General features: G+C 66.8%; 50 protein-coding genes (1 of these 50 running past the window's edge). 9 read left to right on the forward strand and 41 right to left on the reverse strand.

Annotation, left to right across the window (positions count from 1 at the left end; all coding sequences use genetic code 11):
- From AAF184_03495 to AAF184_03505, 3 genes are all read left to right on the forward strand, one after another.
- Nucleotides 1-1,107 (forward strand): aldo/keto reductase (locus tag AAF184_03495; protein ID MEO0421373.1); only part of this gene is annotated, 1,107 nt, incomplete at its 5' end.
- Nucleotides 1,108-1,322: 215 nt separating this feature from the next.
- Entirely contained in the window at nt 1,323-1,799 is a 477-nt protein-coding gene (locus AAF184_03500; GenBank protein ID MEO0421374.1) for a hypothetical protein, read from the forward strand.
- Between the two features lie 259 nt (nt 1,800-2,058).
- The gene (locus AAF184_03505; protein ID MEO0421375.1) at nt 2,059-5,862 is read left to right on the forward strand and encodes a putative Ig domain-containing protein; all 3,804 of its coding nucleotides are present in this window, start codon (nt 2,059-2,061) and stop codon (nt 5,860-5,862) included.
- A 9-nt stretch (nt 5,863-5,871) separates the two neighbouring features.
- Here AAF184_03505 and AAF184_03510 read toward each other — a convergent pair whose 3' ends face one another.
- Complete coding sequence (locus AAF184_03510; protein ID MEO0421376.1) at nt 5,872-6,870, reverse strand: hypothetical protein; 999 nt, start codon at nt 6,868-6,870, stop codon at nt 5,872-5,874.
- Between the two features lie 63 nt (nt 6,871-6,933).
- Nucleotides 6,934-7,290: a hypothetical protein gene (locus AAF184_03515; GenBank protein ID MEO0421377.1), complete on the reverse strand. Its 357-nt coding sequence runs from the start codon at nt 7,288-7,290 to the stop codon at nt 6,934-6,936.
- A 114-nt stretch (nt 7,291-7,404) separates the two neighbouring features.
- On the opposite strand from AAF184_03515, the gene AAF184_03520 reads away from it, so the two are divergent.
- Nucleotides 7,405-9,231: an NAD(P)-binding protein gene (locus AAF184_03520; protein ID MEO0421378.1), complete on the forward strand. Its 1,827-nt coding sequence runs from the start codon at nt 7,405-7,407 to the stop codon at nt 9,229-9,231.
- Nucleotides 9,232-9,239: 8 nt separating this feature from the next.
- Here AAF184_03520 and hemN read toward each other — a convergent pair whose 3' ends face one another.
- Nucleotides 9,240-10,628, reverse strand: a complete 1,389-nt coding sequence (gene hemN / locus AAF184_03525; GenBank protein MEO0421379.1) for an oxygen-independent coproporphyrinogen III oxidase — start codon at nt 10,626-10,628, stop codon at nt 9,240-9,242.
- 261 nt (nt 10,629-10,889) lie between these two features.
- Between hemN and AAF184_03530 the strand changes: the two genes are divergently transcribed.
- The 3 genes from AAF184_03530 (at nt 10,890) to AAF184_03540 (ending at nt 13,842) form a co-directional block, all read left to right on the forward strand.
- Complete coding sequence (locus AAF184_03530) at nt 10,890-11,867, forward strand: TauD/TfdA family dioxygenase (protein MEO0421380.1); 978 nt, start codon at nt 10,890-10,892, stop codon at nt 11,865-11,867.
- 50 nt (nt 11,868-11,917) lie between these two features.
- On the forward strand, nt 11,918-13,375 hold the full coding sequence (locus AAF184_03535) for a phytanoyl-CoA dioxygenase family protein (GenBank protein MEO0421381.1): 1,458 nt from the start codon (nt 11,918-11,920) through the stop codon (nt 13,373-13,375).
- Between the two features lie 128 nt (nt 13,376-13,503).
- Nucleotides 13,504-13,842 carry a hypothetical protein gene (locus AAF184_03540; GenBank protein ID MEO0421382.1) on the forward strand — a complete coding sequence of 113 codons (339 nt, stop codon included), beginning with the start codon at nt 13,504-13,506 and terminating at the stop codon, nt 13,840-13,842.
- Between the two features lie 34 nt (nt 13,843-13,876).
- Here AAF184_03540 and AAF184_03545 read toward each other — a convergent pair whose 3' ends face one another.
- Nucleotides 13,877-16,111, reverse strand: a complete 2,235-nt coding sequence (locus AAF184_03545) for a molybdopterin cofactor-binding domain-containing protein (GenBank protein ID MEO0421383.1) — start codon at nt 16,109-16,111, stop codon at nt 13,877-13,879.
- Entirely contained in the window at nt 16,108-16,572 is a 465-nt protein-coding gene (locus tag AAF184_03550; protein MEO0421384.1) for a (2Fe-2S)-binding protein, read from the reverse strand. Before AAF184_03550 ends, AAF184_03545 begins: the two co-directional genes overlap by 4 nt.
- Before the next feature lie 169 nt (nt 16,573-16,741).
- Between AAF184_03550 and AAF184_03555 the strand changes: the two genes are divergently transcribed.
- A complete protein-coding gene (locus tag AAF184_03555) occupies nt 16,742-17,308 on the forward strand; it encodes a helix-turn-helix domain-containing protein (protein MEO0421385.1) in 567 nt (188 codons plus the stop codon).
- Between the two features lie 2 nt (nt 17,309-17,310).
- Here the strand turns inward: AAF184_03555 and AAF184_03560 are convergent, their stop codons facing one another.
- From AAF184_03560 to AAF184_03650, 19 genes are all read right to left on the reverse strand, one after another.
- Nucleotides 17,311-18,615 carry a class I SAM-dependent methyltransferase gene (locus tag AAF184_03560; GenBank protein ID MEO0421386.1) on the reverse strand — a complete coding sequence of 435 codons (1,305 nt, stop codon included), beginning with the start codon at nt 18,613-18,615 and terminating at the stop codon, nt 17,311-17,313.
- A 107-nt stretch (nt 18,616-18,722) separates the two neighbouring features.
- Entirely contained in the window at nt 18,723-19,295 is a 573-nt protein-coding gene (locus AAF184_03565; protein MEO0421387.1) for a TlpA disulfide reductase family protein, read from the reverse strand.
- Nucleotides 19,296-19,401: 106 nt separating this feature from the next.
- Nucleotides 19,402-19,869 (reverse strand): DUF2802 domain-containing protein, encoded by a 468-nt coding sequence (locus tag AAF184_03570; GenBank protein MEO0421388.1) that lies wholly within the window; start codon nt 19,867-19,869, stop codon nt 19,402-19,404.
- 12 nt (nt 19,870-19,881) lie between these two features.
- On the reverse strand, nt 19,882-20,082 hold the full coding sequence (locus tag AAF184_03575; GenBank protein MEO0421389.1) for a hypothetical protein: 201 nt from the start codon (nt 20,080-20,082) through the stop codon (nt 19,882-19,884).
- A 45-nt stretch (nt 20,083-20,127) separates the two neighbouring features.
- Complete coding sequence (locus tag AAF184_03580; protein MEO0421390.1) at nt 20,128-20,901, reverse strand: RNA polymerase sigma factor FliA; 774 nt, start codon at nt 20,899-20,901, stop codon at nt 20,128-20,130.
- 36 nt (nt 20,902-20,937) lie between these two features.
- Nucleotides 20,938-21,882, reverse strand: a complete 945-nt coding sequence (locus tag AAF184_03585) for a MinD/ParA family protein (protein ID MEO0421391.1) — start codon at nt 21,880-21,882, stop codon at nt 20,938-20,940.
- On the reverse strand, nt 21,875-23,974 hold the full coding sequence (locus AAF184_03590; GenBank protein MEO0421392.1) for an AAA family ATPase: 2,100 nt from the start codon (nt 23,972-23,974) through the stop codon (nt 21,875-21,877). The genes AAF184_03585 and AAF184_03590 overlap by 8 nt, the downstream gene beginning before the upstream one ends.
- Nucleotides 23,975-23,983: 9 nt before the next feature.
- Nucleotides 23,984-26,050 carry a flagellar biosynthesis protein FlhA gene (gene flhA / locus AAF184_03595; GenBank protein MEO0421393.1) on the reverse strand — a complete coding sequence of 689 codons (2,067 nt, stop codon included), beginning with the start codon at nt 26,048-26,050 and terminating at the stop codon, nt 23,984-23,986.
- Nucleotides 26,050-27,201, reverse strand: a complete 1,152-nt coding sequence (gene flhB, locus AAF184_03600; GenBank protein MEO0421394.1) for a flagellar biosynthesis protein FlhB — start codon at nt 27,199-27,201, stop codon at nt 26,050-26,052. Before flhB ends, flhA begins: the two co-directional genes overlap by 1 nt.
- 186 nt (nt 27,202-27,387) lie before the next feature.
- Nucleotides 27,388-28,170, reverse strand: a complete 783-nt coding sequence (fliR, locus tag AAF184_03605) for a flagellar biosynthetic protein FliR (GenBank protein ID MEO0421395.1) — start codon at nt 28,168-28,170, stop codon at nt 27,388-27,390.
- 12 nt (nt 28,171-28,182) lie between these two features.
- Nucleotides 28,183-28,458: a flagellar biosynthesis protein FliQ gene (fliQ, locus tag AAF184_03610; protein ID MEO0421396.1), complete on the reverse strand. Its 276-nt coding sequence runs from the start codon at nt 28,456-28,458 to the stop codon at nt 28,183-28,185.
- A gap of 3 nt (nt 28,459-28,461) precedes the next feature.
- Nucleotides 28,462-29,226, reverse strand: coding sequence for a flagellar type III secretion system pore protein FliP (gene fliP / locus AAF184_03615; GenBank protein MEO0421397.1), 765 nt, complete (start codon nt 29,224-29,226; stop codon nt 28,462-28,464).
- Between the two features lie 9 nt (nt 29,227-29,235).
- Nucleotides 29,236-29,727 (reverse strand): flagellar biosynthetic protein FliO, encoded by a 492-nt coding sequence (gene fliO / locus AAF184_03620; protein MEO0421398.1) that lies wholly within the window; start codon nt 29,725-29,727, stop codon nt 29,236-29,238.
- Nucleotides 29,728-29,729: 2 nt separating this feature from the next.
- Nucleotides 29,730-30,194: a flagellar motor switch protein FliN gene (gene fliN, locus AAF184_03625; protein MEO0421399.1), complete on the reverse strand. Its 465-nt coding sequence runs from the start codon at nt 30,192-30,194 to the stop codon at nt 29,730-29,732.
- Entirely contained in the window at nt 30,191-31,192 is a 1,002-nt protein-coding gene (locus AAF184_03630) for a FliM/FliN family flagellar motor switch protein (GenBank protein MEO0421400.1), read from the reverse strand. The genes fliN and AAF184_03630 overlap by 4 nt, the downstream gene beginning before the upstream one ends.
- Nucleotides 31,193-31,204: 12 nt before the next feature.
- Entirely contained in the window at nt 31,205-31,702 is a 498-nt protein-coding gene (locus tag AAF184_03635; GenBank protein ID MEO0421401.1) for a flagellar basal body-associated FliL family protein, read from the reverse strand.
- Nucleotides 31,703-31,896: 194 nt separating this feature from the next.
- The gene (locus AAF184_03640; protein ID MEO0421402.1) at nt 31,897-32,283 is read right to left on the reverse strand and encodes a DUF2256 and DUF3253 domain-containing protein; all 387 of its coding nucleotides are present in this window, start codon (nt 32,281-32,283) and stop codon (nt 31,897-31,899) included.
- 18 nt (nt 32,284-32,301) lie between these two features.
- Nucleotides 32,302-33,054 (reverse strand): bifunctional 2-polyprenyl-6-hydroxyphenol methylase/3-demethylubiquinol 3-O-methyltransferase UbiG, encoded by a 753-nt coding sequence (ubiG, locus tag AAF184_03645; GenBank protein ID MEO0421403.1) that lies wholly within the window; start codon nt 33,052-33,054, stop codon nt 32,302-32,304.
- Between the two features lie 280 nt (nt 33,055-33,334).
- A complete protein-coding gene (locus AAF184_03650; GenBank protein MEO0421404.1) occupies nt 33,335-34,279 on the reverse strand; it encodes a DUF3429 family protein in 945 nt (314 codons plus the stop codon).
- A 108-nt stretch (nt 34,280-34,387) separates the two neighbouring features.
- On the opposite strand from AAF184_03650, the gene AAF184_03655 reads away from it, so the two are divergent.
- Nucleotides 34,388-35,455, forward strand: coding sequence for a MerR family transcriptional regulator (locus AAF184_03655; protein ID MEO0421405.1), 1,068 nt, complete (start codon nt 34,388-34,390; stop codon nt 35,453-35,455).
- 236 nt (nt 35,456-35,691) lie between these two features.
- On the opposite strand, the gene AAF184_03660 is transcribed toward AAF184_03655, so the two are convergent.
- From AAF184_03660 to pdhA, 17 genes are all read right to left on the reverse strand, one after another.
- A complete protein-coding gene (locus tag AAF184_03660) occupies nt 35,692-37,014 on the reverse strand; it encodes a flagellar hook-length control protein FliK (GenBank protein MEO0421406.1) in 1,323 nt (440 codons plus the stop codon).
- A 55-nt stretch (nt 37,015-37,069) separates the two neighbouring features.
- Nucleotides 37,070-37,519: a flagellar export protein FliJ gene (gene fliJ, locus AAF184_03665; GenBank protein MEO0421407.1), complete on the reverse strand. Its 450-nt coding sequence runs from the start codon at nt 37,517-37,519 to the stop codon at nt 37,070-37,072.
- A 22-nt stretch (nt 37,520-37,541) separates the two neighbouring features.
- On the reverse strand, nt 37,542-38,975 hold the full coding sequence (gene fliI, locus AAF184_03670) for a flagellar protein export ATPase FliI (protein ID MEO0421408.1): 1,434 nt from the start codon (nt 38,973-38,975) through the stop codon (nt 37,542-37,544).
- A 53-nt stretch (nt 38,976-39,028) separates the two neighbouring features.
- A complete protein-coding gene (locus tag AAF184_03675) occupies nt 39,029-39,736 on the reverse strand; it encodes a flagellar assembly protein FliH (GenBank protein ID MEO0421409.1) in 708 nt (235 codons plus the stop codon).
- Nucleotides 39,723-40,715: a flagellar motor switch protein FliG gene (fliG, locus tag AAF184_03680; protein ID MEO0421410.1), complete on the reverse strand. Its 993-nt coding sequence runs from the start codon at nt 40,713-40,715 to the stop codon at nt 39,723-39,725. Before fliG ends, AAF184_03675 begins: the two co-directional genes overlap by 14 nt.
- Before the next feature lie 9 nt (nt 40,716-40,724).
- A complete protein-coding gene (gene fliF, locus AAF184_03685) occupies nt 40,725-42,401 on the reverse strand; it encodes a flagellar basal-body MS-ring/collar protein FliF (GenBank protein ID MEO0421411.1) in 1,677 nt (558 codons plus the stop codon).
- Between the two features lie 90 nt (nt 42,402-42,491).
- Nucleotides 42,492-42,833 (reverse strand): flagellar hook-basal body complex protein FliE, encoded by a 342-nt coding sequence (gene fliE, locus AAF184_03690; protein MEO0421412.1) that lies wholly within the window; start codon nt 42,831-42,833, stop codon nt 42,492-42,494.
- A 72-nt stretch (nt 42,834-42,905) separates the two neighbouring features.
- Nucleotides 42,906-44,321, reverse strand: a complete 1,416-nt coding sequence (locus AAF184_03695) for a sigma-54 dependent transcriptional regulator (protein ID MEO0421413.1) — start codon at nt 44,319-44,321, stop codon at nt 42,906-42,908.
- On the reverse strand, nt 44,311-45,552 hold the full coding sequence (locus AAF184_03700; protein ID MEO0421414.1) for an ATP-binding protein: 1,242 nt from the start codon (nt 45,550-45,552) through the stop codon (nt 44,311-44,313). The genes AAF184_03695 and AAF184_03700 overlap by 11 nt, the downstream gene beginning before the upstream one ends.
- A gap of 5 nt (nt 45,553-45,557) precedes the next feature.
- Nucleotides 45,558-46,700: a sigma-54 dependent transcriptional regulator gene (locus tag AAF184_03705; GenBank protein ID MEO0421415.1), complete on the reverse strand. Its 1,143-nt coding sequence runs from the start codon at nt 46,698-46,700 to the stop codon at nt 45,558-45,560.
- A gap of 349 nt (nt 46,701-47,049) precedes the next feature.
- Entirely contained in the window at nt 47,050-47,979 is a 930-nt protein-coding gene (locus AAF184_03710; GenBank protein MEO0421416.1) for an HDOD domain-containing protein, read from the reverse strand.
- Nucleotides 47,980-48,134: 155 nt separating this feature from the next.
- The gene (locus tag AAF184_03715; GenBank protein MEO0421417.1) at nt 48,135-48,740 is read right to left on the reverse strand and encodes a cysteine dioxygenase family protein; all 606 of its coding nucleotides are present in this window, start codon (nt 48,738-48,740) and stop codon (nt 48,135-48,137) included.
- Nucleotides 48,741-48,755: 15 nt separating this feature from the next.
- On the reverse strand, nt 48,756-50,384 hold the full coding sequence (locus AAF184_03720) for an O-antigen ligase family protein (GenBank protein ID MEO0421418.1): 1,629 nt from the start codon (nt 50,382-50,384) through the stop codon (nt 48,756-48,758).
- A 115-nt stretch (nt 50,385-50,499) separates the two neighbouring features.
- Nucleotides 50,500-55,362, reverse strand: coding sequence for an NAD-glutamate dehydrogenase (locus AAF184_03725; protein ID MEO0421419.1), 4,863 nt, complete (start codon nt 55,360-55,362; stop codon nt 50,500-50,502).
- 64 nt (nt 55,363-55,426) lie between these two features.
- Entirely contained in the window at nt 55,427-56,656 is a 1,230-nt protein-coding gene (locus tag AAF184_03730; protein ID MEO0421420.1) for a dihydrolipoamide acetyltransferase family protein, read from the reverse strand.
- Between the two features lie 5 nt (nt 56,657-56,661).
- Nucleotides 56,662-57,639 (reverse strand): alpha-ketoacid dehydrogenase subunit beta, encoded by a 978-nt coding sequence (locus AAF184_03735; GenBank protein MEO0421421.1) that lies wholly within the window; start codon nt 57,637-57,639, stop codon nt 56,662-56,664.
- Nucleotides 57,640-57,641: 2 nt separating this feature from the next.
- Nucleotides 57,642-57,671: the final stretch of a pyruvate dehydrogenase (acetyl-transferring) E1 component subunit alpha gene (pdhA, locus tag AAF184_03740; protein ID MEO0421422.1), read on the reverse strand. The gene runs 1,056 nt beyond the window's last position; the window shows 30 of its 1,086 coding nt (coding positions 1,057-1,086); its start codon lies off the right edge, out of view; it ends in the stop codon at nt 57,642-57,644.

Consider the following 57,671-nt stretch of genomic DNA (forward strand, 5'->3'; position numbering starts at 1 on the left):
GACCTGCTGCAGTTCCACGCCTGGCATTACCCCGATCCGTCGTGGCTGGACGCGCTCTTCTACCTCGACGAGCTGCGCCAACAAGGGTTGATCGGGCAACTCGGCGTGACCAACTTCGACACGGCACACCTGCGCATCGCGCTGGCGAGCGGCATCCCCATCGTGAGCAACCAGCTCAGCTACTCCCTCGTGGATCGTCGTGCTGCGGGCGCGATGACCGCCCTGTGCGAGGAGTTCGGGGTCAAGCTGCTGGCCTACGGCACGTTAGCGGGCGGCCTGCTGAGCGAGCGATGGGTGGATGCGCCGGAGCCGTCGACCCCGCTTACCTGGTCGCAGATGAAGTACAAGCGCTTCATCGACGTGGCCGGCGGCTGGGCGCGCTTCCAGGCCGTCTTGCAGGCGGTCGCCAAGGTGGCGCAGCGGCACGGCGTGAGCATGCCGGTGGTGGCCAGCCGCTACATGCTGGATCAGCGCGCCGTTGGCGGGGTGATCATGGGCGCGCGCCTGGGCGCCGCTGACCACGTGCAGGAGAACCTGGCGATCTTCCGCTGCACCTTGGATGCGCAAGATCACACCGCGATCGGTGCGGCGCTCGCGAGGCTCGACCCGATTCCGGGTGACTGTGGCGATGAATACCGTAAGCCCCCTTTCCTGACCGCCGCCGGCGATCTGAGTGACCACCTGAATGCGATTCCCCCGTCCATGACCCCGCAGCGCGGTGCCGACGGGCGCGTACGTGTCTTCAGCGGTACCCCGTGGGAGCCGCTGGCGGGCTATTGCCGGGCCGTGCGGCATGGCGCGCAGATCACCGTGTCTGGCACCACTGCTACCCACGGTGATCGGCTCATCGGCGGCGCCGATGCGGCGGCGCAGACCCACTTCGTGATCGACAAGATCGAAGCGGCGATCACCGCCCTAGGAGGGCGTCTGGAGGATGTGGTCAGGACCCGTGTACTTGTCAACGATATCGCCGATTGGGAACCCGTCGCGCGAGCCCACGGTGTTCGCTTCGCTAGCATCTGTCCGGCCAACACCTTGGTGGAAGCGCGCCTGGTGGGGCAGGGCTACAAGGTGGAGATCGAGGCGGATGCCGCCGTGAGCCGATAGCCCGCGCGCCCGTGCGCCAGGCGAAACTTGAACTGCGTCAAACTTCCGCGCATCCGTCGTTGAAGCCCGAAGCATTCGGGACGATATGACCGTATAGGCGTCAAGCGGCCATGCCCTCTTCCTGCGGGCATCACCGATCGGCATTGCGAACGCCTGGTAGTGCAGGAAGTGAAACCGGGATCCACGGCACGAAGCGCGCGAGGCTCAAGCTTGTCATGGCAACGGCCAATCAAGTCTCCGACAAACGCCAGCTCAGTGGTCAGCGAGTGATCGCCCCGTGCGAGGTCATCGCGGACACGGCGAACCCCTACGCCTGGAATCCCGTGCGCTGTGGCTACATGGTGCTGAACGTTCGCGGCGGTTGCCTCTACCTCGGCGAGGTGTTCGATGACAAGGACATCGATACCATGTTCCCCCGGGATGGGCGCGGGCTCTTCACCAGCCTCACCCTGTGCGCCGAGAACGCCCCCGAGGTGGTGCTCGAGAATGTGCATGTCGCCTTCAAACGCATCAACAAGCACGCCGATCGCGACGGCATCGTCTTCACATTTCTCGATCTATCGGAAGAACAGTTGGACACCCTGTTACGCGCCATCGACACGCTGCCCAGGATCGGGCGCAAGGAGGAGGCCAGCGTACCCCTCGAGAAGGTCATCAGCTTGAACAAGTCCGATCGGCTGACGCTGCTCTAGGCGGATCTCGAGAACCCGCCTCGCCGCCAATCCCGTCTTTTGAGTGTCGTTGATCGGTGACATGAATTGCACTACGCTGTCTTCGTGTGGCGACATCGGGGGTTCACCTTAGCAATCCCTGCGCCACCGCCTCAGGGAGACCACTAGCAACACGCTCATGGGAGACGATATGCGCAGGGACGCGTCACGGGGAAGGTACGCCCAACTTCTGACTATCATATTCGTTAGCTTGGGCGTGGGGTCGCTGCAGGCGGCGGACGTGGACGGAGTGAAGTTTCTCGGGGATGAAACCGACCGCAACGTCGGCATCTTCGTCGGCGGCGACGGCGACTTCAATGCCGACGGCGTCGACGATCTGGTCATCGCCGCCTGGAAGACGTCGAGCGACTCAGACGGTCGCGTCTACGTGATCTACGGAGGCCAACCGGTCGATCCCGACTTCCGCCTCGGCGATCTGCTGGACGGCGACGGTACCCGGGGCATCGCGATCCATCCCGACGATGCCCGAACGCGCGACCGCTTCGGTCGCTCCGCAGACTTCATCGGCGACATCAACGGGGATGGGGTGGATGACCTCATCGTCGGCTCCATCTACTCCGGCCGCACGGACATCGGCGACCTGCCCTACGACGCGGGCGAGGCCTACGTGATCTACGGTCGCGCCGGCGGCTTGCCGAACAACTTCAACGTCGGCGACCTGCTGGCGGAAAACGGCGGCGACGGCAGCGAGGGGTTCGTCATCCGCGGCTTTCGTCGCCAGGACGAGCTCGGCCGGTCCGTCAGCCGGGCTGGCGACCTCAACGGTGACGGGCTGCCGGATCTGGTGGTGGGCGCCCTGGTCGACACCTACATCTACGATGATCCCACCCCCGGCGACGGACCGGGTGAGGCCTACGTGATCTTCGGTCGGCCGGACAACGGCTTCCCCGCCGAGATCGAGGTCGAAACCCTGGTCAACGAGGGCGACGGCAGCGAGGGCTTCGTCGTTCGTGGGGTGAAGAACCTGGACCGCATGGGCGTGGTGGCGGAAGCCGGCGACGTCGACGGCGACGGTATCGGCGACCTCGTGCTGGGCGCCCTGTCCGGCGGGCGAGGGGTGTCCGGCGAGGTGTACGTCGTCTACGGCCGCAGCGATCCCTTCCCCGGCGTGTTGGAACTGGCCTCGCTCCTGCCCAGCAACGGCGGTAACGGCAGCGAAGGCTTCGTGGTGGTCGGTGCGACGCCCGGCGATCGCCTCGGCCTCGTCCACGGGGCTGGAGATATCAACGGCGATGGTTTCGACGACGTGCTCATGGGCGGCTACCGAGCAGAACCCTTCGGCTTGATCGAGTCGGGGGCCGTCTACGTGATCTTCGGCACGCCCCGCGCGGTGCGTGGCCCGGCCTTCGATCTACGCTCCCTGTTCCCCGCCAACGGCGGTGACGGCAGCCGCGGTTTCATCGTGCCGGGCAGCGATGCGGGCGATCGCCTGGCGTCCGTGAGCACGGCGGGTAACGTCAACGGCGATGACTTCGAGGACTTTATCGTCGGTTCCTTCCGTGGGGAGGAGGGCGGTGGCAACAACACCGCGGATGTCGGCGAGGCCTACCTGATCCTCGGTCGCGCCATCTTTCCGCCCGTGTTCGTGCTCGACACCTTGCGACCGGAGTTTGCCGCCGACGGCAGCTCGGGCGCGGTGATCACGGGCGAAGACGCAGGCGGGCGCCAGGGGCGAGCCCTCAGCACCGCAGGCGACATCGACGGTGACGGCTACGACGATGTCATCACCGGCGCCTGGCAAGCGGACGGCGAAGGCAACGGTCGCAGTTCGGACGATGCGGGCGAGGCCTACCTCACCTACGGACGACCGGGCCTGCAGCCCTCCACCCTCAAGGTGGCGGTGTACGACAACCCCTTCCCCAACCCGGTGGTCGGCGCCTGCGCGGGCCTTGCCGTGGAGCTGTTCGACGATGTGAACTTCGCCGACTCCCTCGGCACGCTGCCTGTGGCCGTCTACGAATCCCTGCCCGATGAGCAGGACAACCGCATCACGGCCATCAGCGTGCCCGCCGGGTTGCGCGTGTTGCTGTTCCGTAGTGACGACGTCTCCCTCAGTGCCGACCTCATCGTCACGGAAGACACGGTGCTCACCGGCGGCGACGACAACGCCGTCAGCGCCCTGGTGGTCGAATGCGCCGATCCGCTCGGGGTCCCTCAGCTCATCAATCCCGGGGATCAACGCAACGTGGTGGGCGATCGCATCAGCCTGACCATCGGCGTCGCCAACGCGGAACAGGGGCCCTTCACCTTCACCGCCTCCGGCCTGCCACCGATCACGGGCATCAACCCGGTGACCGGTGCGATCGGCGGCCGCGTCTCGACCCCCGGTGTGTACCCGGTGACCGTGATGGCCACCAACCGCTACGGCGGGGTCGGCGAGGTCTCCTTCCTCTGGGCCGTGGCCGATGCTTCGGACAACGTTCCGCCCACCTTGGTCGACCCGGGCCCACAGACGGACTTCCTGGACGCGCCGGTGACCCTCCAGCTGCAGGGGGATGACGTGGACGGCGACGTGTTGACCTACACGGCCGCTCCCTTGCCCGAGGGGTTGCTCCTCGACCCGGCGACGGGGCTGATCACCGGGACGCCCACCCTCGAGCAATCGCTCACGGTCACCGCCACGGTCAGCGATCCGGGCGGCGCCAGCGCCTCGGTGACCTTCGCCTGGGATGTGGAGCTCGAACCCAACCTGCCGCCGACGCTCGAACAGCCGGCGGACCAGCGCACGGTGGTCGACGAGCCTGCCTCGCTGCAACTCGTGGCGAGCGACGGCAACGGCGATACGCTCACCTTCGCGGCCGAGGGGTTGCCCGAGGGGCTGAGCATCGATCCTGCGACGGGCTTGATCAGCGGCACGCCCACGAGCATCGGTGAGTTCATCGTGTCTGCCTCTGTCGCCGATACGCGCGATGGCAGTGATCAGGCGAGCTTCACGTGGCGCGTACTGGACGATGAGGTGCTCATCGACACGGGCTTCGACGACGACGCCGATGGCTTTACCTACATCGACGATGCCTTCCGCGGCACCGACGAGCCGACCTACGCCGACGGCACCTACGGCGCCGACAGTGGCTTCGACGGCGGTGGGCTCGAGGTGGTGACCGGTGGCATCGACGGCGATGACATCACGGGCATGTCGGGCGGTTGGACCCGAGGTTTCACCCTGGTGGAGCCGTCGGTGGTCTCGCTCACCTTACGCTACGAGTTGAACCACGCGGCTTCCCATGAGCCCGACGAGCTGGTCCAGGCCCTGGCCTCCATCGACGGCACCTTGCTCGGCGCTGACGGCAGCGATGTCATCGCAGAGCTGGTAGGACTCGACGGCAGTCCCGACGATGTCGACAGCACCGGCTGGCAGGTCTTCACGGCGACGGCGTCATTGCCCGCCGGCGAGCACGTGCTGACGCTGGGCATCTACCACAGCAAGAAGACCGTGGCCGACGAGATCTCGAGCGTGCGCTACGACGATGTGAGCCTGACCGTCGCGCCGGTGATCGTCGACGCCCGCTTCGACGGCGATAGCGATGGCTTCGCCTACGCCGACGATGTCTTCCGTGGCACCGACGCCCCGGCGTACGCGGACGGTGCCTACGAGAGCGACGGTGGCTTCGACGGCGGCGGCGTGGCCGTGACCACCGGCGGCATCGACGACGACGACATCACGGGCATGTCCGGTGCCTGGTCGCGCGGCTTCAACCTCGCCGAGGCGTCGACGGTCACCCTGACCCTGCGCTACGAGCTCGTGCTGAGCGGGGAGCACGAGAGCGATGAGTTGGCGCAGGTGCTGGCTGCCGTCGACGGTGTGCTGGTGGGACGCGACGGTGGGGACGTCATCGATGAGCTCGTGGGGCCGAACGACGACGGTAGCCCGGATCTCACCACCGGCTGGCAGACCTTCAGCGTGACCCTGTCGCTCGGGGCGGGGGAGCACACGCTCTCGCTCGGCAGTTTCCACAATGAGAAGACCTTTGCCGACGAGAGCGCCGAGGTGCGCTTCGACGATGTCCTGATCGTTCTCGATTAAGCGCCGACCTCAGCAGCCGCGCGCGTAGAACCAGGTGTTCGGGGCGCCGTTGGGTGCCCAGGCGGGTATCCAGCCCGCGTGCCGGGTGTCGGGCGCGCCACCCTCGCATGGGCTGGCGTCGAGAATGTCGACGTGCAACCAGGTACTGCCGGCGAGGTCAGCAACTTCCTTGACCACCACGGGGCGCTCGCGGCGCCGGTCCAGGCGGAGCACCCGGCCGGCGCCCGGTCCGTCCGGCCACAGGAGTGCGTCCCAGTCGCCGGTCAGGTAGGTGAGTCGATCGGGTAGCAACTTACGCAGGGGCCAGTAGGTGCCCGCGGCGTCCGAAGGCAGCCAGGCGACCGCTTCCGGCACGGTGTCGTCGATGCGGATCGCATACCACCCCTGTGCCGTGTCCATCACGATCGCTGCTGCGAATTCATAGGTGGCTTCGCGGCTGGGTATCTCGTCCATCGAGCGCACGATCTTCACCACCGCGGCATCGCTCGCGGGCGCACTGCGCAGGGTGACGTGACCGCCGTGGGCCAGGGGTTCGAGATCCAGGAGTCCGCGCAAACGCAGGCGTTGCAAGCCGGCGTTGACTTCGCGTAGTGCCTCCGTCGCCTGCAGCGTGGCCAGCTGGGCCGCGACCTGCGCGCCGGGCACCTCGTCGAAGCCCACGAGGCCGTTCTCCACGGAGGGATCGTGTAGGCGGCTGCCCTCGCAGGTGCTGACGAAGGCGCGGGTGGGCGTTTGCGGGTCGACGGTGGCGAAGATCAGGTACTGGCGACCGAGCAGGGCGGGGATGCCGCAGCCTGCACTACTCGCCGCGGTCACGAAGGCGATGTCCGTAGGGTCACCTTTGTAGGGGGCGACGCTGGGGTCGAGCGTTAGGGTGACCTGTCCCTCGTCGGGACTGCCGCCGAGCTCGGTGACGGTCGCGATCATCACGATGTCGGCGGCGGCGAAGTACTCGCTCATCGGGCGCGGCGCGCAGCGGCAGGCGAGCGCCTGCGTCGCGATCATCATGAGGAGCGCTGCGACCGGCAATCGAAGCGATGTGCTTTGCAAAGTAACCATTGCCGTCAACCCTCAGCCGCCGAAGTCGCGCGCACGGCCGGTGCGACGCAGGGCCGCGACGGTCGTGCCGTCACAGTCCTCCAGGTTGGGTGCCTGCACGGAGCCGTCGCGGGCGACGGTGACGAGCACGGGGTTGGAGGTGAGCGACTTATACAAGGTGGCACCGTCTTGGATCCGCGCGCTGACGTAGAACACCAGTTGGTCCCAGGGCAGCACCTGCGTTGGGTCGTCGACCGAGCACACGATGACGTCGGGCGCGTCACCGAGCATGCCCGCACGCGTCGGCGTGCTCAGGCTGAGCAGACTCGCCGCGATGGCGATGGTGATGGCGAGTGTCAATGGCCTGAAGCGCATGGCGATGTCCTTCAACGTGGGAGTCCTTACAGGATAGGTCAGTTGCGCACTGGCGTGGTTCCCCAGCCGTCACGCCCCGGAGGGACTCGTGCGACAATCGGGCGCAGGGGATTACTAGTGGGGGACGCCATGGGCAAGCAGATTACACGCCGGGATTTCTTGAACGGTACGCAGGTGGCCCTGGGCGCGAGCTTGCTGACGCCGTGGAGTGAGGTCTTCGGCGCGACTGGCCCGGGAGCTGCGTACCCGCCCGCGCGAACGGGCCTGCGCGGCACCCACGATGGCGCTTGGGAGACCATGCATGCGCGCGTGGCCGGCAAGCGTTGGCCGAGCGAGAAGCCCTCTGAGGCCTACGATCTGGTGATCGTCGGCGCCGGCATCAGCGGCCTGTCCGCTGCCTACTTCTACCGCCAGGCGCACCCGAAGGCACGCATTCTGATCCTCGACAATCACGACGACTTCGGTGGCCATGCGAAGCGCAACGAGTTTCGCATCCAGGGGCGCACGCGCATCGGCTATGGCGGCACGGAGGCGATCGACACACCATCGTCCTACTCGGCGATCGCCCGCCAGCTGCTGAAGGACATCGGCATCGACTTGCAGCGCTTCTACCAGTACTTTCATCAGGACCTTTACGAGTCGATGGGGCTGGGTCACTCCATCATGTTCGACGCCGCCACCTACGGCGAGCGCAAGCTCGTCACCGGCTACGGGTCGCGGCCGTGGGAGGCCTTCGCCGCGGACACGCCGATGAATCCGCGCGCCCGAGCCGACCTGGTCCGCATCTTCACCGAAGAATGCGACTACCTGCCGGGACTCTCCTACGAGGAGAAGTACGCGCGCCTCGCCAAGATCAGCTACCTGGATTTCCTGCGCGACCACGCCAAGGTGGACGAGCAGGTGCTGGGCATCTATCGCCAGTGGTTCCGCAGCTTCTACGGCTTGGGATCGAAGGACGTGCCGGCGCTGCTCATCAGTGAGTACGGCGACGGTGGCGGTCTGCCGGGCCTTACGCACACGATGCCGCGGGTGGGTCATCGCGGCGATGAGCCCTACATCTTCCATTTCCCGGATGGCAACGCGTCCGTCGCCAGGTTGTTGGTGCGCGCGCTGCTTGCCGAGGCCGTTCCCGGCGAGACCATGGAGGATGTGGTGACCGCCGTGGTCGACTACGCGTCGTTGGATCGGCCCGGATCGGACCTGCGCTTGCGCCTCGAGAGCACGGTGACCAACGCCCAGCACACGGGCGATGAGAAGGCCGTGGACGTGACCTACGTGCACCATGGGGAGGCCACTACCGTGCGCGCGGGTCAATGCATCATGGCGTGCTACAACGCCGCGATCCCCTACCTGTGCCCGGAGCTGCCGGCGGCCCAGAAGGAGGGTCTGGCCTACAACGTGAAGGTGCCCCTCACCTACACCAAGGTGCTGATCAACAACTGGACGTCGTTCGTGAAGCAGGGCATCTCCTACGTCTACTTCACCAACGACTTCTACAAGCAGATCGAGCTCGACTACCCCGTGAGCATGGGCGACTACGCCTTCGACGAGGGACCCGAGCAACCGATGATCGTGCATCTGTGCCACGTGCCCTACTTCGATGGCATCGAAGGGCCCGAGCAGTGGCGCGCCGGTCGTCGCCAGCTGCTGTCCACGTCCTTCGCCGACTTCGAGTTCCACGTGCGCGATCAGATGGACGCCGCCCTCGGCGCGGGCGGTTTCGATGCCGAGCGCGACATCGAGGCGATCACCGTCAATCGCTGGCCCCACGGTTACGCTTACAACCCGATCTACCTGTGGGAACCCGAGTGGCAGGACCCCGCGGCGACCCCCTGGGCGATCGGGCGTCAGCGCTTCGGCCGCATCGCCATCGCCAACTCAGATGCCGGGGCGAGCTCGGACACGAACACGGCGATCACCGAGGCCCACCGAGCGGTGGGTGAGCTGGTGGGCTGACCGAGCCGCTAGATAACCTTGGAGAAGCGCTGCGCGGTGGCGGCTTCGCGCAGGTAGCGGTCGAAGCACATGGCGATGGGGCGCAGGAGGAGCTGACCGCTGGCGGTTACCTCGATGTGCGCGTCCGTGAGGGTGACCAGGCCGTCGTCGGCCAGCGTTGCCAGGTCGCTCAGATCTTCCGCGAAGTACTCCGCGAAGGTGATCCCGTGATCGCGCTCGATGTCGCTGAAGCGTAGGTGCCCGTCGCACATCAGCGCCTGGATCACGTCGGCCCGCAGCACGTCATCGTTCGCCAGGGGCATGCCGCGCACGATGGGCAGGCGACCTGCGTTCACGGCCTCGCAGTACGCGTTGGTGTTCTTCTCGTTCTGGTAGAAGCTGTTGCCGACGTTACCGATGCCGCTCGCGCCGAGGCTGACCAGGTCACAGTGCGCGTGAGTGGAGTAGCCCTGGAAGTTGCGATGGAGATGACCCTCATCGCGGGCGCGCACCAGTTCGTCGTCGGCGAGGGCGAAGTGATCCATGCCGATGTACTCGTAGCCTGCATCGCACAGGCGCGAGATGGAGAGTTCCAGCAGGGCGAGCTTGTCCGCATCGCTCGGCAATTCGTCGGCGTTGATCAGCTCCTGGGCCTTGAACAGTTGCGGCATGTGGGCGTAGCTGTAGAGGGAGATGCGGTCGGGGCGGGCATCGATCACCGCGTCCAGCGTGTGGTCGAAGCGCGCGGCGGTTTGCAGGGGCAGGCCGTAGATGAGGTCTACGGACACGGAGCGATAGCCTGTCGCGCGGGCCGCCTCGATCAGGGCGATCGTCTGATCGTAGGACTGCACCCGGTTGACGGCGCGCTGCACATCCGTATCGAAGTCCTGCACCCCGAGGCTCAGGCGGTTGAAGCCGAGGTCGGCGAGGGCGGCGATGCGCTCAGGCCCCACGGTGCGCGGGTCCACCTCGATGGAGCATTGCAGGTGATCCGCGTCGGCGAAGGAGAAGTGCTCCCTGAGCTGGCCCATCAATAGCGTTAGCTGATCATCATCGTAGTAGGTCGGCGTACCGCCGCCGAGGTGCACCTGTTCCACCTGGCGGGTGTCCGCGTAGAGCGCGCCGTGCATGGCCGCCTCGCGCATCAGCGTGTCGAGATAGGCTGCGGCGCGCTTTTCGTTGCGCGTGACCACCTTGTTGCAGCCGCAGTAGTAGCAGAGCGATCGGCAAAAGGGCAGGTGCAGGTAGAGCGAGAGCGGGGCGGCGGCGCCCTGCGCATTGCTGGTGTGCGTGTAGCGTACGTAGTCTTCGCGCGTGAACGATTCGGTGAACTGTGGCGCCGTGGGGTAGGACGTGTAGCGCGGGCCACGTCCGCCGTGGCGGCGGATCAACTGAGCATCGAAGCGAACCTGGGTCATGACCGAGTCAGTCCTTACGCGCAACGAGGGGAATGGCGCCATGCTATGTGCCCGCTCCATTCGCTCGACATTCGTAGATTTACCTACCGGCATGAAAGCGGAGGTGATTTATTGGTGGTGCGCAGTCGCTCGACGAGCTCGAAGTCGGGCCCTCGATTGAGGCTTCTACGTATAGCTGGGCGCGAGTGCGTTTTCCTACCATCGGCGCAGACCCACTAACGATAAAGCCGTCGATGGATCGGCGGCGATACAAGGCTCGCCATGTCTACGCCAATCGCCCGAACGCGTGACGCCCTTGGGGAGTACCCCGCTGGGACCGTCACCAAGTCTCCCCTGTCCGCCGTCGGCGGCCTCCTGTTGCGCCCTAGAGGTGTTGTCCCCGCGGTGGAGTCGCTCGACGTCGATGCGATCATCGAAGAGGTCAAACGTCGCGGCGCGGTGATGTTGAAGGACTTCGCCTTTGACGTCCCCGCCTTCGAACGCTTGTCGGATCGCTTCGCCTGCGAGTTCGTCGACAACCTCGGCAGCGGTTCCCTGCGCGAGACCGTGAACGGCGCGTCCGACGGGACCATCCAGAATGTCGCCTACCGCTACGGCCAGGGGCGCCAGCGCACCTTCCCGCTGCCCCTGCACGCGGATCGCGCCTACGTGAAGTCCAAACCACAGGCGATGTTCTTCTACTGCCAGCGCCCGGCCTCCCGTGGAGGCCAGACCACGGTGGCCGATGGCTTGAGCGTGTACGAGTGCCTGAGCGATCGAACCCGCGAGTTGTTCGATACCACGCGGGTGAAGTACATCCGCCACTATGGCGCCGACGAGTGGCCGTTGCTCTACCGCACCGCTGACTTGGATCAGGTGCGCGAGTACTGCGCCCGCAACGACATGACCCTGCGGGCCAACGCCGACGGCTCCATTCACACGGAGTTCGTCACCAGCGCGGTACCGCTCACGCGTTGGCAACGGCAACCGGCCTTCTGCAACAGCGTGCAGATCGGCTACTGGCAAGAACACACCCTGCAGCGAAAGATCAACTACGTACGCCTCGAGGATGATCGCGAGATCCCCGCAGCCGTGATGGCTGAGGTGGACGAGGTGAGCGCCGCGCTCACGGTCGAGGTGCCCTGGGCGAGCGGCGATCTGGTCATGGTGGATAACACCCGCATGCTGCACGGTCGCCGTCGCTTCGATGACGAGCAGCGCGCCGTGCTGGTGCGTATGGCCGGGGAGGTGCACTGGTGAGCACCGTGTCGCCGTCCCTAACGAAAACGATAGATGAGGGAGTCCCTGCTGTGACGTCTTCGAATGCCGCTGAGTCCCTGCCCGCGTTTCGCTCGCCCACGGCGGGGGACATTCCCGGTCTGCTCCCGAGCACGACGGCGCCGGCGCCGCCCGCCCCGGTCGTGCAGCCGGACTACACGGCGGCACGCTCGATGCTGGACTTCATCGATCGCATGAGCGAACGCTTGCGCCCCGGCGCGCAGCGCTTCATCCAGGGCCTGGTGCCCGAGATCCGCGAGACCTATCGCGCCATGCACGTGGCCCTGGACCGCACCAGCGCCGATCTCGACGAAGTGCGCAGCGCCCTGGCCCTGCTGGCGGCGGGCACCGCACCCGAGCGAGCGGCAGGCGATGGTGCCGTGACGTTGCGAAGCGAACTCGCCGCGCCCGGCGAACCGCTGGATGACGACCTGGTGGAGGCGGCCTACGCGGGCATACTGACCCTCGCCGAGCGCCTGGGCGGCATGGGATCGGAACGCCTCGTTGAAGCGATCGAGACAATCGAGCTCGGGTTTCTGGCCCTGGAGAGCGCGTATCGCGAGCAGACCCAGCAGCTGGCCCAAGCGCGGGAGCGCTTGGCGCAGGGGTGGGCCAAGCGGGCCACGGCATTGCCTGGCCCGGACGACGCCCCGCCGCCGCCTGGCCTCGAGCAGATCAGCCAGTTCGGTCTCACGCCGGATCAGGTGAGCTTCTTCGAGGAGAACGGCTACGTCGGTCCCATCACGCTCTCCTCACCGCAGGAGATGGCGCGTATCCGACGCTGGATCGACCGCGCCGGTTTCTTGCACACGGCTTCCCCCATCTACGCCTCGGGATCTCCCCGCGGCTCGGCCGAGGCTCGCGATTGGCACCTGATCTACCCCGAGGTGCACGCGCTGTGCACCCATCCGGCCATGGTGGCGGTGATGGAGGCGTTGCTCGGCCCGGATCTGCTCCTGTGGCGCTCCCAGTTCATGCGCAAGGAGGCAGGCGCGCCCGCCCTCGCGTGGCACCAGGACGGCTCCTTCCCTGGCGGCAAGATGATCCCAGCCTTGAACCCCGTGAAGACGGTCTCGGCCTGGCTCGCGATCGACTCGGCACAGGTGGATAACGGCTGCGTCTGGGTGGTGCCGGGCTCGCACAAGGGGGAGCTCGAGTACGAGCGTCGTGAGGCGAGCAAGGGGCAGGGCCTCTTCCATCGAGGCTTCGAAGTGCAGTACGCCATCCCCGAGGAGCAGGCCGTGCCCATGGTGCTCGAGCCGGGTCAGTTCATGGTCTTCGATTGCCAGACCCTGCACGGCTCCAGCCATAACCCTTCTCCCTGGCGTCGCCTGGGCCTCGCCGCGCGCTACACCAGCGCCGATGTGCGGGTGTACGAGGGGCAGGACGTGGACGGCCAGGGCTACGCGCTCGACCGCTTCGGGTGCGTGCTCGTCGCCGGCGAAGATCGCTACGGCCACAACGTGATGGCGCAGGCCCCGAAGGCCTGAGCTTTGATTAGGGCCCCTGGCAAAGGGTGGCTCCCCCGCGACGTCGAGGGGGCGAGCCCTCCGCGCGGTGCCCACCAAAACCGATAGGCCGGGCGCGCTCCCATCGAATAAGACAAAGGACGTGTCCCATGCGCATGATGCTTTCTGCCGCGGCCCTCAGTGTGGCCGGTCTGCTTGCCGCGGGCAGTGCTTCCGCAGCCCTGTTCACCTACGACAACAACGGCGGCACCTTCGGCAACGGCGGTTCCTTCAGCAACATCACCTCCACCTACGACGGCGCCAGCGAGCAGCTCACCTGGGTGGTCAGCGATGCCTCGCGCAATGGCCTGAGCATGGACGGCGCTTGGCTGGTGTTGAGCGACGGCCCGAACCCGAAGCGTGCAGACGTCAACGAGCTCGCCATCTTCTACATGGACTTCGTGAACAACCGCATGGCCGTGTCAGGTGCGTGGCCCTTTTCATGGTGATGTCATCGCTCGTTTGGCGAGTAGGGAAGCCCCTTCAGGCGTTGCGCAGCTGCGGCGCGATCGGTAGCTCCCGCAAGCGCTTGCCCGTGGCGGCGAAGATCGCATTGGTCAGGGCGGGCGCCACGGCGGGTACGCCAGGTTCCCCCAAGCCGCCGGGGACATCTGCGCCGCGCAGGAAGTGCACCTCTTGCGTGGGCGCGTCCGCCAGCTTCAACAGGCGGTAGTCAGGGAAGTTGCGCTGCTGGATGCGGCCCTCGCGCACGGTGATCTCCCCGAACAGGGCAGCCGACAGGGCGAAGATCACCGAGCCGGTGATCTGCGCCCGAGCGGAGTCCGGGTTGATGACCAGGCCGCAATCGACGGCCGAGGTCACGCGATGCACCGTGACGTCGCCGCGCTCGTCGACGCTGGCTTCCGCCACCTGAGCAACGATGGTCTCGAAGCTCTTCACCAGGGCCACGCCCCGCGCACGGCCGGGCGCCAGGGCGCTGCCCCATCCCGCGGCGTCGCCGGCCTTCTCCAGTACGGCGCGCATGCGTGGATCGCTCAGGTGGTCGAGGCGGAAGGCCAACGGATCCGCGCCGGCGGCGTGGGCCAGCTCGTCGATGAAGGACTCGTTGAAGAACCCGTGTTGGGTGAAGTCGACGGAGCGCCAGGCGCCGACGGCGATCGGGCTTGGACAGCGCACGCGGGCGATGTCGCGGGCGGGCACGTCGTAGGGCAGGGCGAAGGGCCGCTCCGAGTCGGGCATACCGGCGTCGGTGTAGACGTAGCGGTTGACGAAGGCGCTGATGCGCCCGTCATCGCCCACGGCGCCCTGTAGCTTGGCGCTGATGGCGGGGCGATAGGTATCGTTGGTCATGTCGTTTTCGCGGGACCAGATCACCTTGACCGGCGCCGGTACGCGGGCTGCGATGCGAGCGGCGATGGTGACGTAGTCGAACTGCCCGCGACGGCCGAAGCCGCCCCCCAACAGGCGCTTGTGTACGGTCACCTGCGCCGGATCCAGGCCCAGCTCCTCGGCCACCGCATCCCTGGCGAAGGGGAAGTTCTGGTGGCCGACCCAGAGGTCCGCACCGTCCGGCCGGGCGTGCACCGTGCAGTTGAGGGGTTCCATGGTGGCGTGGGCCAGGTACGGCACCGCGTAGTCGGCTGCGAGCGCGGTGCCGGTGGCCATCGCGCTCGTCGCGTCACCCTCTCCATCGAGGGTCTGGAGCTTGCCTTGTTCGAGATCCTGCAGGTGTTGCGAACGGATCTGTTCACTGGTGAGCGAGGGTTGGCCACCCTCCCAGCGAAGGGTCAGGTCCTGCAGGGCTTGGTTCGCCACCCAGTAGCCGTCGGCGACCACCGCCACCACGTCGCCGAGGTTGATGATGTCGCGAACGCCGGTCCGCGCGCGTGCCCGGGCGTCGTGCTCGATCACGGCGCGCGCATCGCGCACCTCGGGCAGGGCGATGGCGGCGTACACCATCCCCGGCACGGCGACGTCGATGCCGAACTGGGCGCTGCCATCCACCTTTGCGGACAGGTCCAGGCGCGTGACGGGCTGGCCGACCAGGGTGTAGTCGCTGGGCGCCTTGAGCGCCGGTTTGAGCGACGGGGAGTAGCGGGCCGCAGCGCTCGCCAACTCGCCGTAGGTGATCTGGCGGCCGCTGGGCGCGTGCATCACCTGGCTTGCCCGCGTGGTCAGTTGAGCGGGGTCGACCTCCCACAGGTCGGCCGCCGCTGCTACCAGCATCTCACGCGCAGCGGCGCCGGCGCGGCGCATGCCGTGATGGCCGGTCAAGCGAATGGCGGTGCTGCCCCCGGTGATCTGCCCGACCAGACCCTTGGCGATCTGCAGAAACGCAAAGTCGATCAGCGGGTACATGAAGCCGGGGATGGCGGGGGCCTCGCCGATGATGTAGCCGCGGCCGAGGTCGCTGTTGGTGTAGGCGTCAGTGGTCGGCGCGTCCTCGATGCTCACGGTCGCCCAATCCGCGTCGAGCTCTTCGGCTAGCATCTGCGCCAGGCCCGTACCCGCGCCCTGGCCCATCTCCGAGTGCGGGATCAGGACGGTGAGCTGGTTGTCCGGCGTGAGCTTCACCCAGGTGTTGAGCAGCACCTGTTCACCCGCGGTGCTGCCCTCGCTGGTCATCTTCAGGCGGTTCGGCGCCAAGGTGATGCCGAGGGTCAGTCCGCCGCCGACGAGGCCCGCGGTGGCGAGGAAGCCGCGACGGGTCAGGCGCGCGAGCTTGCCTACGCCGGTGCCTTGCGCTTGCTCGCTCATGCGCCCAGTTCCCGGCGCTGCTTGGCGGCCGCGTGGATGGCGGGGCGCAGACGGTCGTAGGTGCCGCATCGACAGATGTTGGTGATGGCGGCGTCGATCTGCTCGTCCGAGGGCTCGGGGTGCTGGGCGAGCAACGCCTCCACCGCCATGATCATGCCGCTCTGGCAGTAGCCGCACTGGGGCACCTGATGGCTGAGCCAGGCCTCCTGCACCGCCGTGCGCGTGTCGAGCGAGCTGATGCCCTCGATCGTCGTGACCTGCGCGTTGGCGACTGCCTGCACCGGGAGCACGCAGGTGCGCACAGCGTTGCCGTTCACGTGCATGGTGCACGCACCGCAGGCCGCGATGCCGCAGCCGAACTTGGTGCCCGTGAGGCCGAAGCGCTCGCGAACGGCCCAGAGCAAGGGCATCTGGGGGTCGCCGTCGAAGGAGACCGGGCGACCGTTCAGTTCGAAGGAAATCGACATGCGGGCCTCTCCCGACGTGCTGAGGATAAGCGGACGATAGTCCGTTTAAGGTGGGTGATCAAGTCCTGGGGAACATCTTGCTGGAAGGGCTCGGCTCCCTCGTAGAATACGCGCCATGCCTGCGACCGTGCCCACCCTCCCTTCGCTCCGCGCGTACGAGAGCTTGCCACCCGAACGAGCCGACGCGGCGGAGAACCGCCACGCGATCCTGCGCGCTGCGCAGGACTTGCTGCGTGAGCGGCCGCTGCAGGAGATCACCATGACTGACCTAGCAAGCGCTGCGGGCGTGGGTCAGGGCACCCTCTATCGCCGCTTCGAAAACAAGGCCATGTTGGCCAAGGCCCTGCTGCTCGAACGCCTCATGGCCCTCGATGCCGAGCTGCACGAACGCCGCGCCGCGGGCGATGCGCCGCGCCACCTATTGCATTGGTTCGTCGGTGATCTCGTGGAACTGGTGAGCTTGCAGGCCGATCTGGTGGCTGCCATCACCATGAAGGAGAACATGCTCGCCAACTGGTGGACGCAGACGCCGCCGGCACGCTGGCTGGCGGCCGTCATGGCGATGCTGTACGACGCGGCGACCGGTGCATCTGGCGGCGAGGATTTCGCCTCCCTGGTGATGCCCGCCGTCATGGCCCTGGGCCCGGCCCACGGACGGCGTGAGGTGGCGACCGCCCGCGCACGCATCGCCCGCCTGGTCGATGCGATGCTCGCGCACCCGCAGGACTGAGCCTAGCGCGCGACCCTCACCTGGAGGGAGCGGTTGCTCGGCGGTGGCGGGACGTTCGGGGCGCGCAGAGTGATGGCATCGATGCTGTACAGCTGTTCGAGCATCGCCAGGCTCGCCGCGGCTTCTGGTGCGCCGAGGTCCTGGTGGCCGAACAGCTCGCGCGTGGTGCGCTTGCCGTCGATGGCGCGCAGCAGGGCCAGCTTCTCGGGCGAGTTGCTGGTGGTGAAGGTCAGGCCCCCATGGTTCAGGACCAGCGCTTCGTCGCTAACGCTCGTGAGCTTGGCCGCAAGGCCCGCCCCCTCGTCGTCGATCCACGTGGGGCAAAGGTCGGGGTCGTCCACTCGCGCCGCCGTGTCCGGGCGGCGGGTGGCGTAGAAGATGTGGCGCCCGATCTGGCCGTATAGCAGCTCGCCGATGGCGTAGCGCGCGGCCGGCGGGAGCGCCTCGATGATCTCTAGCAGCGCAGGGTCCTGCACGTAGCTACGCGGGTCGTACTGGTGGCGGGTGGTCGGGCTGCCGGGCGGTCCGGGGATGTGCAGATCATGACGGCCCATCCACTCGTAAACCTCAGGAATCGTATAGGCGCGATCCTGCTCGTGGAGGTAGAGGTCGTAGAGGCCGCTGTCGCCGAGTTGACCGACGCCGTCGTTGGTCGGTGCCACGTGTTCGCTGAAGCGTAGCCAATGGTGGGGGTGTAGGGCCCTCAAGGTCTTGCGCAGGTTGTCCAGCTTGCCCTCGCGTGAGGGCGTCTGCGTGTTGACCAGGCGCATGAGCGCTTGCACCTGATAGTGCGCGGTGCGTCCGTACTGGCCGTAGACCATCAGCCCCATGCAGCCCTCGGGCGCGAGTACGCCGAGCAAGGCCCCGAGGCCCGCGTCGGGGTCCGCCAGGTGATGGAGGACGCCGCTGCAGTTGATGTAGTCGAAGTGGCCTAGGTCGTCGGCCTTCGCATCGAGCAGCGACCCGTGGATGAACTGGACGTTGTCGAGGCCGCGCGCCGCGAGCCGTTGTCGGGCCACCTCGATGCTGGCCGCGCTCAGGTCGAGGTGCACGATGCGCGAGGGCGAGTCGCGCAGCTGTTCGGCGAGGTAGACCGTGGAGTCGCCGGTGCCGCCGCCGGCGACCAGCACACCCATGCCGCTCGCAAGGTCGCGGGCGCCGCGGTAGCAGCGTGCGTTGATGCTCGCCAGGTGGTCCGTGGGGACCAGCTTCAGGCGCTGCTTTTCCTGCGCGGGATCGCGCGGCGGGTAGGGCAGGTCTTCGTACTGCTCGCGAACGTGGGGAAGGTAGTTCTGCCTGGCAGACATGGCGGCGCCTCGTCGGTGCCGTGCGCGCCCATGTCCCTAAGCGGCGTGCGCACAAGATGATTGATCAGAGCGCCTGCCTCCAGGCACTCCGGCGAGCCCCGTGGCCTCTAGCGTGCGCCGTAGAGCGTATCCAGGGCTTCGCGGATGCGAGCTCCCCAGTAGGGCGCGCGTCGCGCGGCCTTCTGGCGGTTGTTGAGCGAGTCCCACGCGGGGTCCTCGGCCATGCGGGAGGTCACCTGGTAGAGGTTCAGCACGATGCGGCCGCTCTCATCCACCACGAAGACGCCCGGCGTGCCCGACACGTTGTAGGACGCGGGCACGTCGCCGCCCTCGGGGAAGGCGATGAAGGAATAGCCTTGACGCTCCAGGTACTTCAGGGGGTCGCCGTCTTCGCGGTATGAGATGGCGAAGACGCGCAGGGGCTTCTCGCCCTGGTACTCCTCGAGCATGCTCTGCAGGTGCGGCATCAACGCCTTGCAGTAGGGACACCAGGTGGCCCAGAACAGCACGATGCTGGGGCCCTTCGGGTGTTCCTCGTGGAAGGCGTACTCCTGGCCGGTGGCGTCGGTCAGCCGCCAGTTCGGCGCATCGTTGGCGAAGGTGATCTGGGCACCGAGCAAGCCCACTAGCAGGGCGACGGTGAGCAGCAATGCGCGGGAGCGAGGGGCGATCGATGACATGGGCGCTTCCTTGTCCTTAAGCGGGGTCGGTGCTCTCGCCAATCGAGCGCACCCCATTGGTGACAGTGTCCGCGAGCCCGACGCCGGTTACAACGGTGGACGGCCGCTAGCCGACGGCGGCGGAGACTGGCTCCGGTCCCCCACGTCCGTACAGTTTCACCACGAGATTGGCCTCTAGCTGGGTGAGGCCGCAGTCGCGCATCAGCTGATCCGCGTCGCTGCCCTGCTGCGCGAGCAGGATCTCGCGGGAGAAATCGCGGCCGTCGGGCTGCTCCTGTGGCGTGGCGAGAGCCGCCGAGGGGCCGCGCTGGGGTCGCCGGCGCCGGTTGCGTCGCCGCGCTGGTGCCGCCTCGTTCGCCGCGGTCTCGCTCGGCGCGGCGGCGCTCGCCACCGCGAGTTCCGGCGTGAACGGTGCCGCGTGTTCTCGCAGTGGCCGCAGACGCGGGGCGATCACCAACAGCAGCACCAGGGTGCCGCAGAAGAAGCACAGGCTGGCGAGCACCAGGAGGCTGGCCGCGAGCAGCTCCGGCGTCAGTTGGGCGAGTAGCGATGAGGCGATCGCATCGTTGGGCATGGGGCGGTCCTTTCAGGCGTATTCGTCGATGTGATGGGGAGCCTCGGGAGGCTCGCGATCGTGGTTCTTGCCGGTGTCGTCGTCGGTGGCGGCGGTACTTCGCGGCGGCGACTCGTCTTGCGCTGGTGGGGACTCGGGTTCTTCGCGCGCGCCCCGCCCCCCGCTCTCGCGACGTGGCAACACGGGATTCGTCACGCCGATGGAGCGGATCATCGCTCCCACCTCAGCAGCACTACCAGCAATATCATCGGAGCCTCCTCAGGGCGAGTCGCTCACCCATTCGGTTAGTCGAGTTCGTAGCCGTACCTTGGCTTGCTTGTGTATCTGGGATACGCGGGATTCGGTGACGCCGAGCACCTCACCGATCTCGCGCAGGTTGAGTTCATCGTCGTAGTACAGCGCCATCACCAAGCGTTCGCGTTCGGGCAGGCGCTCAATCTCCTGCGCCAGCACCTTCACGAAGGTGGACTCCTGCAGGTGCTGCAAGGGTCCATCGTGGTCCTCGAGGATGGCTTGGGCGAGGGGCGGATCGTCGTTGATCATGCTGTCGAGGCTGGCGACGCGGGCGCAGGCCGCATCGCGCAGGAGCCGGTGGTAGTCGTCCAGCGGTATGTCCATGCGTTCGGCGACTTCACGATCGCTGACGTCGCGACCCTGCTCGTGCTCCATCTCCGATATCACCCGACTCATCTGGCGCAGCTGACGCCAGAGGGGACGGGGCGCCCAGTCCACTTTGCGCACCTCGTCGAGCATGGCGCCGCGGATGCGGATACCGGCGAAGGTGGTGAAGTTGGCGCCGCCTTCGGACGAGTAGTTTCGCGCTGCCTCGAGCAGGCCGATCATGCCCGCTTGGATCAGATCTTCGACGTCCACCGTGGGCGGCAGACGACCGAGCAGGTGGTAAGCGATTCGCTTCACCAGGCTCGCGTGCTGCAACACCAGGGCGTCACCCGTGAGCGCGACCGGCGCCTCTTGTGCGTCATCGTTAGGCGCTGGCGACTCGCTGTCGAGCGACGGACGGCCGCTCGGCAAGGCGCTATCTCCTTGTGCCAGGTCCATCGCCACTTATCAGACGGCCTCGGCCACGGCGGTCGTGGGCACACGGAGCAGGCGTTCAGCGAAGAACTCCGTATGCCCGCGTGAGCCCGCAGCAGGGCGCCACAGACTCACCTGCTGGGCGAGGTGGCGAAACGCCTGAGCGGCGCGGGAGGAGGGGTAGGCATCGAGGACGTTGATCTGCTGCTGCACGGATTTGCGCAAGTACGGGTCGTGGGGGATGTTGCCAAAGTGGGTCACGGACACATCCAGGAAGCGCTCGCACACCCGGGCGATCTTGGTGTAGAGCTGGTTGCCGTGTTCGGCGCCCGCGGTCATGTTGGTCAACACGCGGGCGTGATCCACCCGGTAGTCGCGGCTCAGCACCTTGATCAGGGCGTAGGCGTCGGTGATGGACCCGGGGTCGTCGCACACGGTCACCACCACATCGCGCGCGGCTTGAGCGAAGCTGGCCACGTTTTCCGACAAGCCCGCCGCCGTGTCGATGATGAGCACATCGACCGGACGGGTGAGCTCGCTGAAGGCGTGGATCAAGCCCGCGCTCTCGCGCGCATCGAGCAGGGCCATGCGCTTGTTGCCCGAGGCGGCCGGCACCAGCGTCATGCCCCAGGGGCCCTCCACGAGCACATCCTCCAGGGAGCACTGGCCTTCGAGGACGTTGCTCAGGGTGTAGCGGGGGTGCAGGCCCAGGTGCACGTCGAGGTTCGCTAAGCCCAGGTCGGCGTCCAGCAGCATGACGCGCCTTCCGCTCATTGCACAGGCGACGCCGAGGTTGGCTGACACGGTGGTCTTGCCCACGCCGCCCTTGCCACTGGTGATGGCGATCACCTGCACCGGTTGGTTACTCGCCACGCGGCGCAGGCCGCTGGCCTGGTCTTCCTGCATCCAACCGCCGTCTTGCTGGGGTTGGCGAGGGGCGTGCTGGTCGTTCGGGTTGCTGTCGCTCGGGTCAGGCACTTTCTCGCACCTCGTCGGTGTCGTCGATCTGATCGCGACATTCCATGTCGGCTTGGTGGAACACTTGGCTTACCAGGCTCAGGCGCTTACTTCGCGCCCAGTGCAGGTCTTCCGGCACGTTCTGACCATTGCTGGTGTAGGCCAGGGGCAGGCCGGTCTCGATCAGCGCGCCCAAGGCGGTGCCGGGTGCGCGTGCCTCGTCCATCTTGGTGAGGACGCAACCGGCGGGCTTGACGTCAGCGAAGCGCTCGATCGTGTCGAGCATCGTGCGTCGTTCCGTGTTGGCACACAGCGTAAGCAAGACTTGAACGTTGGCACGTGACCTGGACAGCAAACTGAGCTCTTCAGCGAGACGTAGATCTCGTTGCCCCATGCCTGCCGTGTCGATCAGTACCAGCCGATGGCGCGCCAAGCGTCGCATCAACGCACTGAAAGTCTTGGGATCATCGGCCTGGAACAGGGGTACGCCGAGGATGCGAGCGAAGGTGTTGAGCTGCTCGTGGGCGCCGACGCGGAAGGTGTCCGTGGTGATGAGGGCCAGGCGGTCACGGCCGTGCTTGAGGGCGAAGCGTGCGGCCAGCTTAGCCACACTCGTCGTTTTTCCGACGCCTGTGGGGCCAACCAGCGCCACCACACCGCCACGGTCGATCACCTCCTGGTCGAGGGTGCGCAGGCGCGCGTTCGCCTGGCCGGCGAGGGCGGGCCAGTCGACGGCCTCGTTGTTCTCGGCTGCTGCGTTGGCCAGTTCCTGCACGAGTGGATCGCTCATGCCCACGCGGTGCAGGGAGCGAAGGTACAGGCGCAGCGTCTGTTGGCGACCCGATTCCGGGGCACCTGCGCGCTGCTCGCTTCGCCCGCGGGCGCGTTCGGGACGGCGCCTGACCCCGGCCAGCACGCTCAGTAGGCCGTTGCCTTTGCCGTTCCCTGATGCGGCTGACGCTGAATCGGAGAGCTCGACCTGATCCTCACGCAGCTCATCGGGGTCCGCTTCGGCCTCGACCTCCGGAGTGGGTTCCGGGTAGTCCTCGATCTCGGCGTAGCGTTGGCGCGTGATACTCGGCCGACGGGGGCTGGGGAACGGTGCCGAGGAGGCGTCCGGCGCCGGGCGCGAGTAGGCCAGTTGTTGCGCGGTCATCGCCTCTTCGAAGGACTCGGGGGAGTCGTCGGCGAAGTCGTCCAGCTCCACCATGTCGTTACGCTCGTCGAAGCCGACGGTATCGCCGGCGCCGTGCTCGCCGGGAGCGTCCCAGTCGACCGTGTCACTGGGGGGCTCACGCTCCTCGTCGATCAGTGACAGTTCGACGGTAGCCTCCGGCCCTTCGCGCCATAGGGTCATGGCCACCGGGCGTGGCCCGAAGCCGTCGTCGAAGGCCTGCTCTACGCCGTCGCGGCCGCCGTGTCGCACGGCGGCGGTGGGCGGCGCAGTGGTCGGTGGCGGCTGCGTCGGCAGGAGAATCTCGGAGGATTCTGCCGCCGCTGCTGCCGGGCGCGGCGTGGCGCGTCGCTTCTTCTTGGCGGGTGCTTGTGCCGCAGCCTTGGTCGCCGTGCTCGGCTTGGCTGAGCCATTGGTTGAACTCTGGGCCGTGGCGCTGCGTCGCTTGGCCGTGCTCTTGCTGGCGCTTGCGGTCTTGCGCGTCGTGGTGCTCGTGCGCCGGGTACGTCGCGTGGTGCTGGTGCTGCTACTGGTGCTGGCGGTGCTCGCCTTGCGTCGTGCGGGCGGTTTTTCGGCGGCATCGTCCGCCGTCGCGGTGGCCCGCTTGGCCGTCGCGGTGGCCGGCTTCGCAGCGGCACTCGAGGACGGCGGCGAAGGCAATCGCAGGGACTTGCCATCGGAGCGTCGGGCTGGGCTCGGCGGTGCTTCCGGGCGTTCGGCGCTAGGTGCTGACGCGCCGTCGGCGGCCGCCTGGGCCTGCTCGGGGTTGGCGCCCAGGGCGTGATCGATCAGGCGCGGGTCGTAGTCCACCGCCGCGATGATCTCGATACCGCCAGGCACCTGCTGGTTGGAGAGGATCACCGCGTCGGGACCTTGCTCGTCCCGAACCAGGCGGATGGCATGTTTCATGTCGCGGGCGACAAATCGCTTGATGTGCATTTAGTGTTCTCAGGCTCCAACCGCGGCAACCATGCGCAGACGCTTGTCGTCCGGCACTTCGTTCACCGCCAGTACGTTCAGATTCGGTAGCTGGTGTCGCAACAGGCGCGATAGCCAACTCCTGATCGTCGGGCTCACCAACACCACTGCCGGTTCGCCTGCCATCTCCTGGCGTTGGGCGGACTCGGCGAGGCTACGGTGCAGTCGCTCGGCGAGGTTCGGCTCGATGCCGCCGCCTTGTCCGCTCTGCAGGTTCTCTTGCAACATGCGTTCCAGTTTTGGCTCCAGCGTGATGACAGGCAGTTCTTCCCGCATTCCATTGATGCGTTGGACGATGGAACGCCCCATGGCGACCCGCACCATGGCCGCCAGAGCGGCGGGTTCTTGACTGCGCGGCGCGTGTTCCGCCATCGCTTCGGCGATTCTCTTGAAGTTGGTGATGGGGATGCGCTCGGCGAGTAACTCCTGCAGCGTGCGCACGAAGGCGCCCATGGACAGGGCCTTGGGCACCAGGTCCTCCACCAGCTTCGGTGAGCTTTGCGCCAGGCGGTCGAGGAGGTGTTGGGCCTCGTCGTAGCCGAAGAGCTCGTTGGCGTGCGTCGTCAAGATCTGTGTGAGGTGGGTGGCGACCACGGTGGCGGCATCGACCACGGAGTAGCCGAGGGTCTGGGCGCGTTCGCGCTCCGAGGGATCGATCCACACCGCGTCCAAGCCGAAGGCGGGCTCCTTGGTCTTTTGTCCGGGAATCGGCTTGACCGTGTCGTTCGGTGCGATGGCGAGTTCTTTGTTGGGGAAGATCTCGCCCTCACCGATCGGCACGTCCAGGAGCTTGATCCGGTAAGCGTTGGGGTTGAGCTCGAGGTTGTCGCGGATGTGCACGGGCTGCACCAGGAAGCCCAGCTCCTGGGTGAACTTCTTGCGTACGCCCTTGATCTTGTTCATGAGCTCGCCGCCCTGGCGCTTGTCCACCATGCCGATCAGGCGGAAGCCCACCTCCAGACCCAGGGCATCGACATCGGACACATCGTCCCAGGACAGCTCCGGCGGTTTCGGCGCTTCCGTGGGAGCTTCCTGCTCGGCTGCGGCCGCTTGCTCCGCCGCGGTCGGCTGCCGATTGAGCAGCCATGCGCCGGTGCCACAGGCGGCGGCTAAACCTAAGAACACCACGTTTGGCATGCCGGGGATGAGCCCCAGCAGGCCGAGCACCCCAGCGGTGACGCCGAGCGTGCGGGAGTTACCGAGCAGCTGCTTCACCACCTGCTCGCCCATGTCCTGGGAGCCGGACATGCGGGTGACGATGATGGCGACGGCGGTCGAGAGCAGCAACGAGGGGATCTGGGCCACCAGACCGTCGCCGATCGTGAGCAGTGTGTAGTACTCGAGCGCCTGGCCGAAGGGCATGCCGTGCTGGAGGGGGCCGATGGCGATGCCGCCGATGATGTTGATGAAGAGGATCAGGATGCCCGCGGTCGCATCGCCACGAACGAATTTGCTAGCACCGTCCATGGAGCCGTAGAAGTCTGCCTCCTGGCGAATTTCCTCGCGCCGCTGACGTGCTTCGTCCTGGGTGACCAGACCTGCGTTCAAGTCGGCGTCGATGGCCATCTGGCGACCGGGCATGGCGTCCAAGGTGAAGCGTGCGCTCACCTCCGAGATGCGCCCGGCGCCCTTGGTCACCACGATGAAGTTGATGATCACCAGGATGGCGAAGACCACCAGGCCCACGGCGAAGTTGCCGCCCACCACGAAGTCCCCGAAGGCCTCGATCACCCGGCCGGCGGCGCCCGTGCCATTGTGGCCGTTGAGCAGTACCACGCGGGTCGAGGCCACGTTGAGCGCGAGGCGCAGCAAGGTGGCGATCAACAGCACGGTCGGGAACACCCCGAGGTCCAGGGGGCGGTTGGCGTAGATCACCGCGAGGACGATCACCAGGGACAAGGTGATGTTGAAGGTGAACAGCAGATCCAGCGCCATGGGCGGCAGGGGCAGCACCATCATGCTGAGCATCAAGATCAGCAGAATCGGCACACCCGCGCCCTGGCGTAGCTGGCGGGCGACACGCTCGAGGAGTTCCATCAGTCCTCATCCTCTCTAGGTGGGTCACCGGCGGTGACATCAGGTGGCAGCTCGATATCGGGTACGTCGGGCATGGGGATCTCGTAACGTCGCGCTCGGCGCAGGGCGTAGATGTAGGACAGCACCTGGGCGACGGCTTGGTAGAGGGCGCGCGGGATCTCCTCGCCGATGTCCGTGTGACGGTTGAGCGCCCGCGCCAGGGGTGGCGCTTCGAACAGCGGGACCCGATGTTCCTCGGCAATCTCGCGAATGCGCGCGGCCACCATGTCCGTGCCCTTGGCAACCACCTTCGGTGCGCCCATGTCGTCTTCGTAGCGCAGGGCGACGGCGACGTGGGTCGGGTTGGTCACCACCACGTCCGCATGGGGCACCTCCTCCATCATCCGCCCGCGTGCCAGCTGCTGCTGCAACTGGCGAATTCGCGACTTCACTTCGGGGCGTCCGTCTGTCTCCTTCGCCTCATCGCGCACTTCCTTGAGGGTCATCTTCAGCTTGCGAGTGAAGTCCCAGAGCTGAAACGGCACGTCGATCGCGGCGATCAGGGCGAGGCTCGCGCTCAGCAGGAGTAGCGACAGGAGGCACAGCCGGATGGCGTTGCCAAGGGCCGTATTCACCGGTTGCATACTGAGGCCAACAATTTGGGGGGCGAGCTGATTCAGCAGCAGCACGGCGACACCGCCGACCAGCAGGAACTTCGCCATCGCTTTCATCAGCTCTACGAAGTTCTTCGGCGCGAAGAGACGCTTGAAGCCCTTGATCGGGTCGAGCTTCTCGAGCTTGGGCTCGAGGGCCTTCAGGGTAAAGTTCCAGCCCCCTAGCATGATCGGGCCCACAAAGGCGGCGAAGGTGCAGAGCAGAAGAAACGGCGTGAGCGCCAGCAACCCTCGGATGATGTTGCCTTGAAGCGAGCGCATCAGATAGGTAGGGTCACCGAGCTGTGCCGCGCGGGGTGAGAATTGCTCGCGGAAGATGTCGAGGATGGTGTCCTGCAGGCCACCCCCAAAGAGCATCAAGCCCACCGCGCCCGCCATGGTGACGAGCATGGTGGAGAGTTCCCGTGAGCGGGGGACGTTACCCTTCTCCCGTGCCTCGCGTAGGCGTTTCGGGGTTGGGTCTTCGGTTTTCTCCTGACCGTCTTCGTTCTCAGCCATGGTTGGTTAGCCTGGATTGTTCATGAGTCTTCGTCGCGAGGGCGACGAGACGCGGGAAAACACGGTGTGGCGCGCAGTGGAAGGCGCGCAGGCGTACTCGACAGTACGTTGAGCACCTGGAATGAGCACGCACCGTGTTTTCCCGTGTATCGGCGGCCGCAGCAGATGACTCATGAATAATCCAGGCTAGGGTCGCAGGATCTCGGCGAGCAGCTGGAAGGACACCTCCAGCAGGTGTATCAGTGCGCCCTGCGTGGACGGCAGGCTGACCAGGATGATGGCGAAGCCCATGACCAGGCTGATGGGGAAACCGATCGCAAACATGTTGAGCGACGGTGCCGCGCGCGAGATCACGCCGAAGGCGATGTTGACGATGAGCAGGGCGCTCACGGCGGGCAGGGCGATCTGCAGGGCGCCGCCGAACATGGTGCTGGCGAAGGAGATCAACTCCCAGAGCAGATCCTGACCTGATTGCAGATTCTCGGGCACCACCACGGGCATCGACTGAAAGCTCTGGGCGAGCACTTCCAGCAACATCAGGTGGCCGTTGATGGCGAGGTAGGTGAGCGTCGCCAGGATGAGGTAGAACTGGCTCAACACCGGCACGGATACGCCCCGTTCCGGATCCAGAAAGGTGGCGAAGCCGAGTCCCATGGACATGGCGGCGGTCTCGCCGGCCACCACCATGGCATCGAACACCAGCTGCACCACGAAGCCGAGCAGCATGCCGATGAGCAGCTGCTGCCCCGTGAGCAGGAACCCCGCGGGGCTCATCAGCGGCACGTCGGGCATCGGCGGTAGGGCGGGCCCGATCAGTGCGGTCAAGCTCACCACCAGCAGCAGCTTCACCCGCTGCGGAATGTTGCGACTGTTGAACAGCGGGGCGACGGCCACCAGCCCACCGATGCGCACGAACGGCCAGAAGTAGGCGTTCACCAACGCGAGCAGGAGGTCTTCGCTGAAGAACATTCACGCGATGCCTTAGGTCAGCCCGAGGTAGCGCGGGATGTTCAGGAACAGGCGCTGGGTGAAGTCCACGATCACGTGCAGCATCCAGGGGCCGGCGATCAGGATGGTGATGCCGAGCACGATCAGCTTCGGGATGAACGACAGGGTCATCTCCTGGATCTGCGTGGCGGCCTGGAACATGCCGATCAGCAGGCCCGCGGCGAGCGCCGAGAGCAGCATCGGCGCGGCCAGCATGGCAGTGGTCTGCAGCGCTCGTTGGGCGACGGCGATGACGGTTTCCGGATCCATTCGCTACACCACGAAACTGATGGCGAGGGTTTCGACCAGCAGGGTCCACCCATCGACCAGCACGAACAGCATGATCTTGAAGGGCAGGGAGATGAGCATCGGGGAGAGCATCATCATGCCCATGGACATGAGCACGCTGGAGACCACCAGGTCGATCACCAGGAAGGGGATGAACACCAGGAAGCCGATCTGAAAGGCGGTCTTGAGCTCGCTGGTCACGAAGGCGGGCACCAGCATGCGAAGCGGTACGTCCTGCGGCGTAGCGAACTGGCTGACGCCGCCGATGCGAGCGAAGGTGGCGAGATCGGTCTCGCGGGTCTGGCTCAACATGAAGTCGCGCAGGGGCGCGAGGGCGGCGGGCAGGGCCTGCTGGATCGGCATGCTGCCGTCGAGGTAAGGGCCTACACCTGTGCGCCAGGCCGTGTCTGCCACCGGGGCCATGATGAACAGGGTCAGGAACAGGGCGAGGCCGAGCAACACCTGGTTGGGCGGCGACTGGGCCGTGCCGAGGGCCTGGCGCAGGATGGCGAGGACGATGATGATGCGGGTGAAGGACGTCATGCTGAGCACTACTGCGGGCAGCAGTGTCAGCAGGGTCATCAGCACCAGCACCTGGATGGTGAGCGAGTAGGTCTGCTCGCCATCGGCGCCGCCCACGGTAAGGGCTGGCAGGCCTGGGGCCTCCTGGGCTCCCACGGCGCTTGCCAGGAGCGTCAGGGCAAGGCCGAGCAAGGCTGCAAGTTGCTGTCGTCGTGGTGTCGATAGCATCGAGAAGGCTTACCTTTTCAATAGGCTGGCGAAGGGGCTTGCGGCGGCGGGTGCCACCGGCTCAGCGCTCGCGGGTGTCGCGTCGTCGCTTGCGGCTACCGCCGGGTCCAGTACGTGCAGGGTCTGCACGCGGCCCGGCGCTAGCCCGAGTACGAGTTGGGTGGACCCCACCTGGACCAGCGCCACGCGCTCGCGGGCGCCCACGGGAAGCACGTCTAAGACCTGCAGCGCCCGACCGCCTCGCCTGGGTTGCAGGCGATGCAGCCGCCGCGACAACCACCCGAGGGCCACGATCACCAGCAGCACCAGGGCGAGGCTCGCCAGCAGCTGGGCCGAGCTGCCCGGGGTGAGGAGGTCATCGCCTGCCAGGGCGGGGACGGGCGTCGAGGATTCGGCGCCGGTATTCGCAAAGAGTGGCGTGGTGGCCGAGTCTCCCGGTGCTGCCGGCGGCTCGCTGGCAGGTGCCTGCTCGGTGCCTTGGCTGTCGCTTCCCTGCGCCATGGTCAGGTCAGGCGACGGATGCGTTCACCCGCACTCACCACGTCGGTGAGACGGATGCCGAAGCGCTCGTTCACCATCACCGGCTCGCCCTGGGCCACCAGCGTGTCGTTGACCAACAGGGACATCGGCTGCGTTACCAGTTGATCGAGCTCGACCACCGAGCCGCGATTGAGCTTCAGCAGCTCGCGCAAACTCAAGCGCGTGCGGCCGACTTCCACGGTCAGGGTCACGGGCACGTCGAGGATCATCTCGAGCTTGAGATCCCCAGGGCCGTTGCGATCGCCCTGGTCGCGAAGCTCCTCGAAGGAAGCCGGTTCGCCTGCGAACGCCTCCTCCTCCTCGTCCTCCAGGACTTCGTCGGCGGTGCGCGCCTCCTCTTCTTCGGCACCCGCGGTTGCCTCATCCTCGGCGCGTGCGTCGTCCTCGTCGTCCTCTGGCAGATCTTCGGGGGCTGTCGATTCGTTCATCGCTCCAACGCTCTCCTGGTGGTCTTCGGTAAGGCCGTGCGGTCGGCGACGGCGGAGAGCATCATTGCCTTACGCTCTCGTGAGGTGCCGATACGGCCGATGAACAGCGGTTGTTCGCCGGAGACGGCGGTGACGGTCTGATCGAATTCGACCTCCATCACGTCGCCGCTCTGCATGTCGATCATGTCGCGGAAGCTCGCCGGCACCTCGGCCAGGGACACCTGCACATCCAACTCCACGTCGAGCAGGGTTTCGCGGAGGGCTTCGCGCCACTCTTCAACGTGGTCGTCGGGACGGTACTCGGTGCCCGTGAGCCGCGCCTCGATGGGCTGCATCGTGGCGTGGGGAATGACGATGTTGATGGTGGCCTTCTGACTGGCGAATTCGACCTCGAAGCGCGAGGCGAGGAGCATCGTCGAGGAGGGCATCATCTCGAGGTAGCGAGCGTCGAACTCGAGGCTCTCCACGCTGACCTCGATGGGTTCCACTTCCTCCCACGTCTTACTCAGGTCGGAGAGGATCAGCTCCTGACAGGTTTGCAGCAGCAGTCGCTCACTGCGCGTGAAGGCACGTTGCTGGGAGAGCACAGGTGGGCGACAGGGGCCACCGAAGCGCGAGTCGACACCCAGGTAGAGGAAGGCCGTGTCCATCACCATCAGGGCCTTGCCCGGGAGGGGGGAAAGATCGAGCACGTGGATCGCGCTCGGCACGCTCAGGCCTGAGGTGTAGTCGAGGTAGGACTCGCGGTAGAGCCCCGCGAAGCGCACCGCACCGAGGGCGGGGAACACGGACTTCAGCGACTCGGACAGGCGGGTCGCCAGGCGCTCGTTGATGCGCTCGAGCACCGGCCACTGGCCGGTCACGAGGTGGTCGTAGGCGGCGTAGTCGATGGGCACCACCTGGCCGCGCGGACGCATACCCGTGTCGGTGGAGACGGAGCCGTCTTCGATACCCTCGAGCAGCGCTTCGGTCTCCTGCTCGGTGAGCAAGTCATTCATGCGTCGACGGCCCTACTGCGCGACGAAGGAAGTGAAGTAGGCCTCTTCCACGGTCATACCGTCGACGTAGGGCTCCAGCACCGCTTGCACCTCCTCGAGCACCTTCATGCGCAGCATCTCCTTGGCGTCACGGGTGTTGACGTCGTCGCCGGCGTGGGTGGAGAACATCAGCAGCAGGTTGTTGCGGATCGCGGCCTTGTGCGTCTGCAAGGCGTCGATGACCTTCTGATCGCGGGCCATCAGTTCGATCGAGACCTGGAGAAAGTCGGCGTCGGCCCCCTCCAGGTTAGCGATAAGGGGCGGGTTCAGCGCGTGGTAGAGCGGTGGCGCGTCTACCACCTGCGCGGCGGCCCCATCGTCCGAAGGCATGCTGACCTTCGGCGGGAACACGATGGTGGTCACGATGTTGCTGACCGTGACGAGGGCGAAGATGCCCACCCCGGCGATCAACATGTCCATCATCTTGTTAGGGGGTTTCGGGGTATCTTCAGCGGCTTCTTCGTTTGCCATGGGTCCTGCCAAGGTTTGAGTGAATGCTCCGCTGCTGACACAGCAACATCCGTGCCACGCAGGTAATGCACGGCTTTTGGCAGGATTTCGGCGCTTGCGCCGTCAGGTGGTGGCGGCGCACTGGCGCATCGGTGTGACGCAGTTCACGCGGTGCCGGAAACCCGGCGCCTCGGGTGGCGTCGTCGTCAGGAAGCTCAGTCGCGGGGGGAGCTCAGGCGCAGCCGGATGGGGCCGCGGAAGCGGCCGGGGTCGACCACGCGCCCGCCTTGGAGAATCTCGAGTTCACCGCGTTGAGCGAGGCGCCTGGCCGCCTGGCGAACGGGCTCCATGTGCGCGCGCCAGGCGTCTTCGGCGTAGCGTTGGCGGGCCACCTCGCTCGGGCAGCAGCTCGCGCCCGCGCGGCGATTGCCCAGCAGCTCGAGGATGGCTTCCTCGAGCGACTCGGTCTCCCCGCCCGTGCCGCGGCCGCGACACGCCGCCGAGCAGTAGCGCACCTGCTCCCAGTCTCGCGCCCACTTACGCCGCCAGGAGAAGGGGCGACCGCAGGCGACGCAGATCTTGTCCGGCGGTGGCGCGGGCATAGGCGACGGACGGCTAGCTCAGGCGCTCGTCGACGAGGTGGGATGAGCGACCAGCATGTAGTTGATGATCAGCGAGTCGGTGAGGCTGAACTTGCGCGTGAGCGGGTTGACCCGCACGCCCTTGCGCTCGGTGACGGTGTAGCCGCTGTCCGTGAGCATGCCTTCGAGTTCGCGGGGCGTGGGGAACTTGCGCCAATCGTGGGTGCCACGCGGTAGCCATCGCAGCACGTATTCGGCGCCCACGATGGCGCTGAGGAAGGAGATGGGATTGCGATTGATCGTTGATACGAACATCAGTCCATCGTCGCGGACGAGAGCGCAGCAGTGGGACATGAAGGCCGGCAGGTCGACCACGTGCTCGACCACCTCCATGTTCAGCACCACATCGTAGGGGGCCGCTGCGCGGGCCGTGAGCGCTTCCACCGAGCCGTGTTCGTAGCGCAGGTTGGCGGCGAGTTCGGGCGGTCGGTGACGCTCGGCGATTCGCACGTTGCGCTCCACCACGTCCACCCCGTGGACCTCGGCGCCGAGGCGCGCCATGGCCTCGCTCAGCAGGCCGCCGCCACACCCGATGTCCAGCATGCGCACGCCCTTCAGCGGCGCTGCGCCCTCGGCGCGACCGCCCCGGTGTGCGCTCACCACGTCGCGGATGTAGTCCGTGCGCACGGTATTCAACTTATGCAGGGGCCAGAAGGGGCCGGTGGGGTCCCACCAGGTGTCGGCCAGCTGCTCGAACTTGGCCATCTCCCGCGGATCAGCGCTCGCTACCATCGCTCAGGTCTCCCGTTCGCGGCGAGGCAGACACAGCAGGGCTGCCGGCGCGCCGTCTGGCGGATAAAAAGAAGGCGCCGCGGCGTGGTCGCCGGGGCGCCTTTAATGCTGTTACCGCCATAAAAAGCTATAACGCTAAGGAGTCACGACCTCGGCACAAGACCGGAAGTCGGAAAGGACGATACCTCGACAATAGCTAGACATCAACCAAAAAGTTTGCCGCTATCTGCGACAAAACATGAACAGGCCTTAAGCGGTTTAGCTTCGCCAGTGCCGTCGCTCAGGGTTGTCCCAGTGCGAGCGAAACGGCGATCGCCGACCCGATGAGCAGACTGGAGACGAGGGCCGTCAACCGCAGGCGCAGGCCGAGGTAGTGCCCCGGCAGGCGTGCGCTGGCGCGCTCGAACGCGTGCCAGAGCAGAAAGCTCACGCCCAGCAGGGCCAGGCTGGCGGTGGCGCCGGTCTGCGCGTGGAGCATCAGCGCCGCCCAGCCGATCAGCGAGGGGATTACGCTCGCCACCAAACCGCGCGGCGCCGCCGGGTCGCGGCCGAGGGAATAGCCCCAATGGACGGCCCCCACGAAGCTGAAGATCACCGCCGCGTAAGCCACCAGGGCCAATCGGGCGAGTTCTTGTTGCGGGCCGAAGAAGCTGCCTCCGGCGCAGGCGAAGAAGGGGATCAAACCGGCATATCCGAGCAGGTCAGTGCGCCGCCGCAGGGCGCTGTCGGAAGCATCGATGGCCGTCCCAGCGGGGGCTTGCGCAGGCGTCGCCAGCGCTTGGTCGAGGCTGCCCGCGGGGGCGGGCGTCGTCGGCGGCTCGTCGCCGTCTGCCGATGAGGTGTCGGGTGGGTTCGGTTCGGGCACCTCGGGGGTGGGGTCCGGCGATGCCGGTTCCTGCGTATTGTCATCGTCCACCGTCGCGGGCGTGCTGTCCTCCGGCGGCTCGGGTGCGTGGTCGCGCCGGTCCGCGATGTAGCGGGCCAGTTCCGGTTCGCCGCCGATGCAACGCTCGTCGATGAAGATCAGTGGCAGGGTGCCGTGTCCGCTGGACTGCTTCAGCTCCCGGTAGCGCTTGCGCTCCTCTTGGCTGGCCATCCCCACCACCTCCACCTCGAACGGCAGCTCGGCGCGGCGCAGGCGGGCCTCGACGGTTCGAATATCGGTGATGGCAGAGCGGTAGACCACCACCTTGGGAAGGGTGGGGAGGGGAGACGCTTCAGTCATAAAAACATGCTGCAAAACAGCGAAAACGCAGGACATCCAATGCCCTTGAAGCGTACGAGGCTATGTCGATAATGTCCACGTTCTAAGTTAGACGTTTGCGAGAAAGTTATGAGTGACGGCTCACCCCCTTCGCCCCCTCACCACGAGCAGGATGACCCAGCGGCTGGGCACGACGAGGCGGCACCGAGCGGTGGTGAAGAGCGTCGTGGCTACGGCATCGGCACCGTCTCACGGTTGACCGGTATCTCCACCCACACGCTCCGTGTTTGGGAGCGTCGCTACGGCGCGGTCGACGCGGAACGCTCCGACAGCGGTCGTCGTCTCTACTCGCGGCCGGACATCGAACGCCTCACCGTCATGAAGCACCTGGTGGACCGGGGCGAACCCATCGGCCACGTCGCCCGCCTCAGCCACACGGAGCTGCAGGAGCGCCTCGCCGCCTACGAACAGCACGTGGCCAAGCGCGAGCAGCTCTCCAGCGCGCCCACGCGCACCGCCCTCATGGGCGAGACCTTCCGCCTGATGGGCCTATCGGATCTGATGGGTTTGAACGTGGTGAGTCGGGAGGCCGACCTCGGTGCCTTCCGAGCCGATGTGAAGCGCCTGCGCCCCGAGGCGCTGGTGATCGAGCAGCCGACCATCGACCAGGACACGAAGGTACTGATCAGCGATCTGCGTCGCCTCTCCGGGGCCACTCGCGTGGTGCTGGTGTACAACTTCGCGCGCACTAACGATTTGCAGGCCTTGAACGACGAGTGGACCGTGCTGATGCGGGCGCCGGTTACCGGTGCAGATCTCGCGCGCGCACTGCGCGATGTGGGGGGCGCGCCGTCGTCCCCGCGACCCGGTGCTCCGGCAGCGCCTGCTTCCCCGCATTACCCGGGCGAGCAGTCCGGCGAGATTCCGGCACGGCTCTACACGCGCGAGCAGCTCTCGCGCATGGCCACTCAGTCCACGACGGTGGAATGTGAGTGCCCTAAGCACCTGGTGGATCTGGTCGTCAGTCTGACGGCCTTCGAGTCCTACAGCGCGAGTTGCGAGAGCCGCAACCCCGCTGACGCCGCGCTTCATGCCTACCTGCATGAAACCACCGCACGTTCGCGGGAGATGATCGAACAGGCCCTGCAGCGGGTGGTGATCGCCGAGGGCATCGACGTGGATGGCGACGCCTCCTAGGGGAGGATGTTGTTGTGGTTCGGGGCGCCGCTCGCGGGGGGCTCAGTAGGGCGTCGAGAACGTCGCGAAGATCGCGAGGACGCTGGCGCCGATCAGCCACAGGGTGCTTAGAATCTTGCCGCCTTGCATGGTGTGGTCCTTCTAGTTGTTAGGGGTGACCGGGCGCTAACAGCGCTGACATCCCTACAAGCGGCGACACCGCGCCCACTCCCTCACAAAAGTTCACTTTCCCGGCCTCAGGCGTAGAGGTCCAACTGACCTATGCTCGTGCGCCGAGTCGACACGCTGTCTACGGACAGGTCAGCGGTCTGAACGGCCGCGCCGTCCGCGCCTGTGATCGGCGCTGAACGTTGGGCGCTAGCGCCATCATCGTGTTGAGCAGCCTGCTCGCCGCCACTGTGCTGACCGACGTTCGCATCCGCCAGCTGCAGCCCACTCTGCGCCATCATTTCCCGCAGCCGTGGCAGGGCCTGTTCCACCGCTTCGCGGGTGGCGGCGTGTTGAGCGCCGAAGGTCGCACTCACCTCATCACCGCGCACGTTGAGCGTGATCTCGAGCGGTCCGAGTTCCGCGGGGTTCAAGCGCAGCTCAGCGCGGCCGATGCGAGCATCGGTGAGCCATTGGAGTCGTCCGCCCAACTCCTGCTGCCAGGCTTGGCTGCCAAGGGGCTGGGAGAGCTCGAAGCTCGTGGGGTTGCTGGAGGCGGTAGCGGTAGGCTCGACGGTGAACACGGTGGTGGGTGCGAGCGCTGCATTGATGGCGTTGGCGCCGGTCGCCGGTGCGGTCACCGTGGTGGCGCTGCCGCCTTGAGCACCCAGGGCCGGGGTGATGCCAAAGCCCTCCGGGCCGGTCCCCGAAAGGAGGCTCGATGAGAAGGCTGACCGTTCACCGAGCATCGGCCGTAGGCCATCGAAAAGCGCAGGTGCGCGCTCACCCTGACGCGCCGCCAGCGCCCCCGGGTCGCTCGAGCGTTGATCCCAGGCGCTGGTGCGACGGCCACCGTTCAAGACGTCGCTGCGCATGTTGCCAGGGGCTGCGTCGCCGCGAAGCTCACCCGCGCTGCGCAGCACCGCGCTACCGGTGCCAGGTGCCGCTGCGGCAGGTGCCGCCGGCGTGGCGATCCCCTGCACCGTGCCCACCACTGGGGACGGCGCGGTGGAGCGGTTAGCATCGCCGGGTACCGGCGAGGGTGCCGTCGCCGGCGTGGCTAGCGAATCCGTCTGCAATGCAACGTCATTGGGGAGGATGTTTGCCGCCACGGCCGGCAAGCCTTGGCCGCCTTGCCCTATCGTTTCTTCGGACGCGAGCAGGGGCTCGCTCCGGGAGGTGGTGGCCTCGTCGGCGTCGTAGGCGCTTGATTCCTGACCCTGACCCGATGGCGGTTGTTCGCCCGTCCGGTCGCCTTCACTCGGCGTTTGTTGGCGTTCCTGCGCGACCAGGTCACGGAACGAGGTGTTCTCGCCGGTGTCTGCCTCGGCCAGGGCCGGGTTGTCGGAGGTTTGCGGGCCGGAGAGTTTCGCCGGTGCGGCATTGAGCGGAGCGAGGATCGATGGAGTCACGTGTCGGTTCCGTTGCGGCAGTATCCTCGCAATGGAAGCAAGTGCCGTGCCAAGCTCAGGGCGAGGTCTTGCGTGCCGCGGCCATGCAAGCCAACTCGTCCAGTAGCTGTTGTTCGCGGGTCTCGTCTCGGCGCCTTATGAGGTCCTGTGCGCGATCCATCACGAGTTGCAGGCTATCGGCGCGAGTGGTCGCCGCGCGCAGGGCTTGGCGCAGCTCGTTGGCCGCGCTGCGGGTTTGGGCGAGTTCTGTGCGTTGCTGTTCGATGGCCTGGTCCAGGCGTTCGAGAAAACACTCGAAATCGCGCAGGGCGGCCATCGAGCGGGCACCGACCTGTGCGCGGATCGGCCCCTGGTCGTAGCCGTCCCGAAAGGTCCGCAGTTGCGTGAGCATCTGCGTGCGCGACTGCACCTCGCGTTGCGCCTTGGCGAGGGCCTTCTCGGCCTGCAACTGTTGATGCTTGGCGAGGTCGGCGACGGGCGCCAGCCGCTGCGTTGATCGTGCCATCTAGTGTTCTGTCAGCGGGAGCTTAGGCGCTGCGCGCCGCACTGACGGCGCGTAGGGCCGGGGCGCCACCGCCACCCCCAGCGTCAGCATCATTCGCCTGGGCCGGGACGGGAGCGGGTGCTGGGGTGGCAGGCGCGCTATCGAGGGCGCCCATCAACGCGGCCAGATCCGCTTTGGCCGTGTCGAAGTCGACCGGCTCGTTGAGTTCCTGGCTGAGGAAGCGTCGCATGTGGGGCCAGGCCGCGATGGCCTTGTCGAGCTCTGGGTCGGTGCCAGGGGCGTAGGCGCCGACGCGCACGAGGTCTTCGTTGCGCCGGTAGATGGCATAGAGTTCGCGGAAGCGGCGCACGAGGCGCTGCTGGTCCGCGTCCGTGATGTCGCTCATGCAGCGACTGATCGAGGACTCGATATCGATCGCGGGGTATAGGCCCGTGTCGGCGAGTTCGCGACTCAAGACGATATGGCCGTCGAGAATCGCCCGCGCACTGTCGACGATCGGATCGTTGTGATCATCACCTTCCGCCAGCACCGTGTAGATCGCCGTGAGTGAGCCGTCCGGGTGGGTGCCGTTGCCGCTGCGCTCCACCAGCTGGGGCAGACGGGCGAAGACCGACGGTGGATAGCCCTTGGTGGCAGGCGGTTCGCCCACCGCCAGGGCGATCTCGCGCTGGGCCTGGGCAAACCGGGTGAGCGAGTCCATCAGCAGCAGCACTCGCTTGCCCTGGTCGCGGAAGTGCTCGGCGATGGTGGTGGCGAGCCACGCGCCGTGCATGCGCATGAGGGGGGAATGGTCGGCCGGCGTGGCGATCACCACCGCCCTTGCCAGGGCTTGCTCGCCGAGGATGTCCTCGACGAACTCGCGCACCTCACGACCGCGTTCGCCGATGAGTCCGACCACGATGACATCCGCCGAGGTAAAGCGCGTCATCATGCCGAGGAGGCGACTCTTGCCCACGCCGCTGCCGGCGAACAGGCCAATGCGCTGGCCCCGCCCGATGGTGAGCAAGGCGTTGATCGACCGCACCCCGACACAGAGGGGTTCACGGATCGGCTGTCGCTCCAGGGGGTTGATCGGTTCGCTGCGCGCGGCCCGGGTCTGCTTGGCGTTGATCGGTCCCAGGTCGTCGAGGGGGCGTCCAGCCCCGTCCAGGACACGGCCGAGGAGCTGCTCGCCAACGGCGATGCGGTAGGCCTCGGGCAACGGGATGACCCGCGCACCTGGGCCGATCCCGTGCACGTCGCCCGTAGGCATGAGGTAGAGACTCTCGCGCGCAAACCCCACGACCTCCGCCTGGATCTGCGCCCCGCTCGGGGCCACGATGCTGCAGCGACCGCCGACCTCGGCTTGGCAGCCGGACGCTTCCAGGGTGAGTCCCACCATGCGGTAGAGCACCCCTTCCACCACCGGCGCCGGGGTCTCATCGACCCGTTGCCGCGCTTCGCGCAGGGTGCGCATCAGCGCCCTCGACATGCTGGGAGGCTTAGGAAGCGTGTTAGGGGGGAGTTTCTTCACGTAGCCGTGGTGGAGCCTTCGGCGCGCTCCTTGCGTGCGGCTTCCTCGTTGCGCTGCTCGCCGAAGACCCGGCTCACCAGCGCTCCAATGCGCGAGTCCAAGGTGGCGTCGATCAAGGAGTCGTCGCTCGTCACGCGGCAGCCGCCGCGAGCGATCAGCGGGTCTTCGACGATGGTCCACCGCTTCGTGCCCTGCTGGCGATCCTGCAGGCGATCGCGGATGAGGGCTGCGTCTTCCGGGTGCAGCTCCACGCGCACTTCCCGGTTAGCGATCGGTAACTGGCCGAGCGCGTCGCGCACCGTGCCGACGATCTCATCGGGGGAAGTCTTGAGTTCACGACGGATGATCTGCCGAGCCATCGCCACCACCAGCGCGAGAATTTCCTTCTCCACCGAGGCCGTGACCTCTGCCAGCGGTTGACCCAGAGCATCGAGGAACGCCTCCAACCGCAGTGCTTCGCGGCGGTGCGCGGCGAGCAGGTCCTTGCGCACCTCGCGGGCCCCCTCCTCACGACCTTCCTGCAGACCTTGGGCGAAGGCCTCGTCATGGGCCTGCTTCTGGAGCGCTTCGAGTTCTCGCGCGGTTGGCAGGTGAGCGATCGCCGACGCCGCGATTGCCTCACTCACGGGTGGCGCCTGCCAGGGCACCGCCTCGTTGCTCTGCTCGGGGCTGAGCTTCTTCGCTGCCTTGCTAGACAAAGTCATCGCCTCCGGAGCCGATCAGGATCTGCCCTTCATCGGCAAGTCGCTTGGCGACGTCGAGGATCGCCTTCTGCGCTTCCTCCACCTCCGTGATGCGCACGGGACCTTGGGTGGAGAGGTCGTCGCGCAGCATGTCGCCGGCGCGCTTGGACATGTTGTCGAAGATGAGGTCCTGAATCTCCTGATCCGCGCCCTTGAGGGCGATGATCAACTGTTCATTGGTGACTTCACGCAGCAGCGTTTGCATGCCACGGCCCTGGATGCGCAGGAGGGTTTCGAAGGAGAACATCTGCTCTTCCACCTCGCTCGCCATGTCGTCGTCGGCTTCGCGCAGGTACTCGATGATCTCCGTGCTGACGTCGGCGCCGAGCACGTTCAGGATGTTGGCGGCGACCTTGACCCCGGCCACACTGGCCTTCAGATCGTGCTTCTGTTCGCTGCTGCGCGCGTTGACGATGGTCTCGAGCTCGTTGAGCACGGACTCACCGACCTCTTCGAGCGTGGCGATGCGCAAGATGACTTCCTTGCGCAACTCCGTGGGCATGTCGCTCATGATCTCGGTGGCCTGGGCCTGATCGAGGTGAGCGAGGACGATCGCCATGATCTGCGGATGCTCCTCCAGGATCATCTCGCGGATCTCGCGCGTGTCCATCCAACGCAGGGCGTCGAGGCCACGGCTCTGGCCCTCGTCGAGCACCCGGTTGACCAGGCCGCGGGCGTTGGACTCGCCCACCGCCTCGGTGATCAGGCGCGTGATGTACTCGCGTGTGCTGGGCGCGATACGCGCCTGGCGATCGACCTCGTCGGAGAAGGCCTCGACCACCGTGCCGAGGTTGGTCCGCGACACCTGCTCCATGCGCGCCATGGCGGAGGCGATCTTCTCCACCGCCGCCGGCGCCATCTTGCGAAGGATCGCAGCTGCATCTCGCTCCTCGAGCGACATCAGCAGGATTGCGGCCCTTTCGCTACCGTCGAGTTCCATACGCTGAACTTATCCCTCGACCCATGCTTCGACGATCTTCGCCGTGCGGTCGGGGTGCTTCTGCGCGAAGTCACGCGCCTCGGTGATCTGCGCCTGGTGGTCGATCCGTGCGGGCGCCGCAGCCTCATCCACATCGGCGCCTTCTGCGCCGATCGCCGCTTGGCCGTAGGCGCCCGCGGCGGCCACAGCAACCTGAGGCGGTGCCGTCATGAGCTTGGTGATCATCGGGCGGATCGTGGTGAAGAAGAGGGCCACCACGAACAGGGCGCCGAGCGCCTGGCGGGCGAGGTCGATGATCAGCGGTGACTGCCACCACGGGGCGGGGATCGGCTCCTCGTAGGTCATGGGCTTGAAGGGGAGCTCCTTGATCGTCAGCGAATCACCGCGCGCTTCGTCGAAGGTGACGGCGTCGCGAATGAGCGCTTCGATGCTGGCGATCTCTTCGGGGCTGAAGCGGGCTTGGCTGACCGGGGCCGCCGCGGCAGCGTCGTCGCCGGCGTCTGCGGGCGCATCGCTCGCGGTGTTTTCACTCTCGGGAGCTGGGCGTGGGGTAAGTTGGTCGAGCATGACCGAGATCGTCAGGCGCTTGAGTGTACCGATCGGTTGCCTGATCACCTCGTAGATCTCGCCCGGCTCGCGGTTGGTGGTCACGCTGCGTGAGGCGAGGCCGCGCCCCGCGTTGGCGGCGGCCGTCGCATCGGCGCCATCGCCACCGTTTCCATCCGCCTCCACTTCGTTGTTGGTGGGGATCGGGGAATTGGTGAGTCCGCCGGGCACGCCTGTCGGTTGCGGTTGACCGTTAGGTGACTCGGTGAACTGCTCTCGGGTACCGATCACCACAGCTTCTGTGGGGCGACGCTCCGTGCGGTCGATCTGCGTGAAGTCGATTTCCGAGGAGACGGTGACCGTGTAGTGTTCAGCGCCCAGCGTGCGACTGAGCATCTCGCGAATGTGGTCTTCCTTCTCGCTCTCGAGTGCGCGCTGGAACCGCGTCTGCTTGTTACTCATGTCCATCGCGGCGTCGCCGTTGACCTGGTCCGAGATCATGCGTCCGTTGGCCACCACGGTGACGTTCTCGGGCATGAGCAGGGGCACTGCATTGGCCACCAGATGCACGATGGAGCGCGCCAGCTCACGGTCGGCTTGGCGGTCCGGTGAAAGACCCACCGTGATGGCGGCCGTGGTGTCCATACGCGGGCGAACGAACACGCTCTTGTCAGGGGAGGAGATGTGCACCACCGCGTTGTTGACGCCGTAGAGGTTGTTGAGCGTGCGCGCCAGCTCCACTTCCAGGTGGCAGTTCAGGGCCTGCTCCTCAACGCTGAGCGATTGACTCATGGAGCCGCTGCCGGGGATCGCGCTGCAATCGCGATGATCGCCGGAGAGCACCAATCCCTCCACCAGCATGTTCTTAGCGCGAGCGTAGTCGTCGACCGGCACCGTGAGCCGATCGCCCTCGTCGGCGACGTCGATGCCAGCGGCCTTCAGCATCTGCTGGGCTTCGCCCATGTTAGGCATCGGTGGTAGGGCCGTGTGCATGGGGCGCTGCATCCACAGCACGGCGGTGACGCCGAGGGCGACGCTGGCGGCCATCGCCAGCAGCATGATCGCCTGGCGCAGGCCGGGAACGCTGTCGATCCCTTGAAGGAGCTGAGGCAGCTGGTTGTCGTCGGGCTTGCTCGCCATGGTGTCCTACTGGTGAGGCCGTCGGGCGAGAGAGACGCCCGGGCGGCAGTGTGATCGAGGCATGAACCTAGGGAAATTCATCGCATCCGATTAGAGCGGCATGTTCATGATTTCCTGGTAGGCGTCGACGAGCTTGTTGCGTACCTCGGTCATGGCTTTGAAGGAGATGTCCGCCTTCTGCAGGGCCACCATCACCTCGCCGAGTTCCATCTGGGGATCGCCCATCTCGAAGCGCTCCACCATATTGCCCGCCCCCATCTGGGTCGAGTTGACGGCGTCGATGGAGGCCTTGAGCATGGCGCCGAAGTCGACGGCGCCGGCGGCGCCTGGCACCTCGCCGTTCAGGCCCTGCGCTTGCGGCGCCACAGCGGCGCCGGCGCGGGCGGTCAGGGCCTGCATCTGGGTCATCAGTTCGTTGATTCGAGTATCCATCGGGACCTTCGTCTCTCGGTTGATTTGGGTCAGGCCGCGCTCGCGTGCGCGGTGGCCTGCTTATCTAGCAAGCTATGTGCCACTCGCACCGCTAACGTCCACGCCTTGCTCTCGCATCTTCTGCAGTTTGTGACGCAGTGTGCGAACTGCGACGCCCAACTGCTCCGCCGCTTCCTTCCGCGTGCGTGTACTGGCGATGACTTGCAGGATTCTTTGCTGCTCGACGACCTCCATGTCGGCCTTGAGCTCGCCCACCCGCGACGCGGGCACCGCCGGCGTCAAGACACCGTCGTCGACGCCCTCGACGTTCAGATCCTGCGCCGTGATTTCGTCACCGCTGCAGAGGATCAGGGTGCGATTGGCGAGGTTGTCGAGCTCGCGCACGTTGCCGGGCCAGTCGTATTGGCAGAGAAAGTGCTCCGCGCAGGGCGATAGGCGAGGCGCCGCCCGGCCGTCGGCATGACGCAGGAGCATGTGTCGGAATAGCGGCAGGATGTCCTCGCGGCGCTCGCGCAGGGGGCTCAAGGGGATCGGCATCACGGAGAGGCGGTAGTAGAGATCCTCACGGAAGCGACCGGCCGAGACTTCGCCGCGCAGCTCGCGGTTGGTGGTGGCGATGATGCGCACGTCGAGGCGCAGCATGCGCCGTCCTCCGACACGCTCCACCTCGCTCTCCTGCAGCACGCGAAGGAGCTTCGGCTGCAGGCTCAGGGGCATCTCGGAGATTTCATCCAGCAGCAGGGTGCCGCCCTGGGCTTGTTCGAACTTGCCGGGCGTGGCCTGGGTGGCGCCGGTGAAGGCGCCCTTCTCGTGACCGAACAACATGGCCTCGAGCATGGACTCGGGAATCGCAGCGCAGTTGATGGCCACGAAGGGCTGGTCCGCGCGCGGCGACTGAGCGTGGATGTAGCGGGCGATGACTTCCTTGCCTGTGCCACTCTCGCCGGAGAGCAGCACGGTGGCGTTGCTCACCGCCACGCGCTTGGCGATGGCGCGGGTCTTGAGGCTGTTGGCCGCGCGGGCGATCGGCGCATCGTCGTCACTGTCGTCCGCCATCGGCACGACGGCGGGCTGGGGACTGCGCAGGCGGTCGATTCGTTGGAGCAGCGTATCGACGTCAAAGCCCTTGCGCAGATAGTCTGACGCGCCATCGCGCATCGCCTCGACCGCACGTTCTATCGAGCCGTACGCCGTCATCAGGATGACGGGCAATTGGGGGTTGCGGCGGCGGATGCGACGCAGCAGTTCGTGGCCGTCCATGTTGGGCATCTGCACGTCCGTCAACACGGCGTCTACCGGCGCATCGCCGATGGCGGCGAGGGCTTGCCGCCCATCGGCAACGCCGCGCACGGTGATCCCCGTGTCCAGGAGCGTGGTCTCCAGGGCTTCGCGCATCTCCGCATCGTCCTCCACCACCAACAGGTGGAGGTGGCGCTGGCGCGCGGCTTCCGCCGCGGCGGGAGGCAGGGGCGTCGAGTCAGCCAGCATCGTGGGCCTCCGCGGAGTGCTGTGCAGCGAGCAGGCGAGCGACTGCCTCGGCGCGGGCATGGGGTAGTTCGAGCACGACGCGAGCGCCCACGCCAGGCGGGGAGTCGTCGACGTAGGCGCGTCCCCCGTGACCTTCGGCGACGCTGCGGACCACCGCAAGGCCGAGGCCCGTGCCGTTGTTGCGGGTGGTGAAGAAGGGTTCGAAGACGCGTTGGCGCAGGGCAGGGTCGATGCCCGCGCCCTGATCCGTCACGGTGAACCGCACCTGACCCGCTCGTTCGTCGATGCAGGCCTCCAGGGTGACGAGCGCATGCTCATCCATGGCTAAGGCGTTCTCTAGGAGATTGGTCAGCGCTCCGGTCAGGGCACGGCGATTGCCGAGGACGTACGCGCTCTGCGCCGGCGCCGTCACCTGGACGCGCGATGCACGCTCGGCGGGCAAGCTGCCGACGGCCCCTTCGGTCAGGGCGTCCACTGGCAGCGGCGTGCTACCCCCCTGGTTGCCGCGGGCGAAGCAGAGCATGTCCTCGATCATGTTCTCGAGGTGCTTCAGGCGCGCGATAACCCGCTGGGTGAACACGGCCGCGTTGCCGTGCATCGGCATGCGCCGCAGCTGAGAGGCGTAGAGGATGGCTGTGGCCAGGGGTGTGCGGGCCTGGTGCGCGAGGCGCGCCATCATCTCGCCCATGGCGGAGAGGCGCTCCTGGCGTTGCACGATGGCCTGCAACTCGCGGGTCTCGGTGACATCGGTGAGCAACATGATCATGCCGCCCTCGCCGCTCAGGGGACGCACGGAGACGCTGAGCCGTCGACCATCGGCCAGGGCGAGTTCGCCGCCACCGTCCTCACTGGTCGCCGCCAGGGTGGCGAGGATGTCGTCCCAGCGCTGACCGGCGAGGTCGATGCCGAAGAGCTCGCGCGCGCCGTCGTTGTGCTCTTGCACGCGGCTGTTCGCATCCAGCACGAGTACGGCGCCCGGCAGCGCTGCCAGCAGGCCACTCAAGCGACTGGCGAGGCGTTCGGTCTTGGCCAGCTGTGCGAGACGATCGCTGCGGGCTTTGGTCAGCTGCTCGCCGAGCACGCCGACGCGCTGCTGCAGCTGGCCGTAGGAACGCTCGAGTCGAGCGGAGGTTTCGGTGAAGGCGACGAAGGCAGCGGCCAGTTCAGGCGGCGTGCCGCGACTCTCGACCAGGCTGGTGTTGCCGTCGATAGGGGAGGGATTGGCGCTCATGGGGCTTAGTCGGTGGCGGTGCCGGTCGAACGAACGCTGTGCTTGCGCATCTTCTCGACAAGGGTGGTCCGACGCATCTTCAGCAGGCGTGCTGCCCGGGCGACGACGCCGTCGGATTCATCGAGGGCCTGGCGGATGAGGTCGAGCTCGATGTTGGTGAGGTAGTGCTTGAGGTCCAGCCCGCCGGGAGGCAGGCGGACATCGCCCTGGTTGCCATCGTCGTCGAGGGCGCCGTCGAGGCCCGGGTGCGAAGCGGTGGCGTTCAGGTAACGTGCGGGCAGGTGATGGGGTTCGATGATGCTGCTCGGATGCACGATGGCTAAGCGTTCCGTCAGGTTTGCCAGCTCGCGGATGTTGCCGGGCCAGGGGTAGTCGGCGAGGATCGCGAGGGTCTCCGGGGCGAAGGCGATGCGCGAGGCGCCCGCAGACTCGTTGCGGGCGATCAGCGCGTCTGCCAGCTCGGGCAAGTCGCCGATCCGCTCGAGCAGGGGTGGTGTCTCGATGGGGAACACGTTCAAGCGGTAGAACAGATCCTCGCGGAAGCGGCCGAGTTCGATGGCGGCTTCGAGGTCGCGGTGGGTGGCGGCGATGATGCGAACGTTGCAGGGCTGGCTCGTGTTGCTGCCCACGCGCTCGAAGCAACGCTCGGCCAGCACTCGCAGGAGCTTCACCTGCATGTTGAGATCCATGTCGCCGATCTCATCCAGAAACAGGGTGCCGCCCTCGGCCAACTCGAAGCGCCCCTTACGGTTGGTGATCGCGCCGGTGAAAGCACCCTTCTCGTGGCCGAAGAGTTCGCTCTCCATCAATTCGGAGGGAATGGCGCCACAGTTCACGGGCACGAAGGGTCCACTGGCGCGCGAGGAGAGCTCATGCACGTTGCGTGCGATGAGCTCCTTGCCCGTGCCCGACTCGCCGAGGATCAATACGTTCGTGTCGTGACGAGCCACCTGATCGATCAGGCGATGCACTTGCTGCATGCCCCTGGACGACCCGCAGGGCCGGAATCGACCGCGGTGTCCTAAGGTGGTGGCGTTGACAGGGGCGGGGTTGGCGAGAGCCGGTGCTGGCGTCAGGGGAGCGGCGTCCAGCGCGCTCGAGTCGACGGCTAGGGCAGGGGCGGCGGCAGCGTTGTGGGTCGGTGACATGGAGTCCACGTCCTCCTGGATCCAGTGGTGGTGCAGTCCGATTTCGCTTCGGCGCTTTGCGGTGTGCGCTGGATCCGTAGCGCGTCAACAATCCGTCCGTTCCTCACCGTTGGATGACGTTATAGCAAGTGGGTGACGGCTCTCCCCGTGAATGGGTTCACAGTTCCCTCACACGTTCGGTCAAATGGCCAGCGCAGCGGCGGCCGGCCGACTCCTAAGTGACTGAAAAGGGTGTGGACTGGCGCACACGGGGCCGCCAGGGAGGGCGGCATTAGGTGGGGCTGCTAAGGGCCTGGGGAGCCCTATCGACACGCGGCGCTGGGGGCGCCGGGAGGCAGGCGCGCTCGGCTCAGGCGAGGCCGTTGGCGATCGAGTCGTCGCGGGCTCGCGAGAGGACGGCGCCAAGGCGGGACTGATCGATCGACAAGCGCAGGAACACAGGGCGTGCCAGAAGCGATTGTGAGGCCTGACGCGCTTCTTCCTCTTCCGAGCCGACGATCTCACCGGTGTCCGGATCCACACCGTACAGGCGCGTGGAGCGCTGCATCGCCTCGTAGAGCACGACCGACGCCTGCACGATGTCGACGAGATCCGGCTCGGTCGGGCTGCGCGAGTGATCGAGGTGCTCCTCGGCGGCGGCCGCTTGCTCGGCGGAGAACCCCCAGGATTCGATGATCACGCGGCCGATCGCACCGTGCCATTCACCTAACATATGCGCTAGCATGTCGCGGTCGGCGAGCACTTCGGATTGATCGCAGGCCCGCATGCAGATGTAGAGCTTGCCCACGTTGTGGAGCAGGCCGGCAAGCATCGCCTCGTCGGCGTTGAAGCGCTCGGTCACGCGCGCGATGATGAACGCCAGACTCGCGACGTCCGCCCCTTCGCGGCAGATCGCGCGAACCTCGCGACGCATCGCAGCCGCCTTCTTGGACTGGAACATCTGATGGATGGCGGCGGACATGGCGGCGTTGCGGACCATGTTGAAGCCAAGGCGCAGGATGGCCGTGCGCAGGTCGGTCACCGCGCGCACGCCGCGCGAGATCAGCGCGGAGTTGGACATCTGCAGCAGGCGTGCCGCGAGGCCCTGGTCGGTGGAGATCAGTTTCGCCAGCCGTTCCGGCCCGCAACCCTCATCAGCAAGCGCCTGGCGGATCTTGATGATGTTGTCCGGAAAGGACGGCAGGTTGAGCTCACCGCGGTTGATCTCTTCCGTCAGGTATTCGAGGAAGAGCAGTGCTGCGTTGCCGGACGCTTCTACGACTCTCGCGTCGTGCGCCATGGAGTCCTCCGAATCGCTGATCGGCCCGCACGGCATCCGTGTGCCGGGGCCGACGTGCCCGTTAAGTCAACGTGCAGTGTAGGAGGGCGCGAAGGGAGATTCGTGGGCCTGGTTCTCAATCCGCCGCGCGTCGATCGGGCGCTGGCGAAGGCCGATTAGTCGAGGTGCAGTTGGCGCGGGAGTCGCCGGTACCATTCGCCGTTTTCGGCGATGTTGGCCGCAGGTTCGAAGATGTTGCACGTGGTCATGTGGTCAGCGTAGACGTGCACGGTGATGGCGGCGCGATCGTCCTCGGCATTGGCGATCGTGTGGTACTCGTGCGGCGGTATCAGACTCCCCGCGGAGCCGGCGCACGCCTGCATGCACCCGCGCGGCTCGAAGCGACAGAATTCGTCCTTGCGCTCCATGCACTCGTACTGCTCCACCTCGATACAGCCCTGCCACACGCCCTCCACGCACCACATGCCGCAGTGATCGTGAATAGGGGTGCGCTGACCGGCGCCCCAGGTCATCGCGATCACCGCGTAACCGAGTTCGTCACTCCTGTGCATGAGGCGCCTGGCGTAGCGATCGTCCGGTGCCTCGGCGAACTCGTCGGGCACCTGACCGGCGTGACGACGGACGAATTCGGCGAGCACGGTGCGCACCGCTGGCACCACGCGATGCGGATCGCCGTTGCCATTGCGCACGGCCGCGTCGAGCCCCTGGCGCAACTCGTCTGCGCAGAGGTGTTGGGGAACGGTGTCGCTGTCGATTGCCATGGCGGGAAGTGTAGTTCAGTCAGACAGGAACGGTAAGTGCACCCGTTCCAGGGTGGCGTCCAGTGTGTAGCGCGGTCGCTTGCGCAGGGGCTGATCGTCGACCAGGGCGCGCAGGCTGCGCCCCTCATCGATGTAGCCGTACTGCCAGAATCGTGGCGCGCCGTGCACCCGGCGCGTTTGCATCGCTCGCATGCTCTGCAGCACGTGGGGCGTATCGCGCACGGCGGTGACCCCTAGCGCGCCGAGGCTGAAGATCCATGCGAGGCCCAGCATCGCGCTGGTGGCGGGCAGCGAGTAGCGGCGCGCGGGCTGCGCGCGGCGATCCTGCTCGCGGCCGTAGGGCGCCAGCATGTCGTTGAATTCACACAGGGCGAAGCCCGCCAGGGTAGCCAGCCAGAGTTGTGTGTACGCCGGTACCAGGACGCCGCTGACCAGGGCGTGCACGGCGCCGGCGAGCAGGCTGGCAGCGACCGCGGGGCGAACGACGGACGTGGTGCGCGCCGCCGGCAGCAGACGCCACCACGCGACAGCGCCCGCCAGCGCCAGGCCCAACAGCACGATGGTGGCGGGGAGGCCCCACTCCACCGCCAGCTGCGCCACGAGGTTGTGGGGATGACCACGCTCGCCCACGGCCGCGAAATGCATGGGCCCGATGCCGAGGGTCGGATTGGCCAGGATGAGTTCGGCCGACTCGAGCAGCAACACCAGCCGTCCCTCGTTGGCACCGGCGGTGCCCACCTGCCCGCCGAGCCGCGCCATCCCCACCACTGCTTCGGAATCCCGCGTAGGCAGTTCGAACAACGCGAAGGCGAGGGCGAATCCGACCAGGGCGCAGGCCACCTGCAGGGCGCACCAGGGCCGCGCCTTGGGTGTGAGGAGGGCGCTGAAGACGAGCGCCACGCCCACTCCCATCAGCGTGCCGCGGCCGCTGATACCGAAGGCCACGGCCCACCACAGGCTGGCTGCGAGCAGGCTGCCGGCGCGCACCCAGGGTGAGCGGAACATGAGCGCGGGGAGGACGCACAGGGGCAGCGTCAGCGTCAGCCAATGCCCGAAGAAGCGCTTGTGACCAAGCCCCACGAAGAGCTCGGTGACCTCCAGTTGCACGGTCGTTAGCCACGCGAGGTAGGCTCCCGCCGATCGCAGCAGGTACAGCCCGATCATCGTCAACACCATGACCGCGAACCAGCGGCGTGCGGCCGGCAATACCGGACGCAAGGCGCCCGCCACCGTGATGGCGTAGAGCCCCAGGGCGAGCAGCAGGGCCAACTCGGTGAAGGCGTGGCGAGGGGACTCGGCATTCAGCGAAGAGGCGATGCCGAGGATGAGCACGAGGGCCAGGGCGACCAAGGCCGTCCTGGGCACGGCGGCGATCTCCGCGGCGACGTGGCGCCGAAGATCTGGCGACAGCGCGTAGGCGGCCGCGTTCACCACCATCAGCAACAGCTGTAGGTAGCGCTTCTGATCGAATTCGCTGAGCGGCAGGGGCAGTTGGATCAGGGGCGCGAGGACGAGCAGGGCCGCACAAAACGCCAGCAGGCCGACGCCCACGGCGGCCTCCGGCGCCAGGGCGAGGCGGGCAGGTGATGAGAAGGACTCGTTCACGGCAGTCTCCGCCGGGCGTGGCTCGACGTGGGCACTCATGGTAGCGCGCTTACCTGACAGCAAGTAGGCCACGGAGCTTGGCACGTGCCCCGTGGGCATGCCGCCCAATCAGGTCACAGCTATCGCACGCGCGCTTGGCGCCAGGCGCGCGCCCTTACAGGCGTGCCAGCTTTCGAATCTCCTGCGCGGCCACCGTCAGGGTGGAGAAGTCCGGTTCGCCGGATTCGCTGATCTCGAGGATGATCCGTTGCACCCGGGCGAGGCCCGTCCGATTGCGACCGCCCCACTGCTCCAGCGCGCTCGCGCAGGGCAGCCGATCACCGCCGCAGTTCACCACCACGTGGCGAACCAGTTCCGCCTGCAGCGAGTACACGGTGTCGCGCAGGCTCTGGCGAGCGATCGCCTGCCAGCGCCCGGCGATGTGCAGCTGCTCTACTGCGTCGCGCAGCCAGTCAGCACCGGCCAGGCCGCCCACCTGGAAGTACAGCTCGGACATTGCGCTGACGTCCATGTTCGCTTCGGTGGCGATGTCCACGATGTCGAACGCGCAGGGCAGGGGGCCCAGGGCTGCCATGGCGCGCGCCGTCTCCACGGGCACGTCCAGTCGCTCGTAGCCCTGAACCGCTTGATCGTAGGCGTAGCGCTCCCGTTGCGTGAGCACCTTGGGCAGGGTGTCGCGCACGGCGCGGATGCCTTGGTGGTAGCGGTCGATGATGCGGCCGATATCGAGTTCACCGCGTTGCCGCTCGAGCAGCCAATAGGTGGATTGGCGAAGCACGCGGGTGATGGTGAGCAGCATCGAGTACTGGGTGGTGGCGTGGGTCTCGTTATCGAGGGCCTCCACCGCCGACCACACCGGGCGCAGGTCCAGGCTGAACAAGGCCGCCGCGTAGGCCTGGGCGACGGCGCCGGCATCGGCGCCCGTGTCGTCCATGGTGCGATGGGCGAAGGTGGGGCCCATGCGATTGATCAGGTCGTTGGTGATCTGGGTGGCGATGATTTCGCGGGCGAGGGGGTGTTCGGTCAGCCGTGCTCCCGCGAGCTCCACCAGCTGCGCCGGGAAATAGGCCTTCAGTTCCTCCGCCAGGTGCGGATCTTCGGGGGCCGTCGAGTCGATCAACGCGCCGTAGAGGTGCATCTTGGCGTAGGACACCAGCACGGAGAGTTCCGGCCGGGTCAGGCCGCGCCCCAGCTTGTTGCGGGCAGTCACCTCTTCCTCATCCGGGAGGAATTCCAGGGCGCGTGAGAGTTCTCGCTCGCGCTCGAGACTGCGCATCAGGTGCACGTGCTCGCGGAAGCGCTCGGAGGCGATCAATTCCGTCAAGCTGATGGCTTGGGTCTGACGGTAGTTGCTCTCGAGGACCAGCGTGGCGACATCGTCGGTCATCTGCGCCAGCACGCCCTCGCGCTGGGAGCAGGACACGTCCCCTTCCTTCACCAGGAGGTCGAGGAGGATCTTGATGTTGACCTCGTGGTCCGAGCAGTCGACGCCGCCCGCGTTATCGATGAAGTCCGTGTTGATGAAGCCGCCCGCGTGGGCGAATTCGATGCGCGCACGTTGTGTGAGGCCGAGGTTGCCGCCTTCGCCCACCACCTTGCAGCGCAGATCCTTGGCGTTCACCCGTACCGCATCGTTGGTGCGATCGCCCGCATCCACGTGGCTCTCATCGCTGGCTTTCACGTAGGTGCCGATGCCGCCGTTCCAGAGCAACTGCACGCGCATCTTCAAGATGGCGCGAATCAGGGCATCGGGCGTGAGTTCCTCGTCCTCCAGGTCGAGCATGGCGCGGGCCTCGCTCGGCAGGCGGATCGACTTCGAGCCGCGGGAGAACACACCGCCGCCGCTCGAGAGCAGGGTCTGGTCGTAGTCCTCCCAGGTGGAGCGGGGGAGCTTGAACAGGCGTTCGCGCTCGGCGTAGCTGCGCGCCGCGTCGGGCTCCGGGTCGAGGAAGATGTGCAAGTGGTTGAAGGCCGCCTGCAGGCGAATGTGTGGCGACAGCAGCATGCCGTTGCCGAAGACGTCGCCGGACATGTCGCCGATGGCCGCTACGGTGAAGGGCTCGCGTTGCGTGTCCACGCCCTCTTCACGGAAGTGGCGCTTGACCGCTTCCCAGGCGCCGCGCGCCGTGATGCCCATCTTCTTGTGGTCGTAGCCGACGGAGCCACCGGACGCGAAGGCATCGCCTAGCCAGAACCGGTAGCTCGCGGCCACCTCATTGGCGATGTCCGAGAAGGTGGCCGTGCCTTTGTCGGCGGCCACCACCAGGTAGGAGTCGGGCTCGTCGAGGCACACCGTGTCCTGCGGCGCGACGGTCTCGCCGCCGACGATATTGTCCGTCAGGTCGAGCAGGCCGCGGATAAAGAGCCGGTAGCATGCGATGCCCTCGGCCATCAACGCCTCGCGATCGCCCTCGGGCAGGCGCTTGGCGACGAAACCGCCTTTGGCACCGGTCGGCACGATCACCGTATTCTTGACCTTCTGCGCCTTCATCAGGCCCAGGATCTCGGTGCGGAAGTCCTCGCGGCGATCGGACCAGCGCAGGCCCCCACGAGCCACCTTGGACGTGCGCAGGTGCACGCCCTCCACGCGCGGGGAGTACACGAAGATCTCGAACATCGGTCGCGGCTCGGGGAGGTCCGGGATTTGCGCTGGATCGAGCTTGAAGGACATGTACTCGAGGGGCTTACCGTCCTCGCCCCGCTGGTAGAAGTTCGTGCGCAGAGTGGCCATGACCACGGCGTAGAAGGCGCGCACGATGCGATCTTCATCGGCGCTCGCGATACCGTCGAGGGCCTTCTCCAGGGTGTGCGCGTGCTCGGTGGCGGCCTGCTCATCGCGCCCAGCCGGATCCAGGCGGGCGTGGAACAGGGCCACGAGCGCGGCGGCCAGGTGGGCGTACTCGCCGAGCACCTCCTCCATGTAGCTCTGGCTGAAGGGCAGGCCGGTCTGCAGCAAATAGCGGCAATAGGCGCGCAGCAGTGCGGTGTCACGCCAATTCAGGCGCGCGCGCAGGACCAGGGCGTTGAAGCCGTCGTTCTCCACCGCGCCGCGCCACACGGCGCGAGCGACATCGCGGAAGATGTCTTGCACGTCCTCGATGCGCTCGGGCGCCTCGCGGCAACGCATGTCGAAGTCCTGGATCCACACGCAGGTCTTGCCGTCGTCCAGTTCTAGTTTGTAGGGACGTTCGCTCACCACGTGCAGGGCCAGGTTTTCGAGGGCCGGCAGCACGTTCGACAGGGAGATCGGCGAGAAAGGACGGATCAGCTTCAGGTGGATGTGTTCACGCGGGGCGTCGGCCGGGCGATACAAGGTGATGTCTACGTTGCGCTTGCTCGAGTCGAGGGCCAGCATGCGCTCGATGTCGTCTGCGGCCGTCTGCGCGCCGGCATCTTCCGTGTAGGCAGCCGGGAACGCGGAGGCGAAGCGCCGGGTCAGCGCGATGCCGCGCCGCTCGCCGTAGCGCTCGCTCAGGGCTTCGCGCAGGTGATCGTCCCAGGTTTTGGTAACGCGCTCGATGTTCTCCTGCAGCCAGCGCAGCTGGATCTTGCCGTCCTGGGTGGGGTCGATGCGCACCACCGTGTAGACGCGGGCCAGGGCGGATTCGGACAGGGTGACCTGAGACTCCAGGGATTCGCCGCCGAGCCCCTCCAGCATCAAGGCCTCGAGCTTCTCGCGCACGTCCGTGTTGAACTTCTCGCGCGGAATGAACACCAGGCAGGCGATAAAGCGGCGGAACAAGTCGCGGCGGATGAACAGCCGCGTCAGCTGACGTTCCTGCAAGTTACGAATACTGTTCGCTATCCGCGAGAGGTCCTCGATGCTCGCCTGTAGCAGCTCATCGCGCGGGTGGGTCTGCAGCACGTGCAGCAGCGTGCGCCCCGCGTGGCTCGCGCGGGTGAGCTCTGCGCGCTGCAGGATCTGCTCCATCTTCAGGCGCACGAGGGGGATGGCGAGGGCGTCGGTGTAGTAGACGGAGGCGGTGAACAGGCCCAGGAAGCGATGCTCGCCCACCACGCGGCCGGCGGGGTCGTACTGTTTGACACCGATGTAGTCGAGGCGTCCGGCGCGGTGGATCGTCGAGACCGTGTCGGCCTTGGTGATGATCAGGGGCTCGCGGCTGCGCAGGTGATGGCGCAGCACGCGAGCGAACTCCGGCGGGCGGTGGCTGAGGCGGCTATCCGGGCGCAGGATGCCGAGGCCCGTCGACTCGATCGGCACCAGGGTCTCGTTGCCGTCCACGTCCTCCAGGCGGTACTCACGGTAGCCGAGGAAGGTGAAGTTGCGCCGGTTCATCCACTGCAGGAAGGCGAGGGACTCCTGCAGGATCTGGTCCGGCACCGGCGGCGCGTCGCTTCCGAGGCCGTCGCGCGCATCGGTCAGGCGGTCGCGCATGGCGCGCCAGTCGTCGATGGACAGGCGCAGGTCCCCCACGCCCTCGCTGATGCTGGCGAGCAGGGTCACGAGCTGACGGGTGTCCGCGTCGCGATCGAGCTGCATGTGCACCAGGGATTCGCGATGGCTGCCGGCGGGCGGCTCCTCCTCCTCGGAAACAAAGCGCACCAGCTCGCCTTGGGCGGTGCGCTCCACCTCGTACACCGGGTGCACGGTCATACGCAGGCTGAGGCCGCACTGCTGCACTGCGAGGGCCAGGGTGCTGACCAGAAACGGCATATCGTCGCTGATCAGCTCCACCACCAGGCGTGGGGCGGGCGTGGTCCAGCCGTGCTCCGTGCGATTCGGGGCGTAGACGCGGAACTTCGGGTTCTGGCCTCGCCGATGGCTCACGTACTGGAGGTGAGCGAGGGCGGCGGCGGCGAGCTGCTCCGTGTCGTTCTCGCGCAGGTCGTCGGGCGCGGCGTTCTCGTAGTAGCGATAGACGAAGCTAGCGACGTCGATCGCCTTCGGCAGGGTGAACCCTGACTCGAGGGCGACCGCGTGAGCCACGATCTCCTCCAAGACGCCGGTCATGATGTCGGTCGGACGCCTTACGGTGGCGGTGTATGACTCACTCATCCGTCAGCCTTTTTACTTGCCCGCGCGATGGTTCAGGTCGCCAGGAGTCAGGGTTTACACGATCTCAGTCGGCCAGGGCCAGGTCAGCGATCACACCGGCGAGGAACCGGCACGCTTCGCCGCCGGTGCAGGCTCGGTGATCGAAGGTCAGCGACAGGGGAATCACCCGGTGTGCCTCGATACCGCCCATCACCGCGACGACATCGTGACGCACGCCGCCGGTGCCGAGGATGGCCACGCACGGCGGCACCACCACCGGCGTCGCGTAGCGACCGGCCAACATGCCGAAGTTCGACAGCATGATCGTGGGATCGCGCATGTCGTCGGGGGAGATGCTGCGCTCGCGGGTGGCCACCTTGAGGCGGTTCACGTCCTCACGCAGTGCCAGCGCGCTCTTGCCATCGACGCCGCGGATCACCGGGACGATGAGCCCCTGGGGCCCGTCGACCGCCATCGCCACGTCCACGCGGGAGTGCAGCGTGCGGGTGAGCTGCTCGCCGTCGTACCAGGCGTTCATGGCGGGTTCGGCGGCAACGCCGGCGGCGATCGCACGCAGAACGCGGGCGGTGATGTCCTCGCCCGGACGCCACGCGTGGATGTCGGCGTCGTCGAAGATCGTGCACTCCATGACCTCGTTGCGAGAGCGGGTCATGCTGTGGGTCATGGCGCGACGCGGGCCCCGCAGGGGATCGATCACCGTCTCGCCGCTCGCCGGTGCGAGGCTCGGCGCGGCCGCCGGCGCGGGCGGTGCGGCGGCAGGCGAGGCCGCCGGCGCCGGTGCAGCGCCGGCGTGGCGTTGCAGGTCGGTCTGGGTGATCTGGCCGTTGCGCCCGGTGGCGGTGACGGTGGTGAGGTCGATACCGAGGCGGGCGGCTTCGGCGCGGATCGACGGCATCGCCTTGATCCGACCGCGCGCGCCGCGGCGACCGCGACCGGCCACGGCCGTCTCCTGCACCACCTCATCGCTAGTCGGCACGTTGCCGACCACCGTCGCGCTGTCATCGCGCGCCGCTTCGGCCTCGGGTGCTTCGGCGGGCGGCGCATCGTTGGCCGCTTCGCCGTCGAGGCGGAAGTCGACCAGCGGCTTGCCGGTCTCCACCATCTCACCCTCGGCCGCGTAGAGCTTGGCGATCGTGCCCGTGTAGGGCGCGGGCACGTCCACCACGGCCTTGGCCGTCTCCACCGACACCATCAGCGAGTCGGCGGTGATCGCATCGCCCTCACTCACGTGCCACTTCACGATCTCGGCCTCGGGCAAGCCTTCGCCCAGGTCCGGCAGATTGAAGGTCTTCACGGCCTCTAGTCCTCCAGCGTATCGCGCACGGCGTCGACGATTCGCTCGACGCTCGGCAGGTAATCCATCTCACGCCGGAACAGTGGCATGACCGTGTCGTAACCCGTGACCCGACGCATCGGCGCCTTGAGCGAGTAGATGCCCTCTTCGGCCACCAGCGCGGCGATCTCCGAGGCCACGCCGCAGGTGCGCGGGGCTTCGGCCACCACGACGATGCGCCCGGTCTTGTCCAGGGACTCGAGGATCGTGTCCGTGTCCATCGGGCTAATGGTGGCGAGGTCGATCACTTCACAGCTCACGCCGTCTGCCTCGAGTTGCTTGGCAGCTTTCATCGTCTCGAGGGTCATCGCACCCCAGCTGACCAGGGTGACGTCCGTGCCTTCGCGCAGGATGAAGCAGGTGTCCAGCGGCAGCGCCTCGCCGTTGTCCTCCACCTCTTGCTTGACGGCGCGGTAGATGCGCTTCGGCTCCAGGAACACGACTGGATCGGGGTCGCGAATCGCGGCCAGCAGCAGGCCGTAGGCGCGTGACGGGGACGCGGGGATCACCACGCGGATGCCCGGCATGTGGGCGAACATCGCCTCGGTGCTCTCCGAATGGTGCTCCGGCGCGTGGATGCCGCCGCCGTAGGGCGCGCGCAGCACCATCGGGCAGTGCAGGCGTCCGCGCGTGCGGTGGCGCAGGCGGCCGGCGTGGCTGATCAGCTGGTCCACGGCGGGGTAGATGAAGCCCGTGAACTGGATCTCCGCCACCGGGCGCATGCCCTGGGCTGCCATGCCGACGGACATGCCGGCGATCATGTTCTCGGCGAGGGGCGTGTCCATCACGCGCTCCTTACCGAATGTTTGCTGTAGGCCCGCGGTGGCGCGGAATACGCCGCCGTTCACGCCCACGTCTTCGCCCAGCATCAGCACGCTGGGATCGCGCTCCATCTCGTGGCGCATGGCCATGGTGAGCGCTTCGATGAGGGTTACCCGTGCCATCGTCAGTGCCCTCCGCTTTCGCCGCGGTCGTA

This window comes from Pseudomonadota bacterium, assembly GCA_039815145.1.
Taxonomy (GTDB): Bacteria; Pseudomonadota; Gammaproteobacteria; order Steroidobacterales; family JBCBZW01; genus JBCBZW01.

What these genes read in the sequence shown, in the direction of transcription:
- AAF184_03655 (MEO0421405.1), top strand. Translation starts at nt 34,388, where the DNA reads ATGAGTGACGGCTCACCCCCTTCGCCCCCTCACCACGAGCAGGATGAC.
- AAF184_03570 (MEO0421388.1), bottom strand. Translation starts at nt 19,869, where the DNA reads ATGCCCAACGATGCGATCGCCTCATCGCTACTCGCCCAACTGACGCCG.
- AAF184_03710 (MEO0421416.1), bottom strand. Translation starts at nt 47,979, where the DNA reads ATGGCGCACGACGCGAGAGTCGTAGAAGCGTCCGGCAACGCAGCACTG.
- AAF184_03540 (MEO0421382.1), top strand. Translation starts at nt 13,504, where the DNA reads ATGCGCATGATGCTTTCTGCCGCGGCCCTCAGTGTGGCCGGTCTGCTT.
- fliI (MEO0421408.1), bottom strand. Translation starts at nt 38,975, where the DNA reads ATGCGCACCCTGCGCGAAGCGCGGCAACGGGTCGATGAGACCCCGGCG.
- AAF184_03590 (MEO0421392.1), bottom strand. Translation starts at nt 23,974, where the DNA reads ATGCACATCAAGCGATTTGTCGCCCGCGACATGAAACATGCCATCCGC.
- flhB (MEO0421394.1), bottom strand. Translation starts at nt 27,201, where the DNA reads ATGGCTGAGAACGAAGACGGTCAGGAGAAAACCGAAGACCCAACCCCG.
- AAF184_03650 (MEO0421404.1), bottom strand. Translation starts at nt 34,279, where the DNA reads ATGACTGAAGCGTCTCCCCTCCCCACCCTTCCCAAGGTGGTGGTCTAC.
- AAF184_03695 (MEO0421413.1), bottom strand. Translation starts at nt 44,321, where the DNA reads ATGCTGGCTGACTCGACGCCCCTGCCTCCCGCCGCGGCGGAAGCCGCG.
- flhA (MEO0421393.1), bottom strand. Translation starts at nt 26,050, where the DNA reads ATGGAACTCCTCGAGCGTGTCGCCCGCCAGCTACGCCAGGGCGCGGGT.
- fliQ (MEO0421396.1), bottom strand. Translation starts at nt 28,458, where the DNA reads ATGGATCCGGAAACCGTCATCGCCGTCGCCCAACGAGCGCTGCAGACC.
- AAF184_03735 (MEO0421421.1), bottom strand. Translation starts at nt 57,639, where the DNA reads ATGGCACGGGTAACCCTCATCGAAGCGCTCACCATGGCCATGCGCCAC.
- ubiG (MEO0421403.1), bottom strand. Translation starts at nt 33,054, where the DNA reads ATGGTAGCGAGCGCTGATCCGCGGGAGATGGCCAAGTTCGAGCAGCTG.
- AAF184_03545 (MEO0421383.1), bottom strand. Translation starts at nt 16,111, where the DNA reads ATGAGCGAGCAAGCGCAAGGCACCGGCGTAGGCAAGCTCGCGCGCCTG.
- AAF184_03530 (MEO0421380.1), top strand. Translation starts at nt 10,890, where the DNA reads ATGTCTACGCCAATCGCCCGAACGCGTGACGCCCTTGGGGAGTACCCC.
- AAF184_03715 (MEO0421417.1), bottom strand. Translation starts at nt 48,740, where the DNA reads ATGGCAATCGACAGCGACACCGTTCCCCAACACCTCTGCGCAGACGAG.
- fliE (MEO0421412.1), bottom strand. Translation starts at nt 42,833, where the DNA reads ATGGATACTCGAATCAACGAACTGATGACCCAGATGCAGGCCCTGACC.
- fliF (MEO0421411.1), bottom strand. Translation starts at nt 42,401, where the DNA reads ATGGCGAGCAAGCCCGACGACAACCAGCTGCCTCAGCTCCTTCAAGGG.
- AAF184_03560 (MEO0421386.1), bottom strand. Translation starts at nt 18,615, where the DNA reads ATGTCTGCCAGGCAGAACTACCTTCCCCACGTTCGCGAGCAGTACGAA.
- AAF184_03635 (MEO0421401.1), bottom strand. Translation starts at nt 31,702, where the DNA reads ATGGCAAACGAAGAAGCCGCTGAAGATACCCCGAAACCCCCTAACAAG.
- fliR (MEO0421395.1), bottom strand. Translation starts at nt 28,170, where the DNA reads ATGTTCTTCAGCGAAGACCTCCTGCTCGCGTTGGTGAACGCCTACTTC.
- AAF184_03700 (MEO0421414.1), bottom strand. Translation starts at nt 45,552, where the DNA reads ATGAGCGCCAATCCCTCCCCTATCGACGGCAACACCAGCCTGGTCGAG.
- fliG (MEO0421410.1), bottom strand. Translation starts at nt 40,715, where the DNA reads ATGGAACTCGACGGTAGCGAAAGGGCCGCAATCCTGCTGATGTCGCTC.
- AAF184_03565 (MEO0421387.1), bottom strand. Translation starts at nt 19,295, where the DNA reads ATGTCATCGATCGCCCCTCGCTCCCGCGCATTGCTGCTCACCGTCGCC.
- AAF184_03640 (MEO0421402.1), bottom strand. Translation starts at nt 32,283, where the DNA reads ATGCCCGCGCCACCGCCGGACAAGATCTGCGTCGCCTGCGGTCGCCCC.
- AAF184_03575 (MEO0421389.1), bottom strand. Translation starts at nt 20,082, where the DNA reads ATGATCCGCTCCATCGGCGTGACGAATCCCGTGTTGCCACGTCGCGAG.
- fliJ (MEO0421407.1), bottom strand. Translation starts at nt 37,519, where the DNA reads ATGGCACGATCAACGCAGCGGCTGGCGCCCGTCGCCGACCTCGCCAAG.
- AAF184_03705 (MEO0421415.1), bottom strand. Translation starts at nt 46,700, where the DNA reads ATGTCACCGACCCACAACGCTGCCGCCGCCCCTGCCCTAGCCGTCGAC.
- AAF184_03675 (MEO0421409.1), bottom strand. Translation starts at nt 39,736, where the DNA reads ATGACTTTGTCTAGCAAGGCAGCGAAGAAGCTCAGCCCCGAGCAGAGC.
- AAF184_03725 (MEO0421419.1), bottom strand. Translation starts at nt 55,362, where the DNA reads ATGAGTGAGTCATACACCGCCACCGTAAGGCGTCCGACCGACATCATG.
- AAF184_03500 (MEO0421374.1), top strand. Translation starts at nt 1,323, where the DNA reads ATGGCAACGGCCAATCAAGTCTCCGACAAACGCCAGCTCAGTGGTCAG.
- AAF184_03630 (MEO0421400.1), bottom strand. Translation starts at nt 31,192, where the DNA reads ATGAATGACTTGCTCACCGAGCAGGAGACCGAAGCGCTGCTCGAGGGT.
- hemN (MEO0421379.1), bottom strand. Translation starts at nt 10,628, where the DNA reads ATGACCCAGGTTCGCTTCGATGCTCAGTTGATCCGCCGCCACGGCGGA.
- fliP (MEO0421397.1), bottom strand. Translation starts at nt 29,226, where the DNA reads ATGCTATCGACACCACGACGACAGCAACTTGCAGCCTTGCTCGGCCTT.
- AAF184_03520 (MEO0421378.1), top strand. Translation starts at nt 7,405, where the DNA reads ATGGGCAAGCAGATTACACGCCGGGATTTCTTGAACGGTACGCAGGTG.
- AAF184_03720 (MEO0421418.1), bottom strand. Translation starts at nt 50,384, where the DNA reads ATGAGTGCCCACGTCGAGCCACGCCCGGCGGAGACTGCCGTGAACGAG.
- fliO (MEO0421398.1), bottom strand. Translation starts at nt 29,727, where the DNA reads ATGGCGCAGGGAAGCGACAGCCAAGGCACCGAGCAGGCACCTGCCAGC.
- fliN (MEO0421399.1), bottom strand. Translation starts at nt 30,194, where the DNA reads ATGAACGAATCGACAGCCCCCGAAGATCTGCCAGAGGACGACGAGGAC.
- AAF184_03510 (MEO0421376.1), bottom strand. Translation starts at nt 6,870, where the DNA reads ATGATGATCGCGACGCAGGCGCTCGCCTGCCGCTGCGCGCCGCGCCCG.